The sequence below is a fragment of the Furfurilactobacillus milii genome (assembly GCF_009863985.1).
Classification (GTDB): Bacteria; Bacillota; Bacilli; order Lactobacillales; family Lactobacillaceae; genus Furfurilactobacillus; species Furfurilactobacillus milii_A.
Genome location: NZ_WEZT01000005.1, coordinates 1 through 57671, shown reverse-complemented (window position 1 = coordinate 57671; position 57671 = coordinate 1). Strand labels below are relative to the sequence as shown.

At 42.8% G+C, this 57671-nt stretch carries 64 protein-coding genes and 1 pseudogene (1 of these 65 running past the window's edge); 20 read left to right on the top strand and 45 right to left on the bottom strand.

The features are described from left to right. From GB992_RS03165 to GB992_RS03130, 8 genes are all read right to left on the bottom strand, one after another. Positions 1–379, bottom strand: partial view of a DNA internalization-related competence protein ComEC/Rec2 gene (locus tag GB992_RS03165; protein WP_161001181.1) — the 5' end (the start) only. It extends 1931 nt beyond the left edge of the window; the window shows 379 of its 2310 coding nt (coding positions 1–379); the start codon lies at positions 377–379; the stop codon falls past the left edge of the window. Beyond that, positions 376–885: a ComE operon protein 2 gene (locus tag GB992_RS03160; protein ID WP_161001180.1), complete on the bottom strand. Its 510-nt coding sequence runs from the start codon at positions 883–885 to the stop codon at positions 376–378. Before GB992_RS03160 ends, GB992_RS03165 begins: the two co-directional genes overlap by 4 nt. Positions 886–942: 57 nt before the next feature. Continuing rightward, positions 943–1725, bottom strand: a complete 783-nt coding sequence (locus GB992_RS03155; RefSeq protein WP_161001179.1) for a ComEA family DNA-binding protein — start codon at positions 1723–1725, stop codon at positions 943–945. 127 nt (positions 1726–1852) lie between these two features. After that, entirely contained in the window at positions 1853–2893 is a 1041-nt protein-coding gene (locus tag GB992_RS03150; RefSeq protein WP_161001178.1) for a SepM family pheromone-processing serine protease, read from the bottom strand. A 20-nt stretch (positions 2894–2913) separates the two neighbouring features. Continuing rightward, positions 2914–3417, bottom strand: coding sequence for a pantetheine-phosphate adenylyltransferase (gene coaD / locus GB992_RS03145; protein ID WP_161001177.1), 504 nt, complete (start codon positions 3415–3417; stop codon positions 2914–2916). Then, the gene (rsmD, locus tag GB992_RS03140; protein ID WP_161001176.1) at positions 3410–3991 is read right to left on the bottom strand and encodes a 16S rRNA (guanine(966)-N(2))-methyltransferase RsmD; all 582 of its coding nucleotides are present in this window, start codon (positions 3989–3991) and stop codon (positions 3410–3412) included. Before rsmD ends, coaD begins: the two co-directional genes overlap by 8 nt. Then, positions 3991–4932, bottom strand: a complete 942-nt coding sequence (locus tag GB992_RS03135) for a YlbG family protein (RefSeq protein ID WP_161001175.1) — start codon at positions 4930–4932, stop codon at positions 3991–3993. The genes rsmD and GB992_RS03135 overlap by 1 nt, the downstream gene beginning before the upstream one ends. Before the next feature lie 71 nt (positions 4933–5003). Then, on the bottom strand, positions 5004–6179 hold the full coding sequence (locus GB992_RS03130) for an FtsW/RodA/SpoVE family cell cycle protein (RefSeq protein WP_161001174.1): 1176 nt from the start codon (positions 6177–6179) through the stop codon (positions 5004–5006). A 290-nt stretch (positions 6180–6469) separates the two neighbouring features. Between GB992_RS03130 and GB992_RS03125 the strand changes: the two are divergent. Continuing rightward, a pseudogene (locus GB992_RS03125) lies at positions 6470–6589 on the top strand (IS30 family transposase); the annotation flags it as partial. Positions 6590–6726: 137 nt separating this feature from the next. Here the strand turns inward: GB992_RS03125 and typA are convergent. From typA to pdhA, 8 genes are all read right to left on the bottom strand, one after another. After that, complete coding sequence (gene typA / locus GB992_RS03120; protein WP_017262038.1) at positions 6727–8574, bottom strand: translational GTPase TypA; 1848 nt, start codon at positions 8572–8574, stop codon at positions 6727–6729. A 110-nt stretch (positions 8575–8684) separates the two neighbouring features. Further along, positions 8685–9464 (bottom strand): inositol monophosphatase family protein, encoded by a 780-nt coding sequence (locus GB992_RS03115; protein ID WP_161001173.1) that lies wholly within the window; start codon positions 9462–9464, stop codon positions 8685–8687. Positions 9465–9514: 50 nt separating this feature from the next. Further along, positions 9515–9790, bottom strand: a complete 276-nt coding sequence (locus GB992_RS03110; RefSeq protein WP_161001172.1) for a UPF0223 family protein — start codon at positions 9788–9790, stop codon at positions 9515–9517. After that, positions 9774–10724, bottom strand: a complete 951-nt coding sequence (locus GB992_RS03105) for a Rossmann-fold NAD(P)-binding domain-containing protein (protein ID WP_161001171.1) — start codon at positions 10722–10724, stop codon at positions 9774–9776. Before GB992_RS03105 ends, GB992_RS03110 begins: the two co-directional genes overlap by 17 nt. A gap of 458 nt (positions 10725–11182) precedes the next feature. Continuing rightward, positions 11183–12613 carry a dihydrolipoyl dehydrogenase gene (lpdA, locus tag GB992_RS03100; protein WP_161001170.1) on the bottom strand — a complete coding sequence of 477 codons (1431 nt, stop codon included), beginning with the start codon at positions 12611–12613 and terminating at the stop codon, positions 11183–11185. A 7-nt stretch (positions 12614–12620) separates the two neighbouring features. Beyond that, positions 12621–13949: a 2-oxo acid dehydrogenase subunit E2 gene (locus GB992_RS03095; protein ID WP_161001169.1), complete on the bottom strand. Its 1329-nt coding sequence runs from the start codon at positions 13947–13949 to the stop codon at positions 12621–12623. A gap of 64 nt (positions 13950–14013) precedes the next feature. Beyond that, positions 14014–14991: an alpha-ketoacid dehydrogenase subunit beta gene (locus GB992_RS03090; protein WP_017262044.1), complete on the bottom strand. Its 978-nt coding sequence runs from the start codon at positions 14989–14991 to the stop codon at positions 14014–14016. A gap of 2 nt (positions 14992–14993) precedes the next feature. Beyond that, positions 14994–16109 carry a pyruvate dehydrogenase (acetyl-transferring) E1 component subunit alpha gene (gene pdhA, locus GB992_RS03085; RefSeq protein ID WP_161001168.1) on the bottom strand — a complete coding sequence of 372 codons (1116 nt, stop codon included), beginning with the start codon at positions 16107–16109 and terminating at the stop codon, positions 14994–14996. 557 nt (positions 16110–16666) lie between these two features. On the opposite strand from pdhA, the gene GB992_RS03080 reads away from it, so the two are divergent. Together GB992_RS03080 and GB992_RS03075 are read left to right on the top strand one after the other, a co-directional pair. After that, positions 16667–17278: a peptide deformylase gene (locus tag GB992_RS03080; protein WP_161001167.1), complete on the top strand. Its 612-nt coding sequence runs from the start codon at positions 16667–16669 to the stop codon at positions 17276–17278. Between the two features lie 20 nt (positions 17279–17298). Further along, a complete protein-coding gene (locus GB992_RS03075) occupies positions 17299–17748 on the top strand; it encodes a MarR family winged helix-turn-helix transcriptional regulator (RefSeq protein ID WP_161001166.1) in 450 nt (149 codons plus the stop codon). A gap of 113 nt (positions 17749–17861) precedes the next feature. Here GB992_RS03075 and GB992_RS03070 read toward each other — a convergent pair whose 3' ends face one another. Then, positions 17862–18389, bottom strand: coding sequence for a hypothetical protein (locus tag GB992_RS03070; protein ID WP_161001165.1), 528 nt, complete (start codon positions 18387–18389; stop codon positions 17862–17864). Between the two features lie 325 nt (positions 18390–18714). Here GB992_RS03070 and GB992_RS03065 point away from each other — a divergent pair, with 325 nt between their 5' ends. The 4 genes from GB992_RS03065 to GB992_RS03050 all read left to right on the top strand — a co-directional run bounded on the left by GB992_RS03065 (position 18715) and on the right by GB992_RS03050 (position 22902). Next, positions 18715–18927 carry a DNA-directed RNA polymerase subunit epsilon gene (locus tag GB992_RS03065; RefSeq protein ID WP_017262050.1) on the top strand — a complete coding sequence of 71 codons (213 nt, stop codon included), beginning with the start codon at positions 18715–18717 and terminating at the stop codon, positions 18925–18927. 3 nt (positions 18928–18930) lie between these two features. Further along, positions 18931–20703, top strand: coding sequence for a ribonuclease J1 (rnjA, locus tag GB992_RS03060; RefSeq protein WP_161001164.1), 1773 nt, complete (start codon positions 18931–18933; stop codon positions 20701–20703). A gap of 176 nt (positions 20704–20879) precedes the next feature. Beyond that, complete coding sequence (locus tag GB992_RS03055) at positions 20880–21848, top strand: diacylglycerol/lipid kinase family protein (protein ID WP_161001163.1); 969 nt, start codon at positions 20880–20882, stop codon at positions 21846–21848. A gap of 67 nt (positions 21849–21915) precedes the next feature. After that, positions 21916–22902 carry an ADP-ribosylglycohydrolase family protein gene (locus GB992_RS03050; protein WP_161001162.1) on the top strand — a complete coding sequence of 329 codons (987 nt, stop codon included), beginning with the start codon at positions 21916–21918 and terminating at the stop codon, positions 22900–22902. A 65-nt stretch (positions 22903–22967) separates the two neighbouring features. Here the strand turns inward: GB992_RS03050 and GB992_RS03045 are convergent, their stop codons facing one another. Continuing rightward, a complete protein-coding gene (locus GB992_RS03045) occupies positions 22968–23534 on the bottom strand; it encodes a TetR/AcrR family transcriptional regulator (protein WP_161001161.1) in 567 nt (188 codons plus the stop codon). A gap of 120 nt (positions 23535–23654) precedes the next feature. Here GB992_RS03045 and GB992_RS03040 point away from each other — a divergent pair, with 120 nt between their 5' ends. After that, a complete protein-coding gene (locus GB992_RS03040) occupies positions 23655–24659 on the top strand; it encodes an amidohydrolase family protein (RefSeq protein ID WP_161001160.1) in 1005 nt (334 codons plus the stop codon). Between the two features lie 83 nt (positions 24660–24742). Here the strand turns inward: GB992_RS03040 and GB992_RS03035 are convergent, their stop codons facing one another. The 3 genes from GB992_RS03035 to GB992_RS03025 all read right to left on the bottom strand — a co-directional run bounded on the left by GB992_RS03035 (position 24743) and on the right by GB992_RS03025 (position 28153). Further along, positions 24743–24925, bottom strand: a complete 183-nt coding sequence (locus GB992_RS03035; RefSeq protein WP_017262054.1) for a hypothetical protein — start codon at positions 24923–24925, stop codon at positions 24743–24745. Positions 24926–25314: 389 nt separating this feature from the next. Further along, entirely contained in the window at positions 25315–26835 is a 1521-nt protein-coding gene (locus GB992_RS03030) for an NlpC/P60 family protein (RefSeq protein WP_161001159.1), read from the bottom strand. Positions 26836–27409: 574 nt separating this feature from the next. Beyond that, positions 27410–28153: a glucose 1-dehydrogenase gene (locus GB992_RS03025; RefSeq protein ID WP_161001158.1), complete on the bottom strand. Its 744-nt coding sequence runs from the start codon at positions 28151–28153 to the stop codon at positions 27410–27412. 169 nt (positions 28154–28322) lie between these two features. Here GB992_RS03025 and GB992_RS03020 point away from each other — a divergent pair, with 169 nt between their 5' ends. The 3 genes from GB992_RS03020 to GB992_RS03010 all read left to right on the top strand — a co-directional run bounded on the left by GB992_RS03020 (position 28323) and on the right by GB992_RS03010 (position 29609). After that, a complete protein-coding gene (locus GB992_RS03020; protein ID WP_161001157.1) occupies positions 28323–28781 on the top strand; it encodes a LytTR family DNA-binding domain-containing protein in 459 nt (152 codons plus the stop codon). 23 nt (positions 28782–28804) lie between these two features. Further along, on the top strand, positions 28805–29197 hold the full coding sequence (locus tag GB992_RS03015; RefSeq protein ID WP_161001156.1) for a hypothetical protein: 393 nt from the start codon (positions 28805–28807) through the stop codon (positions 29195–29197). A 148-nt stretch (positions 29198–29345) separates the two neighbouring features. After that, a complete protein-coding gene (locus GB992_RS03010; RefSeq protein ID WP_161001155.1) occupies positions 29346–29609 on the top strand; it encodes a hypothetical protein in 264 nt (87 codons plus the stop codon). Positions 29610–29709: 100 nt separating this feature from the next. Here the strand turns inward: GB992_RS03010 and citG are convergent, their stop codons facing one another. The 3 genes from citG to GB992_RS02995 form a co-directional block, all read right to left on the bottom strand. Further along, a complete protein-coding gene (gene citG / locus GB992_RS03005; protein ID WP_161001154.1) occupies positions 29710–30594 on the bottom strand; it encodes a triphosphoribosyl-dephospho-CoA synthase CitG in 885 nt (294 codons plus the stop codon). Next, a complete protein-coding gene (gene citX / locus GB992_RS03000; protein WP_161001153.1) occupies positions 30591–31151 on the bottom strand; it encodes a citrate lyase holo-[acyl-carrier protein] synthase in 561 nt (186 codons plus the stop codon). The genes citG and citX overlap by 4 nt, the downstream gene beginning before the upstream one ends. A gap of 181 nt (positions 31152–31332) precedes the next feature. Further along, positions 31333–32481: an NAD(P)-dependent malic enzyme gene (locus GB992_RS02995; RefSeq protein WP_161001152.1), complete on the bottom strand. Its 1149-nt coding sequence runs from the start codon at positions 32479–32481 to the stop codon at positions 31333–31335. A gap of 182 nt (positions 32482–32663) precedes the next feature. Here GB992_RS02995 and GB992_RS02990 point away from each other — a divergent pair, with 182 nt between their 5' ends. Beyond that, on the top strand, positions 32664–33122 hold the full coding sequence (locus GB992_RS02990) for an OsmC family protein (protein WP_161001151.1): 459 nt from the start codon (positions 32664–32666) through the stop codon (positions 33120–33122). A 115-nt stretch (positions 33123–33237) separates the two neighbouring features. Here the strand turns inward: GB992_RS02990 and GB992_RS02985 are convergent, their stop codons facing one another. The 3 genes from GB992_RS02985 to GB992_RS02975 form a co-directional block, all read right to left on the bottom strand. Further along, entirely contained in the window at positions 33238–33459 is a 222-nt protein-coding gene (locus GB992_RS02985; RefSeq protein WP_161001150.1) for a hypothetical protein, read from the bottom strand. 126 nt (positions 33460–33585) lie between these two features. Then, positions 33586–34377, bottom strand: a complete 792-nt coding sequence (locus tag GB992_RS02980) for an alpha/beta fold hydrolase (RefSeq protein WP_161001149.1) — start codon at positions 34375–34377, stop codon at positions 33586–33588. A 156-nt stretch (positions 34378–34533) separates the two neighbouring features. Next, a complete protein-coding gene (locus GB992_RS02975) occupies positions 34534–34869 on the bottom strand; it encodes a thioredoxin family protein (protein ID WP_161001148.1) in 336 nt (111 codons plus the stop codon). Between the two features lie 222 nt (positions 34870–35091). On the opposite strand from GB992_RS02975, the gene GB992_RS02970 reads away from it, so the two are divergent. Together GB992_RS02970 and GB992_RS02965 are read left to right on the top strand one after the other, a co-directional pair. Beyond that, on the top strand, positions 35092–36720 hold the full coding sequence (locus tag GB992_RS02970) for an ATP-binding protein (protein ID WP_161001147.1): 1629 nt from the start codon (positions 35092–35094) through the stop codon (positions 36718–36720). A 1-nt stretch (position 36721) separates the two neighbouring features. Further along, complete coding sequence (locus tag GB992_RS02965; protein ID WP_161001146.1) at positions 36722–37408, top strand: response regulator; 687 nt, start codon at positions 36722–36724, stop codon at positions 37406–37408. A gap of 106 nt (positions 37409–37514) precedes the next feature. On the opposite strand, the gene GB992_RS02960 is transcribed toward GB992_RS02965, so the two are convergent. The 12 genes from GB992_RS02960 to GB992_RS02905 all read right to left on the bottom strand — a co-directional run bounded on the left by GB992_RS02960 (position 37515) and on the right by GB992_RS02905 (position 49349). Then, positions 37515–38513, bottom strand: a complete 999-nt coding sequence (locus GB992_RS02960; protein ID WP_161001145.1) for an NAD(P)-dependent oxidoreductase — start codon at positions 38511–38513, stop codon at positions 37515–37517. A 34-nt stretch (positions 38514–38547) separates the two neighbouring features. Next, a complete protein-coding gene (locus GB992_RS02955; protein WP_161001144.1) occupies positions 38548–39627 on the bottom strand; it encodes an AEC family transporter in 1080 nt (359 codons plus the stop codon). A 275-nt stretch (positions 39628–39902) separates the two neighbouring features. After that, entirely contained in the window at positions 39903–40409 is a 507-nt protein-coding gene (locus tag GB992_RS02950; RefSeq protein ID WP_161001143.1) for an ECF transporter S component, read from the bottom strand. Positions 40410–40421: 12 nt separating this feature from the next. After that, positions 40422–40994 carry a TIGR01440 family protein gene (locus GB992_RS02945; protein WP_161001142.1) on the bottom strand — a complete coding sequence of 191 codons (573 nt, stop codon included), beginning with the start codon at positions 40992–40994 and terminating at the stop codon, positions 40422–40424. A gap of 41 nt (positions 40995–41035) precedes the next feature. Continuing rightward, positions 41036–41527, bottom strand: coding sequence for a pyridoxamine 5'-phosphate oxidase family protein (locus GB992_RS02940; protein WP_161001141.1), 492 nt, complete (start codon positions 41525–41527; stop codon positions 41036–41038). Between the two features lie 10 nt (positions 41528–41537). After that, on the bottom strand, positions 41538–42716 hold the full coding sequence (locus GB992_RS02935; protein WP_161001140.1) for an MFS transporter: 1179 nt from the start codon (positions 42714–42716) through the stop codon (positions 41538–41540). Positions 42717–42945: 229 nt separating this feature from the next. Then, a complete protein-coding gene (locus tag GB992_RS02930) occupies positions 42946–43116 on the bottom strand; it encodes a helix-turn-helix domain-containing protein (protein ID WP_238331031.1) in 171 nt (56 codons plus the stop codon). A 29-nt stretch (positions 43117–43145) separates the two neighbouring features. Continuing rightward, positions 43146–43379, bottom strand: a complete 234-nt coding sequence (locus GB992_RS02925; RefSeq protein ID WP_161001139.1) for a hypothetical protein — start codon at positions 43377–43379, stop codon at positions 43146–43148. 97 nt (positions 43380–43476) lie between these two features. Then, positions 43477–44793, bottom strand: a complete 1317-nt coding sequence (gene potE, locus GB992_RS02920; protein WP_017262082.1) for a putrescine-ornithine antiporter — start codon at positions 44791–44793, stop codon at positions 43477–43479. 75 nt (positions 44794–44868) lie between these two features. Continuing rightward, on the bottom strand, positions 44869–47046 hold the full coding sequence (gene speC, locus GB992_RS02915; RefSeq protein WP_161001138.1) for an ornithine decarboxylase: 2178 nt from the start codon (positions 47044–47046) through the stop codon (positions 44869–44871). A gap of 301 nt (positions 47047–47347) precedes the next feature. Further along, the gene (locus tag GB992_RS02910) at positions 47348–48349 is read right to left on the bottom strand and encodes a LacI family DNA-binding transcriptional regulator (protein WP_161001137.1); all 1002 of its coding nucleotides are present in this window, start codon (positions 48347–48349) and stop codon (positions 47348–47350) included. 148 nt (positions 48350–48497) lie between these two features. Then, positions 48498–49349, bottom strand: a complete 852-nt coding sequence (locus tag GB992_RS02905; protein ID WP_161001136.1) for a bifunctional hydroxymethylpyrimidine kinase/phosphomethylpyrimidine kinase — start codon at positions 49347–49349, stop codon at positions 48498–48500. 200 nt (positions 49350–49549) lie between these two features. Here GB992_RS02905 and GB992_RS02900 point away from each other — a divergent pair, with 200 nt between their 5' ends. The 4 genes from GB992_RS02900 to GB992_RS02885 all read left to right on the top strand — a co-directional run bounded on the left by GB992_RS02900 (position 49550) and on the right by GB992_RS02885 (position 51959). Next, positions 49550–50590, top strand: coding sequence for a DUF3114 domain-containing protein (locus GB992_RS02900; RefSeq protein WP_161001135.1), 1041 nt, complete (start codon positions 49550–49552; stop codon positions 50588–50590). 218 nt (positions 50591–50808) lie between these two features. Beyond that, positions 50809–51012 (top strand): DUF1659 domain-containing protein, encoded by a 204-nt coding sequence (locus GB992_RS02895; protein ID WP_161001134.1) that lies wholly within the window; start codon positions 50809–50811, stop codon positions 51010–51012. Between the two features lie 25 nt (positions 51013–51037). Beyond that, positions 51038–51343: a DUF2922 domain-containing protein gene (locus tag GB992_RS02890; RefSeq protein ID WP_161001133.1), complete on the top strand. Its 306-nt coding sequence runs from the start codon at positions 51038–51040 to the stop codon at positions 51341–51343. A gap of 430 nt (positions 51344–51773) precedes the next feature. Continuing rightward, on the top strand, positions 51774–51959 hold the full coding sequence (locus GB992_RS02885) for a hypothetical protein (protein ID WP_017262090.1): 186 nt from the start codon (positions 51774–51776) through the stop codon (positions 51957–51959). Positions 51960–52049: 90 nt separating this feature from the next. Here GB992_RS02885 and GB992_RS02880 read toward each other — a convergent pair whose 3' ends face one another. Beyond that, positions 52050–52628: a Rossmann-fold NAD(P)-binding domain-containing protein gene (locus GB992_RS02880; RefSeq protein WP_161001132.1), complete on the bottom strand. Its 579-nt coding sequence runs from the start codon at positions 52626–52628 to the stop codon at positions 52050–52052. 303 nt (positions 52629–52931) lie between these two features. Next, positions 52932–53534, bottom strand: a complete 603-nt coding sequence (locus GB992_RS02875) for a nitroreductase family protein (protein ID WP_161001131.1) — start codon at positions 53532–53534, stop codon at positions 52932–52934. A 178-nt stretch (positions 53535–53712) separates the two neighbouring features. On the opposite strand from GB992_RS02875, the gene GB992_RS02870 reads away from it, so the two are divergent. Beyond that, a complete protein-coding gene (locus tag GB992_RS02870; protein ID WP_161001130.1) occupies positions 53713–54459 on the top strand; it encodes an NADP-dependent (R)-specific alcohol dehydrogenase in 747 nt (248 codons plus the stop codon). 82 nt (positions 54460–54541) lie between these two features. On the opposite strand, the gene GB992_RS02865 is transcribed toward GB992_RS02870, so the two are convergent. The 4 genes from GB992_RS02865 to GB992_RS02850 form a co-directional block, all read right to left on the bottom strand. Beyond that, positions 54542–54958 (bottom strand): pyridoxamine 5'-phosphate oxidase family protein, encoded by a 417-nt coding sequence (locus tag GB992_RS02865; RefSeq protein ID WP_161001129.1) that lies wholly within the window; start codon positions 54956–54958, stop codon positions 54542–54544. 87 nt (positions 54959–55045) lie between these two features. Then, complete coding sequence (locus GB992_RS02860; protein WP_161001128.1) at positions 55046–55552, bottom strand: hypothetical protein; 507 nt, start codon at positions 55550–55552, stop codon at positions 55046–55048. Positions 55553–55666: 114 nt separating this feature from the next. Next, positions 55667–56170 (bottom strand): pyridoxamine 5'-phosphate oxidase family protein, encoded by a 504-nt coding sequence (locus GB992_RS02855; protein WP_162855606.1) that lies wholly within the window; start codon positions 56168–56170, stop codon positions 55667–55669. Between the two features lie 284 nt (positions 56171–56454). After that, entirely contained in the window at positions 56455–56619 is a 165-nt protein-coding gene (locus tag GB992_RS02850; protein WP_161001127.1) for a hypothetical protein, read from the bottom strand. Between the two features lie 483 nt (positions 56620–57102). Here GB992_RS02850 and GB992_RS02845 point away from each other — a divergent pair, with 483 nt between their 5' ends. After that, a complete protein-coding gene (locus GB992_RS02845; protein ID WP_161001126.1) occupies positions 57103–57519 on the top strand; it encodes a pyridoxamine 5'-phosphate oxidase family protein in 417 nt (138 codons plus the stop codon). The last annotated feature ends 152 nt before the right edge of the window (positions 57520–57671 follow it).

Here is a 57671-nt window from a genome sequence, read left to right as displayed (position 1 = left end):
GAGTCGCTTTTTGCTGGCTCGTTAAATGACCAAACGCACGGATCCGCTGACCTTCTCTTGTCTCACCGATAATGCTCACTGTATCGCCAGTAACCTGAATTTGATCTGGCTCAACCCGCAGACTAAGCTGACGCGTTGCGATTGTTGTCCACGTTTTCGTGTCGTACTGCACATTTTGATAACTGAACCACACAGTTGCTAACACTGCGACGCCCATGAGCCAAAGCATATGTGCTCTGATGTTTCCCAAATAAAGACACCGTACCAGTAGATAAACAATACCAATTCCAGCCCACCAGAAACGACCGACAATCATTGCATTAATAAGACCAACAAGTAGCCCTAGGAAAATCCATGGTGGCCGGTTAGAAATGGTCATTTCTGAGGATGTGAATCGTTATCTTGGACCGTTAAGTAGTCCGTAATGTGGAATTGTGTCAATGCATCCTCAGGAATGTTAATCTGCTTCACTTCAATATTTTTAAGAGAAACTAGGTGCATTGCGTATGGATCATTATGATAATTACGCAAATAATTAATCTTCGTGATGCCGGCTTGTAATAACATTTTAGTGCATTGCAAACACGGAAAATCGGTTACATAAATTTCAGCTCCATCAGTTGCAATCCCAAACTTCGCACATTGCAAAACGGCATTCATTTCTGCGTGAATCGTCCTTAAACAATGTCCATCCACTAAATAATCACCAACATCAATACAATGATCATCACCTGAGACAGAGCCATTATAACCGCCAGCAATAACGCGCTTGTCACGGACTAAAACAGCGCCAACAGACAACCGCTGACAAGTACTGCGACTGGCCAACAACACCGCTTGCATCATAAAATATTGATCCCAGGGAACCCGTTTTTGATCTGCCATTATGTTACCTCCACCATTCATTAAATATATTTCATTAAGCGTATGCCAGTCTGTGTCTCACGACAAGCTTAAATGTGGTTTCAATTTTTGAACGGTTTTCTCACCAAATCCAGAAATTTGTTTTAAGTCGTCTAATGACTTAAAGCCGTTGTGTTCCGTTCTAAAGTCGATAATTTTCTGAGCCTTTTTATCACCTACTCCTGAAATTTTCGTTAACTGTTCTTTCGTCGCACTGTTCAACCCAATTGGTGCATCCGCACTATCGCCGTCAACTGTCGCCCCGGCAGTGCCAACTGCGCCATTATCGCCCGCCGTGGCCGTATTCGTGGCACCATCCACACCACTAGCATTAGTCGTTGGCAACGCCTCGCCATGAGTGGGAATGTAAATCACCATTTGGTCATGTAACGTCTGCGCCTGATTGACTTGTTTACTGTCAGCATCCGCCCGCAAACCGCCTGCCCGGTCAATTGCGTTGATAACTCGCATATTGGTTTTAAACCGATACACGCCTGGTTGATTAACGGCACCTTTTACCTCAACCACCGATTCAGTCTGTCCAACAGTCTTTTCTGAATTAACAGTGGCCGCGCTTGCAGTTGCTTCTGGCTTGGTTGACCGCGTTGCTACCTTGGTTGTCGCATCGGCTAGGCTGGAACTATCGGATTGAAATGAGGCCTGTGACATGCCATTCATTGAACTGTTTGTGTCGTGGTGTTGATCGTTAGGTTTTAATAACTGGGCACCAATCACACCTACTGTAATCATGACAGCCAGACCACCCAACAACCAGCCTCGATATTGTCGCCAAGCATCTCGTAATGCCTCTCGCCATTCCATGATTTATCCTCCTGTTTACTATCTGATATGGTCCATACCCATAACATACGTAAACAAGCGTTATTTGTTCGTCAAACATAAAAAAGTCATCAGTTTTTTCAACCGATGACTTTATATCCAAATCAATTTACTTGTGCGTTTGTAAATATTTGACGGCCTGATCAAATGAGCTCACGGGAACAATTTTCATCCCTGGTGCATATTTCTTTGCTGTTTCCTTTGCCAGTTGATAGTTCGTCTTGTGGCCTTCCTCATACTTCAAAACTTCCTTGCTTGGTTTCAGATATGGTGCAAAGAATATTTTAGCGCCTGCCTTGTGAGCGGCCACAATTTTCTTATCAATTCCACCAATTTCACCAACGGAACCATCCGCATTAATGGTGCCAGTTCCAGCAATTTTTTGACCATGGCGTAAGTTTTGATTAGTCAATTGCTGATAAATCTGCAAGCTAAACATCAAACCACCTGATGGGCCACCAATTTGCCCAGCATTAACTTCAACCGGAATTTTGGTGCTGACCTTAACATCGTCCGTCAGTGTAATACCGATTCCAGAGCGTCCATCCGGCAAACGAATTAAACCGGCTTTCGTTGTCTGTTCTTTACCGTTGTGTGTATACGTAATGGCAACTTTGTCCGATAGTTTACGTTTGGCCAGTGCCTTTTGGTAACCAACAGAAGAATCATAATGCACACCATCAATCTTTGTAACGGTATCGCCGACCTGAATTTTGTGATAAAAGTGAGACGTTTTTGAGACATCCAAAACGTAGATCCCCAAGTATTGCCGCGTATACTGTTCATTGGCAGCTTTGTATGCCGTCGCAATGGCCTGATTAATGGCACTTTGCATGTAGAATCCCTGAACCTTGTTATAAGTTGTTTGATTCTCGCCGCCAGTTACTTCTTGCTCGTTATAGATTGTCGCGTGTGGATCAACGTGCGCCCATAACCAAGAAATTGGTGTCGCTTGTTGCTGATAAACAGAGGTAATCATAAAATCACCCTTGCGCTTGTCTGGCCGTGTTGGCATCGTGACGAAATTGCGTAAGTTATCTGCCGTTCCGGGCGTTTCGATGTACTGATTGAGCGGCAAAAACCGCATCACCAGAAGACCGATGATGACGATTGCACCACCAAGCCACCAGCCCCAACGTCTTTTTTTCATTCAATTACCCCATCCAATTATTAATTCATCTCTTGCCGTTCCTGTTGCCGTTTCTCCTGCAAATGGGTCCACACAACAGCTGGTACAAATGCTGAAACATCACCGTCAAAGTGAACGATTTCTTTCAGAATACTGGAAGAAATTTGCGCATTCTCAGGCTTTGCTAACAAAAAGACAGACTCAACATCCTCTGCTAATGTGCGATTCATATTGGCAATATCGCGTTCATAATTAAAATCCTGATCATTGCGTAACCCACGAATCAAAAAGGTAGCGTGGTGCTCATGCATAAACGTAACCGTCAATCCACTGATGGTTTCAACACTAACGTTTGGTAGGTTGGTCGTGACAGCTTGAATCATGCCAATTTTTTCTTCAACGCTAAATAGCGGCCGTTTACCTGTATTAGTGCCAACGGCAACAATGAGCTGATCAAACATGTGACTGGCACGCTCAATGATATCCAAATGACCGTTCGTCAGTGGATCAAAACTGCCTGGAAAAACCGCAATTCGTTTACTCATCTTCGCCGGTCTCCTTTTTTATGACTTGATACCGATACACCATCACGTCCGTAATGCCATAGTCCCGATGATGAGTTTGCGTAAATGCACCAAAATTCTCTGGCAATTGAGCTTCCTGATTTGTTTCAGCAATTACCTGCGCCCCATCATTGAGTAATCCGTTTGCTGCCATGAAGTTGAGATTATCGATAATTTTCTGTTTTGCGTATGGCGGATCTAACAAAATTAGGTCAAATCGCTGTTCTTCTGCAACCAAGCGTTTGAGCACATTGTTAGCTTCACCCTTGATTACCGTAAACTGATCCGCTGATTTTGTGACCGCTATATTAGCCTTAATGGTCTTAATTGCCTGATACTGATGATCAACCAATACGGCCTCAGCCATACCGCGTGATACGGCTTCAATAGCCAAGCCACCTGATCCGGCAAACAAATCCAATACCCGGCCACCGTCAAAATAAGGTCCAATCATACTAAACATGGCTTCTTTGACCTTGTCCGTAGTGGGACGCGTTAACGACCCTGGAACTGCTGATAACGGTCGTCCGCCAAACTCGCCTGCAACCACTCGCATTAATGTGCCTCCGTCGATTTTGTTGCCGCTGAGTCTGAATGATCAGCTGACGTTTGGTCAGCGTCAGGGATAGCATCAGCCGCACCATCATTCTCTGTATGAGTCACGAAATTAGCGTTAACCCCTTCGCCAACAAACGGGTCAATTTCTGGCCGTTCACTGACCATTACACGTCGAACAAACGATAATTTGTTGATTGCTTGCTGATTTCGACTAATGTCATCCTGATCCATGTAAATGACAACGTAGTGTAGCTTCTTTGAAATGTACTCGATATCGCCAAATCGTCTAAGTTGCCGAACCTGACGCAAATTGCGGACAAACACATGCAACGCCTGGCGAGGTTGGGGCGCCAATTTTTCAGGCTCGTGATTAACAAAAGCATCGGCCAGATTAGCGCGAACGACGACCTCCTCGGATTTAGCAGGAACGCTTTGCCTGTCAGTCCCTTTTACAGGCACCGTTGGTGAAATTTTCTCATGTTGAGTTTCACTCTTTGAGTGACTCATCGATGAGTGCGTGGTTGTTCTGTTTCTATGGGACCGAGAAACCGTCTTTTTTTGTTCTGATTCGCGTTTTACACCATGTGAATTCGTTTTAACGGAATGTGATGCAGTAACCGTCTTTTCGCCAGTATGTACATTATCCTGTCTCGAAGTTGGGTTGGGTTTACGTTGCGAACGACGACGGCGATGCTGACCTGTGGATCGATTCTGACGGCCGCCATCACTTGTCGTTTTAACAGTTTTGTCCTGTTTAGCACTAGGACTTTGTTGCGCCTTTTTCTCTTCTTCATTAGCTCTGTTATTGGGTTTATTGTTTCTCTGTTGATTTGATTTGGACCGCCGACGGGGATGGTGATTATTGCGACGTGGCGCCTGTTTCTTTTTATCAGTTGAACCCTTTGAGCCGTTGACTTGGCTTGTTTGTTCCTCGCTCATAAAACGTCCTCCTTACTCTTTTATTTCAATATTTTTCCAGATGACATTATCACAGCTATATATAATTCAGCTTACTTAACAGTTGCCCTTTCAGCACGTTCAGCGATTTGTGCACGCTTTTCACGGGCAGAAATATTTAAGAGGATACCCATTGACATAGACAGCACTAACATAGATGAACCACCGTAACTAATAAACGGCAAGGTCACCCCAGTGATAGGAAGCGCACCAACGACACCGCCGACATTAAACAATGACTGCACGGTGATGAGCGCCGCAATGCCATAACAAACTAACGATTCATACATTGTAGATGCCCGCTTGCCAATTTGAATAGCCCGCCCAGCAATTGTTCCTAGCAGAGCGAGAATGATCAGCACTGCAATAACACCCAGCTCTTCACTGGTTACTGCCAAAATAAAATCAGTGTTAGGTTCTGGCAGATAGCCCATTTTTTGAATACTATTTCCCAAACCGCGACCAAATAGACCACCATTACTAATCGCATAGTATGAATTAACGAGCTGTCGACCAACAGTTTTAATCGTTCCAAATGGATCGATAAAGGCGACAAACCGTTGTAATTGATAATGCTTAGTCCACATCGGCGAGTTCAAGTTTGTGTGTGACAAAAAGCCTAACATTGCCAAATAGCCAATAAACAGAACACCAACAATTTCGGTAGGCACATTATGTTTGTTACCACTGCTCAACATCATGATCAAAATAATAAACCAATCAATCGCTGCACCACCAGTGTCTGGCTGCATCAGAACTAAACCAATCATGACAGCAAATAAAATTAGCGGCGCACGCATCGTATGCCAATAACGTTCCTCTAAACTAACCTGATGCGAATCCATATAGTGGGCCAAGAAAAGCACAATATAAAGTTTTAAAAACTCTTCAGGTTGAATGTTTACTGGGCCTAAATTAATCCAGCCCTTGGCCCCGTTGATCCTCGCACCGATAACCAACACGATCAGCACCAAACCTAACATAACAAATGTCGCGATTTCGACGTAGGAACGCCGTCTTAACACTGATAGTCGAAGCCAATAAAAAAATGCGGCTAAGAAAAGTCCAATAATTACGTACGCGGTCTGTTTAATCAGGTATCCATTTGGCGTACTACCATTGCTGATGGCCACGTTAGCACTAGCTGAATACACCATCACGATACCAACCAGGCTGAGAACGATGTACGGAATTAAAATATAGTAATCAAGAATCTTAAACTTTTTCACATCGTTTTCCTCACAAAAAAATTCTTTTCATATTATAGCATACGCTCACGTCTGCTTTGCCGACAAGCCAATCATCTACGGTTTTTATTTAACATTTAACTGTGTGATGAGCACTTAGTAAGATGCTGATTGGAAACGCCACCCCACTAAAACCTGAATTCACCTGCGAACAACTACAAATTTTTATACGAGAGGCAAATTCTATAATTAATCCGAACAGAAATTAAAAAGCCCAAAGCAATCACTTACAATGGTAGTAGCTAATTCCAACCAATATAGGGAGTGATTACAATTTTAGCCAAGTAACGACTGATGAGATCCTAGCAGCACTTGAACTAATTAATCAACGACCATTAAAAATACATCATCAACAGACTGCCATTGAAAGTTTCCGGGCTTGTTCGGATTAAACTTGTAATTTGCCGAGATTAATAATCATAATTCGCGTTTCATAAGTCATCCCACAAAACTAGGCACTGTCAGTGACTGTATACCGCAAGATTTAAAAAAAGCCCTGTCACAAGGACAAGGCTTTTAAAAGACAAATTTAGTTGTCGCGGGCAGCAGCCTTACGACGCTTAGAAGCTTTTTCACGTGCGTTTGTTTCCAGAATTTGTTTCCGCAAACGAACGTGTTCAGGTGTGATTTCACAATATTCGTCTTCGTTCAAGAATTCGAGTGATTCTTCAAGCGTCAAGTGTGTTGGCGTCTTGATTGTCGCAGTCATATCCTTGTTTGAAGAACGAACGTTAGTCATGTTCTTACCCTTGGTAACGTTGACAGAAATGTCGTTTTCACGGCTATTTTGACCAACAATCATCCCTTCGTACACAGTGGTACCAGGATCGATGAACAATTGACCACGTCCTTCAACACCCATCATGGCGTACGTAGTTGCAGTACCTTGGTTAATTGAAACCAAGGTTCCGTTCCGACGGCCAGGGTTCCAGTTTTTAATAACTGGCATGTACTTGTCGAAGGTATGGTTCATAATTCCATAACCACGCGTCATGGATAAGAAATCAGTTGAATAACCAATTAAACCACGTGAAGGCGCCAAGAACTCTAAACGAGTTTGACCATTACCTGTGTTTTCCATATTCTTCATTTCACCTTTGCGTTGAGACAAGGAGTCGATGATGGAACCAGCGTATTCTTCAGGTGTGTCAATTTGAACGGCTTCAAATGGTTCTTCCATCGTACCGTCGATTTCACGGTAGATAACTTCCGGACGTGAAGCTTGTAATTCATAACCTTCACGACGAAGAGTTTCAATCAAAATTGATAAGTGTAATTCACCACGACCAGAAACCATCCATGCATCTGGTTCGTCGGTGTCTTCAACACGTAACGAAACATCAGTGTGTAATTCCTGCTTCAAACGTGATTCCAGCTGACGAGTTGTCACAAACTTACCTTCTTGACCAGCAAGTGGTGAGTCGTTCGTCCGGAATAACATTTGCAGAGTTGGTTCGTCAATCCGCAAAACAGGCAATGCTTCTTGGTGGTCCTGTGGTGTCACAGTTTCACCAACGTTGATTTCTTCCATCCCGGAAACGGCGATCAAGTCACCAGCCTTGGCTTCGTTAACTTCAACCCGTTGCAGACCTAAGAAACCATACAGTGTCGTTACACGGAAGTTCTGTGTTGAACCGTCCAGCTTCATAACAGTAACGTTATCGCCGACTTTGATCTTTCCACGGAAAATCCGGCCAATTCCGATACGACCAACGAAATCATTGTAGTCTAATAAAGCAACTTGGAACTGCAAAGGTTCGTCTTCGTTATCGATTGGTGCTGGGATCGTCTTTAAAATGGTATCAAAGATTGGTTTCATCGTGTGTTCTTGCGTAGACAGGTCTGAATCGTATGAAGAAGTCCCGTTCATGGCAGAAGCATAAACAACTGGGAATTCCAATTGGTCTTCGTCCGCACCAAGTTCGATGAACAAATCAAGCACTTCGTCAACGACTTCTTCAGGGCGAGCACCTGGACGGTCCACCTTGTTGATGACAACGATTGGTGTCAAGTGTTGTTCCAATGCCTTTTTAAGCACGAAACGTGTTTGTGGCATGGTTCCTTCATAGGCATCCACAACCAATAACACACCATCAACCATCTTCATAACACGTTCAACTTCACCACCGAAGTCCGCGTGTCCTGGTGTATCCAAGATGTTGATCTGCTTGTCACCGTACTTAACGGCTGTGTTCTTTGACAGGATCGTGATCCCACGTTCCTGTTCGATTGCGTTCGTATCCATTGCACGATCCGCGATTTCCGTGTGGGAATCCAACGTATCGGATTGCTTCAATAATTCGTTAACTAAAGTTGTTTTACCATGGTCAACGTGGGCAATGATAGCAATGTTACGAATATCGTCTCTAGTTTTCAAAGTGTAACTTCCCTTCGTTTCAAATAACTTAAAATTAATCGGTAGCGCGCGCCCTTATACAAGGCGTAAAAAAACTGTGACTCCTCGTTAACTCGTGTCACAGTCCGACATTACGCGGTTTGCATGGCAACAATAGCTTTTTGTGCCTGCTTCGTAGCTACTAATACAACGCCATATGATAGCACAGTCGGCGTTTGACCGTCAACTGTGGACACTACTAAACCCAGTTCTTCTGCTAAAATTTTTCCTGTCGCAAAATCCCAAGGCCTCAAATATGAGATATAACACACTTGCTGGCCGCGTAAAACCTTTGTGAAAGCAATGCCTGCGCTGCCAACGATTCGCATGCCTAAACTCGCAGCTGCAATCGCCTGCATATGATCCACATCGTGAGTAACTAGTGGACCGGATAATGCTGCCAAGCCTTCGCTCAACGGTAAATTGGCCGGAGCTGTCATTTTATCATCATTGAGCCAAACGCCAAGCCCCTTAGCGCCATGAAATAACCGGTTACCCATAACGTCACACAGCCATGCTGCCTGACCTACACCATCAATGTAAAGTGACAACATAATGGCAAAATCATCCCGTTGTTTGACAAAGTTCATCGTGCCGTCCAACGGATCGATGATCCACAACCGCCCTTTGTCATCTTGAACGTCATCGCCAAGTCCCTCTTCGCCGAGAATGCGTGCGGTTGGATCCGACTCACGAATATGGGCTACGAAACGCTGTTCGTTTTCCTTATCAACTTGTGTAACCAAGTCACGACGACCGGACTTCTGTTCAACGTCTAGCGGTTCATGAAAATGCTCTAAAATATTAGCCTTCGCCTCATCAATCCAGGCCGTAACTTGTGCATTCCACTTTTGATACGTTGCTTCTTGCATCCAATTGTTCCTTTCTGCATTTTTACACTAAATATTTTTCAAAATGACGCTTACTCAATTCGTAGCCGTTTGCGAGAACTGCCCTGAGCTTGTTTAATTGTCGCGTAAATACTGACGCCAGCCTGTTTTTCAAACTGCCGATCTAGCTGACGGCGTTGACCTTTTGATGGCATCATTTGCGTAAACGCTTCGTACGCTGCCAATAATTTTTCCCGATCGACACCGGTCTCATTGGCTTCCAAAACTAATTCGTATAAACGAGTGGCAATAACGATCTCTTGACGAGACCACTGTTCGTCCAACGGTAAATCAATGTTCGTCTTCATCGTCGTCCTCTTCCAAACTTCCCTTTTCAATCGCCAATGTAGTGTCACGAACTTGACTACCAATTTCGTCTAATTGACGTTGCTCCAAATCAGAATAACTTACATCAACGAGTTTTGAAACCCCGGCTGCATTGACACGAACTGGCGTGCTGAATGGTGTCACTCGTTCTTCAGTAATCGTCAGCAAATTGGTTAAAGAACCGATAAATGGATGATCGAAAAAGATTCCATTCAAAATTTTAATTACTGACTGCGCGCGCAATGCATCATTAGTCGAAATGGCAGTTGCATTCAGCTGTTGTTCAATCTCACCTAATTCAGCAGCATCGAAGTTAATATCCTCATTTGCCATCAACGAAAGCACCGGTGCCGGTCCGACTGTTGATCGGCTCCAAGCAATCAAGTGATCATTGGCAATTCCCACTACGTAGGCATGCAAACTATCAAGCGGCACATTAAATGTTCTCGCTAAAGTGTTATTTAAAATTGTTGTGTGAGCTAATGTCCCAACACCAATGCAGTTGCTGACGCCAACACCGGAAAACTTCTGGGCAAAGTATGTCAACAAATCGTCATATTGACTGGCGACAATCATCTTCCCCTTAAAGCCTTGTGCCATCGCCTCACGAATGAAGTTTCGCAAACGAGGCATTACGACGCTCAACGCATCATCACGTTCCGTCCCAGCTTCCATCGGCGCAATATCGCCGAAAATAATAGCATCCGCTGTTACTAGGTCAGTTTGCGTCGCAATTTTAACGTTTAAATTCGTGCAGCCTTCAGCAGCTACTTGTGTATCCGCGTAAAGCTGATCAGCAGCAACGTCCCCAGAATCCATAACAGCCATTCCAATTGGTAAATCCAACGCGATCAAACTGGATAACAATAATTGATTAAATCTCCCGGTCCCATATAGCACTACATTTGGCTTCATTAACAGACCATCCCTCTTGAATAAAACGTATTAAGTAAAGCAATAAATATGCGTTTGACTCAATTAATTGAAATATTAGTTTATGTTTACCATAATTTTACCCAAGCGGCTCCGAATATCAATTAAATCAGTGCATGAGACTGTAATTGCACTACGCAATCCACAAAATTGGTGAGCACAATCAGTTATCTGCATTATTTTCCGCTTGAATTTACACTTTAAGTGCAACACTAATTAAATAAAGAATGGCCCATGGCCAAATTTCTGTAAAATGATGTTTGCGAAAACAATCATGAAAGGAGCAGAACAAATGAATAATCGTCCCCGTAAATGTCTCGGATGGAAAACGCCTTATGAAATATTCTTTAATGTAGTGTTGCACTTAATTTGACAATTCAAGCGCAAAAAAAGAGGCTGTTACCAGCCTCTTTTTCAGTAATGATGTGTGCATTACGATATTAGATATGAGTTGGGAAACCAATTGCGATATCCGCAGCTTCTTGAATCGGTTCACTCAAAGTTGGGTGTGGGTGAATGGTCAAAGCAACGTCTTCGGCATTCATGTGTGAGTTAACTGCCAAACTTAATTCAGCGATTAAATCACTGGCATCTGGGCCAACAACCTGGGCACCAACAAGGGTGTTGTCTTCCTTAGTTGTGACCAAACGAACGAATCCATCTGCTTGATCCATTGAAACCGCCCGCGCATTCCCAGCAAATGGGAACTTAGCGGTGCTAACTTCCAAACCGGCATCCTTGGCTTCAGCCTGGGTGTACCCAACCGTGGCTAATTCAGGGTCTGCGAAACAAACGGCAGGAACACTTACATAATCGTTTGCAGTGTGGTGACCTGCAATTGCACCAGCGGCAACCTTACCATTAAAGAAGGCTTTGTGTGCTAATGCTGGACCATTGTTCACAATATCACCGATTGCGTAGATATGCGGAGAAGCTGTCCGACCTTGATCGTCAACGTCAATGAAACCACGTTTGTCAGTCTTAACGTCCGTGAATTCAAGCCCAAGGTTGTCTGTGTTAGGCTTGCGACCAACAGTGACCATGCAGTAGTCAGCCCTGATTGTTTGAGCCTTGCCATCAACTTCATAAGTGACAGTCACAGAATTGTCATCCTGTTCAGACTTCTTAGCCATCGCGCTCGTAATAACATCAACTTTGTGAGCCTTCAAGTTCTTGAGCACAAGTGAAACCATGTCTTTTTCAAAGTTAGGCAGAATCGATGGTGTGCCTTCAAGAATCGTTACGTGAGCACCGAGGTTAGCATAGGCACCAGCTAATTCAGTCCCGACATAACCACCACCAATAACAACCAGTTCCTTAGGAATCTCTGGCAAGTTCAGACCGCCTGTTGAATCGATAACCCGACCTTCAAATTTGAAGTTAGGAATTTCGACTGGTCGTGAACCTGATGCAATAATCAAGTCTTTAAAAGCCAGCGTCCGACCTGTGTCACGGCTCATGAACTGCTTTGGCCCAGGAGTGATAACACGTAACTGAGTATCACTGTCTAGTGTGGCTTCACCACGGATCACTTCAACCTTGTGCTTCTTCAACAACATGGCAACCCCGCTGGTCATCCGGTCAACAACCTTCTTTTGCTTCCATTCTTGCGTTTTAGCAAAGTCGATTGTAGCTGGACCAGCTGTTGTAATGCCATAAGTTGAGGCATCATTTGCTTCTTGCAAACGGTGGCCAGCTTGAATTAATGCCTTTGAAGGAACACAACCGACGTTTAAACAAACACCGCCGAGTGTTTCTGATTGTTCAACCACCGTCACTTGTTGGCCAAGTTCGGCTGCCCGAATAGCGGCAACGTAACCGCCGGGGCCTGCACCAATAATCACCGTGTCTTTTTGTTCTACATCAGCCATTGTTAAATCATCCCTCCATTAACAGCATGTCCGGGTCGTGCAACAATTGCTTCAACTCGTTCAATGCGCGTTGTGCAGTTGCACCATCAATCAAACGGTGGTCATAACTCAGTGACAGCTTCAACATGTTACCAACAACGATTTCACCATCGTCGTTGACATATGGTTCTTTAGCAATCTTACCAACACCAAGGATCGCAACTTCTGGGTAGTTAATAACTGGTGTAAACCAGCCACCACCGATAGAACCAACGTTACTAATGGTGATGGAACCACCGGACATCTCAGCAGCTGACAGCTTATTGTCTTGAGCCTTCTGGGTGTTATCAGCGATTTCTTTAGCAATTTCAAACATACCCTTGGAATCAGCATTCTTAACATTTGGTACATACAGGCCATGTGGTGTGTCCGTAGCAATACCAATGTTGTAATAGTGTTTGTAAACAATTTCTTGAGTACTGTCATCAATTGACGCATTCAAGGTTGGGAAGTCCTTTAAGACGGCAACCAAAGCCTTGGCAACATATGGCAAGAAGGTCAAATGAATGTCACGGTCAGCGGCAATTGCCTTGTACTTCTTCCGGTTAGCCATCAATGCAGTCACATCGACATCATCAAATGAAGTTACGTGTGGTGCAGTGTGCTTAGAGGTAACCATTGCTTTAGCAATAGCCTTCCGTGTCATTGACATTGGCTCACGTGTTTCAAGATCAGGCGTTGCTGAAACGTATGGCTTGATTGGAGCTGCGGCAGTGTCAGCAGGAGCACTCGCTGCGGCAGCTGGTGCAGCCGTAGTTGCAGCTGGTGCGGCACCATTCTTAGCGGCATCAACGTCACTCTTTAATACCTGACCATGCTTGCCAGTTGGGGCAACAATTGAAATATCGACATTGTTGTCACGAGCGTATTGACGAACCGAAGGCATTGCCAACACAAGTTTACTTGGGTTGCTCAATACAGGGTTCGGGTTGGCACCGGTAGCTGGTGCGGCTGGCGCTGGTGTGGCAGCAGGTTCTGGAGCTGGGGCGGCACTTTCAGGTGCAGCAGAAGCTTCGGCTGGTGCTGCAGGTGCAGCGTCATCATCAGGTGTGTCAGGTGAGCCATCGTCGATCTCAACTAATGGATCGCCAATCTTAGCAGTTTCACCTGCTTGCATAAAAATCTTTTTAACGGTACCAGCAACTGGTGATGGTAATTCTGAAACGGACTTGTCGTTTTGAATTTCTACCAGGGTGTCATCTTCAGCGACCTTGTCGCCTTCCTTAACATCCCAGGCAGCAATTTCACCTTCGGCCATTCCTTCACCAAGTTCTGGCAATTTGAATTTGTAGGACATGGAATATCTTCCTTTCATCGAATTTACGGGTGGACCCGTCTGATCTGATTATCAAACGTCAGTATCAGTATGTGAGGATTTCACGAACCTTTGCTTCAATTTCAGCGGCATCCGGAATCCAGTCGTCTTCAGCCAAAGCAAATGGGTAAATGCTGTCTGGAGCGGCTACCCGTCCAATTGGGGCGTCCAATGAAAGAATGTCGTTTTCAGCGATATCAGATACAACCGTCGCACCGACACCAGCCATCCGTTGTGCTTCTTGAACCATCACAACATGATGCGTCTTGTCGATTGACTTGAAGATTGTGTCTGTGTCAATTGGTGATAAGGAAACCAAATCGATAACTTCAACAGAAATGTTTTCCTTAGCCAGTTTGTCAGCAACCTTCAGTGCTTCATTAACTTCAGCACTGTAAGCAACAACGGTGATATCAGTTCCTTCGCGAACCACTTTGGCAGTGTCCAACGGAACCGTGTACTTGTCGTCTGGCACTTCAGCCTTCATGGAACGGTACAACTTCAAGTTTTCCATGAACAATACGGGGTCGTTGTTTTCAACAGCTGAAATAATCAAGCCCTTTGCATCATAAGGATTGGAAGGCGTTACCACACGCAATCCGGGAACATCAGTGAAGAAACTTTCCAAGTTATCTGAGTGCATTTCAGCGGTGTGTGTCCCACCACCAAATGGTGTCCGAATCGTGATTGGCATATTCTTTTCGCCACCGAAACGGAACCGTGTCCGTGACATTTGACCAGCAATGGAGTCAACAGCTTCAAATGTGAAACCCATAAATTGGATCTCAGGAAGCGGCCGCCAACCAGTTGCTGCTAGTCCCATTGCTAAACCAAGAATACCTGATTCAGCCAATGGTGTGTCAAATACCCGGTCTTCACCGTACTTGTCTTGTAATCCTTGAGTGGTACGGAAAACACCACCGTTTTTACCGACATCTTCACCGAAGATTAACGTCTTGTCATCGTCGCTTAAGACCTGATCAAGTCCGTCAGTAATCGCTTGAATATAAGTTTTCGTAGCCATGATTACTTCGACTCCTTTGCTTCAAATTCGGCAATTTGTGCCTTGATGTTCGGAGTTGGTACTTCGAACGTGTTCTTTAACATTTCAACATTTGTTTGTTTAGGTTCTGCATCGGCAGCTTTTAAGTCAGCCTTGAACTGCGTCTTGCATTCGTCAACATAGTCACTTTCCTGTTGATCGGACCAAAGTCCTTTGTCTTCCAGTACCTTGCGCAAACGGATTAATGGGTCGTTATCATGCCAAGGCTTTTCTTCTTCCTTAGTACGGTAACGCGAAGGATCATCACCGGCTGAGCTGTGGGCACCATAACGGTAAGTTAAGGTTTCAATCAGCACTGGCCCATTGCCTGCTGCGTACTCACGAGCAGCTTTAGCAACAGAATAAACAGCCAAGATATCCATCCCGTCAACCTGAACAGAAGGCATTCCGGCAGCAACGGCCTTTTGAGCCAACGTTGTGGCAGCCGTTTGCTTCTTCCGTGGAACGGAAATTGCAAAGCCGTTGTTTTGAATGATGGCAACTAATGGGGCTTGGAAGGCACCGGCAAAGTTCAAGCCTTCATACGTATCACCTTGCGAAGTCCCACCATCACCGGTGTAAACAAAGGCAACGTTGTTCTCACCGTTCTTCTTAATTCCTAAAGCAGCACCGGCAGCTTCAACGAATTGAGCACCGATAATAATTTGTGGCATCCATGCACGATACTTTGGATCATACTGATTACCCTTAACATGACCACGTGACCATAGGAAGCCTTTTTCAACTGAACCACCGTGTTGGATCAGTTGTGGTAAGTCACGGTAAGCCGGGAACAAGAAATCCTGAGGTTCAAAAGCTGAGACACTGCCCATTTCACTGGCTTCTTCACCAGCCGTTGGAGCGTAGAACCCTAACCGACCTTGACGTGAAAAGCTCATGGTTTGCTCATGTAAAGCACGTTCCCAAACCATTTTCTTCATGAAATCAACCAGTTGTTCATCACTAAATGAGTCAAACACCTCTTGATTAACAACTTTGGCAGAACCGTCTAGAACTTGAACCATTTTGTATTCACTACCGAGATTTTCCTTAATCGCAGCAAAGTCTACAATTGGCTTAGATGAATCGTTGTTTGCCATAATGCACACATTCCTTTCTTTTTCTGATGACAGCTTCCATCCGCTCACTGTCTAAGACTTGCAACAAGCAAATGTATGCGCTTTCATCTTTCACCGACAATTGTAACGCTAGATAGAAATCGTTTGCAAGGGGTTTCATAATTGTTAAAAAGCTCACAAAAAACCTTGGCACACCCCATTTACTTGTGAAGTTTCTGAACATTTTTGGTGCTTTTTGTATAGCAACCAACCAATCGAACATAAAACGCTGTTACATGAACTTTTTACCAGCGTATTAAATGTATAATCACGTTTTCATACTTCTTTCACATTTCACATGCCAATATTTTTATACTGTGAAAACAAATTTAATAACATTAAAATAAGTTTTCTTTGCGTCGGTTTTCACGAAGCGTTGCTAGCTTACTTAACGGACATATTTGCTTTCAAACGTTGAAGTATCAACACTTTGCGTCCATTGTTTGACTTCTGTTTCGATTCGTCTTCGCGCTTAGCCGTTCCGAAATTTCTAGCGTATGGTACACTATTTGTTAGTAGTATATGAGGAGGAACAGCACGTGATATTAATGGACAACATTATTCGGGATGGTAACCCTACCTTACGCAAGTATGCTGACAAGGTCACCTTTCCACTTAGTCAGGAACACCAACAACTTGCAAAGGACATGATGGAATATCTGGAAGTTAGTCAAAATCCGGACCTTGCTGAAAAGTACGGTCTCAGAGCAGGAGTCGGTCTAGCTGCCCCGCAAGTGGACGTTTCCATTCAAATGGCAGCCGTTCTGGTACCCTCACCTGTAGAACCAGATGATCCAGATAATCATGATGATGTCTTAAAGGCTGCCCAGGAAGCTCAAGACAACCCAGTCTTTAAGGATGTAATTATTAATCCCGTCATCGTTAGCCAATCTGTTCAGCTTGGGGCACTGTCCGAAGGTGAAGGTTGCCTGTCCGTTGATGAAGATAAACCTGGTTATGTGCCGCGCGCTGATCGCATCACTTTACGTTTTCAAGATGTTGACGGTAACGACCACAAGGTTCGGTTGAAAAATTATCCCGCCATTGTTTGTCAGCATGAAATTGATCATCTGCACGGTGTGCTATTTTATGACCATATTAATAAGGAACAACCATTTGCGGCCGAAGAAAACACACTGTTGATTGGTTAAACACCTGGAGGTAAGCAATCATGGCATTTTCACCATTAAACGATGATCTTATTGCCCAGTTAAACACCGCCTCAAGAAAACTAACAGCGTTGCTCGACGATCAATTACGACCGCTTAATCTCTCGGCAAGCAATTATTATCTCCTTTTAAAGATCGATGCCAAAACCGGTTTAACACAGGATCAGTTATATCGACGGATTTATCTCAGCCCAAGCAACGTTACGCGACGGTTGGACCAATTGATCAACTTAGGCTTTGTACGCAAGGTCAAAACGGATACGGATCGACGGGCATGGCGCGTTTTACTGACCGATGACGGTGCCCATTTGATCGACAAAATAAATAATCAGTTACAGCATGTTAATGACTTGACCTTTGCAGGTCTCAGCAGTACAGAACTAACCTCGTTGTCGGCCATGTTGAATACAATTGACGACAACCTGAGTGAAAACTCGGCACATCATAATTAAATTTGAGTCAACAAAAACCGTTTTGAATTAGCAGCCATGCTAGTTCAAAGCGGTTTTTGTTTTTAACTATACATATAAAGTTAACTATAAAGCCAACGTACAAATGATTATCCTTAGTGGTTTTCTTCAGCATTGGAGGCTGGCATTTTTTCCGAAGGGTTAAGTCGTTTAAGATCCTGAACATATTCAATGGTAGATTCATTCATTAAATAGGCAACATCAATGTGCAATTGCCCCTCAAATAACCACAAATCAGTCACAACAAACGTGGGATGGCTCGTCGATAACCGTTTAACATGATTTTTGACTGCATACTCTCCCAGCGCATTGTTTAATGGTCGCCTTAAGGTGGGCAGTTGATCTGCCTGCAAATTGTCGACAGTGATGCTGAACTCAAAGGCCATCACGCCGCGGCCCCAAACGTCAGCCACAGTGTCAGACGCTGTAAAATGATTTTGGTTTTGGCTCAAAGTGTGTTCGTCAGCAAACTGATTCAGTGCACTTGTCATAGCACTTTCCGTCGTCGCCTGAGCATCATTACGAACAATGCTTGTCGCCCGGCGAATAATCAGACGATGAATATAATGATAAATTAAATATGCGAGGATAATTCCTATAATAATGATTAGTGCCAGTTTCATTCAGAACCCCTCCGTTTCTACACCTAATTTTACCATATCTTCTCGTTAGTAACCGCTAGCCGACGGTAAATCAATCCGTATTTTCTGGAAATAATTTCCTACACCAGCGAATGACCTTGTAAATGAGCCTGAATACACTGGCAATGCGCCGTGTGAGTGTACATCGACAGCCGGCTATGGTAATATTGAACTCAAATGTTGTGTTCGCGCAACCGCTGTTCGGGAGAAAACACCTTAATTTTTCGTTCGTTAACCGCCTCGCTTAGGTGTGACGGTTCTGTTTTTCATACAATAAAAATTCATTATATATAGGAGATTTTTACACATGATTTTCAAAGTTTATTATCAAGAATCAAAAGTTCGTAACCCTAAACGGGAAGACACTCACTCATTATACATTGAGGCCGACAATGAGGCCGAAGCAATGAGCACCGTTGAAGCTAACACTGAGTACAATGTTGAATATTTAGAACCACTTGAAGGCAACGCTTTGGAATATGAGCAAAAAGGCGCCAACTACAAGTTAACGGAGTTTTAGCTTATGGCAAAACTCAATATTAAAAATAACGAAACCGCAGTATACGCAGTTGGTGGATTAGGCGAAATTGGGAAAAACACTTATGGTGTCCAGTTTCAGGATGAAATCATCATGATTGATGCCGGTATTAAGTTCCCCGAAGACGAATTGCTGGGAATTGATTACGTGATTCCGGACTACTCTTACCTTAAACAAAACGAATCAAAAATTAAGGCGCTTGTCATCACTCACGGACACGAAGACCACATTGGTGGGATTCCATTTTTGCTTCAACAAATTCATGTACCGATTTATGCAGGTCCCCTTCCAATGGCGCTCATTAAAAACAAGTTGGAAGAACATGGGTTACTAGAAACAACTGAACTGCACGAGATTGACGAAGATACTGTACTGAAGTTCAGAAAGACGAGTGTCTCGTTCTTTAGAACAACCCACAGTATTCCCGATACTCTTGGTGTCGCAGTTAAGACGCCTTCTGGAACGATTGTTCAAACTGGTGACTTCAAGTTTGACCTCACGCCAATCAACACGCCGGCACCGAATTTGCAGAAAATGGCAAAGCTCGGCGAAGAAGGTGTCTTATGTCTTCTCTCCGACTCAACGAATGCCGAACGGCCAGAATTTACTAAGTCTGAACGCTGGGTCAGCCATTCAATTCATAAGTTGTTTGATAAAATTGACGGTCGAATCATTTTTGCTACCTTCGCTTCAAACATTTCACGAATTGAACAAGCCGCCGAAGCAGCCATTGAACATCATCGGAAAATCGCCGTGTTTGGTCGGTCAATGGAAGCAGCCTTAGTTAACGGTCGTGAGCTCGGCTACCTTAACATCCCCGACGACGTGTTGGTTGATGCTTCCGAGCTTCGCAATATTCCAGCGAATGAAACACTCATTTTATGTACTGGCTCTCAGGGTGAACCAATGGCCGCCCTGTCACGGATCGCTAACGGTACCCACCGTCAGATTTCAATTCAACCAAATGATACAGTTATCTTTTCAAGTAACCCAATTCCTGGTAACACAACTAGTGTTAACCGGGTCATTAACGAATTGGAAGAAGCCGGTGCCGAAGTTATTCACGGTGCTGTCAACAACATCCATACTTCAGGACATGGTGGCCAGGTTGATCAGGAATTAATGCTTCGGTTAATCAAACCTAAGTACTTTATGCCAATCCATGGTGAGTACAGAATGCAGAAGATTCATACACAACTCGCGCAGTTGTGTGACGTTCCAGAAGATCACACGTTTATTCTGCAAAACGGTGATGTGTTGGCTCTTACTGCCGATTCTGCCCGTGTCGCTGGTCACTTTAACGCCGGCGATGTATATGTAGATGGTAATGGTGTTGGTGACATCGGCAACGTCGTTTTACATGACCGCCAAATGTTGTCCGAAGAAGGATTAGTTGTCGTTGTTGCGACAATCGATCTTAAAAACAAGGAAATTCAGGCTGGTCCTGACCTTCTCAGTCGTGGTTTTGTCTATATGCGTGAATCTGGCGACATGATTAATGAAGGTCGTCGGCGCGTGTTCCGGACGATTCGCCGTGCAATGCGCGATGATAACGCAACGGAAGCCTCGATTCGAACAGCCATTATCGATGACTTACAGAGTTTCTTGTATGAAAAGACTGAACGTCATCCGATGATTCTGCCAGAATTGATTATGACTAGCACAAACACACCCCATAAAAAGCCTGTCACACATCGTAATTCACCAGCACGGCGTGAAGTTAATGCCAAAGCTGAAACACAAGCAACAAACGAATAATAATCAACGCGATTCAAAAATCGTTGATTGCTGCCGGTTCTTCATCAGAAGAGCCGGTTTTCTTATGCGCAATGTTCTTTAAGAAACCTTAAACAACTGCTAATGGCCCCACTCCATTGGTCGCTCATTTCGTATACTGAATAAAGAGAAAGTGTTTCATATTGAGAGGAACTGTTATGACCCGTCACTTTTACGTCATTTTAAACCGTCACGCTGGCCGCGGTTACGCAAACAACGTTTGGCATACGATTCAACCACAGCTGGATCAACCGGGAATTGAATATCAAATGGATGAAACAAAATATGCTGAACATGCGATTCTTCTTGCTGAACAGTACGCGAAACACCATGCAAATGTCACCATGGGTTCACACATTGTTTTGGTCGTCGGCGGTGATGGTACTCTCAATCAAGCACTAAATGGGCTTAAAAAGGTCGATGTAGCTGTCGCTTTGCCACTAGCGTACATTCCTGCCGGTTCTGGCAATGATTTTGCCCGAGGTGCACAAGTATCCCGCAACCCTTCAAACGCGTTAAAACAGATCCTAGCGGCTACTGAACCAGAAATATTGGACATCGGTCATTATGAAGAGACGACCCAACAAGAACAACGTTACTTTGTCAATAATGTTGGCATTGGTTTCGATGCCGCAATTGTCAGTGCTGCGAATCACAGCACTAAAAAGGGCTTGCTCAACCGTTTACACTTTGGCAACCTGGCCTATATTGGACAACTCATCAAGGTGCTAGGACAGCAAACTGCCTTCCCTGTTACGGTTCACGTAGGTAACCGTCGTGATATTTTTGACAACGGCTTTTTGGTAACGACAAGTAATCACCCGTACTTTGGTGGTGGCGTTCCCATTTTGCCTATCGCAAATGTTCATGATCGAAAATTATCGCTCATTATCGCGGAAAAAATGATTCTGCCTAAATTCATTTTCTTGTTTATTATGATGGCCTTTGGGCGTCATCTGAATTTTAAAAACGTTCATCATTATCAGGCCGATCATTTGCATCTAACAATATCCTCTTTAGAATACGGTCAAGTTGATGGTGAAGAAATGGGTAATCGTTTCTTTGATATTTACCTCTCCGTCGAACAATATCCGTTTTGGTTTGCTCCTACTCGACATTCTAAGTAATATCGTTAAATTTTTTATCATTCACTTCATCGTGGAAAGTCTTACTAATCTCAGAGGAGTCTTGCACATGAAACATACATCAGCAGCGTTGACTGCAGGCATTTACGGTATCGCTATCGGTGACGCCCTTGGTCAGTCAACACAATTTAAAAGTTACGAAAAGTTGCAACAAAATCCGGTGCACGAAATGCTTATGGGCGCTTATCAAACATTGCCCGGCACATGGTCGGACGATACTAGCATGACGCTTGCTACGCTAGCTGCAATCGCGGCTAACGCAACTGACGCCACTATTCCATTGGAACCAGTCATGAATAACTTCATGGCTTGGTTAAACGATGCTGACTTCACACCAGTTCATGAAACTTTTGACGTTGGTAACGGTACTCGTCAAGCACTACGTCATTACAGTGAAACGCATAATCCTCGTGATGCAGGCAGCGCTGATGTCAAAAACAACGGTAATGGCGCCCTTATGCGTATGTTACCAGTCACATTATGGGCTATTCACCAATTAGATGAAGGTCAAACGTTAATAAACCGCCCAGATCTAGTTGATCAAATTATCGAAGTTGCTGAGTTAACGCATCGACATGCTCGTTCAACAGTCGCCTGCTTACTTTACTCCGCGCTCTTAACTCGGCTTATTGAATCAACTGGTTGGACCAGCCAGTTTCTCACCCAAGCGGTTCAAGATGTTCAGCGAATCGTCCAGAACCGAACTGAACTAGCCGGCGAACTGCCTCAGTACAATCGTCTTCTTGATCCTGCTTTTTACAAACTGACTGCCGCTCAGCTTAACACCAGCGGCTATGTCGTTGACACTACAGAAAGCGTCTGGTGGTTACTCAACCACTTTACCGATTATCATGACCTTGTCCTGAACGCAATCAATCTTGGCGGTGACACGGACACTATTGCAAGCATCGCTGGTGGCCTTGCGGCAATTCGGGGTGGCCTGACGTCACTTCCACGAGACTGGCAGGATCAATTGCTGGGTCGTAACGTAATTGCCAATACAATCCATGACGCACTTCGATCCGGCAAATATTAAGTATTTAAAAGCCATCGCCCTTAAAACCTACTAGCCATCTCGCTCTTGAACAAAGAACGAGATGGCTAGTTTTTTTCTGTAAAATCATGTGGAATTAATTTTCGGTACAAGTCAACCACGTCCGCAAGTGGGAGCGATGGTTCAATACAAGCGACTTGCATTGCAAACCCAAGTAAGGCATCCCCAATTCCGTAACACAATAATTTCATCTGAGTCGGCCGCCGTTCCCTAATGATAAGCACACGTTGAGTCACGCCACCTACAATTGGGACCATCTGTTCACGCAATCCTGTCCATCGCAATAGTTGAAAGAAGCCGCAGTTTTCCAAAATCACGCGACTAATAAGCTGACTAGCAGTTCGCCAATCAATGCTTGAACGAGTATCGATACGATTCGTCACCTCAGTAATCACAATCAACAGCTGAATGGTTATCACATCGGCAATATTTTGATGATGCCGGTAGAAGGTCGCGCGACCAACTTTAGCAATCCGACATAGTTCACTGATGGTTATCTTATCAAATGGACGCTTTAGAGCATAAAGATGTTGGATTCCCCCGTACAACTTTTGCTGTGTTCGAACTTCACGTTGGTCAATCATCATTGAGTTAGCTAATAATAGTTTTGTCATACTGCTATGATACACATTCAATTAATATGTCTCAATACTGATTATCTCTAAATCCCTTCCACATTTTATAATTTAATCCTCGACTAGGAATTAATTATTAAAAATTAGGAGATATTATCTATGAAAATCATTACTGTCGAAGAACATTTCGAATCCGCCACTGTCACAAACAGAATTATTGGTTTGACCGAAAAGTTGCCACAAGCTAAACTTAGCCCCGAAATGAAACATTATATGGCTACCACACTGCCAAGTGATGCATTGATGCAGGACGTCACTGACTACCGTTTGCCATTCATGGATGCGCATCATATCGACATGCAAATTTTATCGTACGGAAATGCGTCACCACAAAATTTAGCACCACATGATGCCATTGAACTCTGTCAAATTGCCAATAATCAGCTCGCCGCTGTGGTCCGCCAGTATCCCAAACGATTTAGAGCGCTGGCAGTTTTACCTGTTGGCGACCCTATCGCAGCTGCTGCGGAGCTAGAACGTGCTGTCGTTACTCTTGATTTTAAAGGCGTACTTTTAAAGGGAAATTACAACAACCAGTTCTTTGACAATCCACGTTTTTTCCCAATCTTTGAGATGGCAGCCCGCCTAGATGTCCCAGTCTACTTTCACCCCTCATTTGTGCCAAGCGACGTAAGCAGACATTACTACGCCAGTTCTGAGTGGTCGGATGTTATTACCGGAATTTTTTCATCCGCTGGTTATGGTTGGCATATGGACATTGGCATTCAAGTTATCCGAATGATTCTTTCCGGGATTTTTGACAAACTGCCAACCCTAAAACTTATTTCCGGACACTGGGGTGAAATGGTGCCACTCTTTCTAGAACGTCTTGACGATGAGCTGAACGCACATGTTCATTTGAAAAATGCCGTTAGCGATTATTACCGTAATAACGTTTACGTCACACCCAGTGGCATGCTGACACAACCGCAACTTAGCTTCCTTCTCGAAGAAATGGGTGCAAATCATATCTTATACTCGCTGGATTACCCATACAAACAGCCAACAAAAAGCGAGTCATTTTTACAGACAAAAGGTTTATCTGAATCCCAGCGTCACGCTATCGCTCATGGAAATGCTGAGCAACTTTTCCACCTCAGTTAATTAAAACGCGCTACCTGCTCTAAAACAACAAAAAGGATGACCGCCAAAAAATCTGGCGATCACCCTTTTTGTTTGATTACATATTAATCTTCAGCAGCGTCCATGGCCTCGAGAATTGCATCCAGTTGGTCACACTTACCCCTGAGGGAATCGATCTGATCATGCGATGCCATCCGATGTGTTGACGCGCTCGATTCATCTTGAAGTTCCGCTAATTCATGTGTAGCTTCGCGGTATTCTTCAAGAATCTCTAACTTGTTACTCATCTTTAACACTCCATTTCATACTATAGGTCGACGACCCAGATTATGACGGTAGCAATTAAAGCTCCTTCAAATTCATAAGTGACTATAACACCTTTCGACCAAACTGTGAACACTTTTGACCAAGGATTTTTTGCATCATTTTTGAAGTTTTTCAGTGCTCATTTCAAATTGACTTTTTGCTTTAAAATGTATATAACAATATCTTGTTCTGAAAGGGTTCGTATCTGTAAAGGAACAAGTCATAATCAATGCTTGTAAAACGTTCAACTGACTTCAGAATTATTTTGTTTCCAAATTGTCATATTTCGGCAATCGATTAAATGTCATACAAATTGACCAGCAACACTTACAAACAGTCCATTTCATCATCGTTGAACTATCCAAACGTCTCACTGGCGCAAACTCCCCGAGAAACTCGGCATAAAGTTTTGACCATCCATCGTATACGTTTGCACGTTTTTACCTGGTTCAGGTGCTGCAATGTACTGACTGTCACCAATTGCAATGGCGTTGTGGTAAGTTGCACCCTGCGGCCCCCAGAACAAAACATCACCTGGTTGGGCGGCGTTAACTGGTTGAGCGTTAAAGTACGCCTCCTGCGCGACAGTATTGTGCGGCAGCGAAACGCCAGCCGATGCGTAAGCCTGTTGAACAAGTCCTGAACAATCAGTACCTTGAGTCGACGCACCACCCCAAACGTATGGCACTTGTTGATTCTGATAATCAACAGCTGTCTGGACAACTTTTGTCCGTGTTGACTGATCCGCCGTGTAATTTGGTTGAGATGGCGTTGGTGCTGCACTGACTGTTGTAGCGGCTTGTAAAGTAGTTGGTTGGGTCGGTTCATCCATTTGGGTAGACGTCGAAGCTTGATCAGGTGTTGACTGAACAGCTGCTGACGAAGCAGGTGCTGCTTGTGAAGAAACGGAAGCAGCCCGCTTAGTTGTCGCATTTGATGTTACGACGTTTGAAACATCACTATTAGATTGACTCTTCAACAGCATCGTCGAACTGGACACGGACGTTGCCGCACTGCTGGTCGTTACTTTTGAAGAGCTTAACGTCGCGGTCTGTGTTGAAGTAGCGGTTGAACTAACTTGAGATGTTACTGTTTTGCCTGCTGCCAAGGTTGAGATGACATTGTTAGTCGTGACAGCCTTAGCTTGCTGGCTTGTAGGTGCGACAGATGTCGTGACTTTACCTTTGCTTGCAGATAGCACAGACACCAAATCAGTCGCTGATGTCGCAGCAGAAGTAACAACAGTTGAACTCAAACTGTCTGCACTAGCATTAGCGGTTTGTTCGGTTGAGGTTGACTTAACATCACTTTGCACGACGTTATCATCTTTGGTTTGATCAACCTTAGTATCAACTGCAGAAACGAGGTTGAGTGTTTGCAGAGGATTGTTATCCTCACTTGGCGCTGCCGACGCATCCATTGTTGACGCTTCACTACTTGTTGGTTGCAAAGTCTCCAAGGACAGCTTCTGACCAACGTGAATAATAGAACTAGTGAGTTGGTTATTGGCCATCAGTTCATTAACAGTGGTGTCCTTTGCGGCCGCAATCGACCATAAACTGTCCCCGGTTTTAACTGCATATGTATGCTGTTGCGACTTTTGAACGTTGACGGTGCGTAAAACTGGTTGCATTGTTTGAACTTTAACGTTGTCCAGTGCAGCATTGTGTCCCGTATAAATGACAGAAGTTTGACGATCAGCACCGTTCTTAACCTTATTTAAGGTTTCTACCGATTGCAGTGACACATGTGTGTGTCGCGTATAACCTGACGGTGTGTCGCTTTTTTGCGCCTTGATTTGTGATGCAAATACTGATGATCCACCAGCTGCTAAAATGGCACTAACGGCCCCAATCGCAGCCAGAACACGATTACTTTGTTCTGTTCCCATTCTCAGCACTTCCCATGTTGTCTGAATTATGCTTAAAACATTAAGAAAAGTTTAAGCATGTCATATGTGTAGTATAACAGCCCTTTAACCAAACGGAAACCTCAATTTTACATGAATTGAAAATAAAAATGTGGCAATCAATAATTGGCGTTGTGCATAACTATTATAGTCAACGTATCGCCCTTTAAAATGGTTATTGTTATATACATACAAAAGTAAAATCCGACAAGTGTGTCCTTCTGCTACTACGCTTAAAATGGTACCTTCTTCTTGCGTAGCGGCACCTAAATATTTGGCACAATGTTAATTATCTAAAGTGGTCTATCTAACTCATAAATAACAATTGCCTCATACAATATCCGTTTTATGGGCATAGCTAGCGCATTTACACAATCCGTGGTCAAGACCACGTAAAGAAGCTTTTATCAGCGACTTCATAATCAACATTGTCATTAACAAAATTCGTTGATTTCAATGTTCAATGCACCGGCATTAATCAACTTTAAATCACTGCTACACGAAAAAAACGCTCTCTATTTTTTAGAGAGCGCTTAATTGGTCTATTTTAATAAACTTAGGCGTTTTGCCCACCATCAATTGTAAATTCAGCACCGGTAGCATACTTCGATTCGTCAGAGCCCAGGAAAACACAGATATTGGCAATGTCTGACGGCTGTCCCATTTCTCCAATTGGAATTGTCTTAACAACAGAATCACGAACCTCATCCGGAATGATTGCTGTGTCAACCCAACCTGGATGCACGGAATTTATTCGCACTTTCAATCCTTCATGGGCTGCAGATAGGGCCGCTGCCTTGGTCAACAGTCTTGTGCCACCTTTACTTGAAGAGTAAGCCGCTGCCATTGGTAAGCCACGGAGACCGGCGACTGAGGAAATGTTGATAATTGAACCTGCGCCACCATTCTTCTTCATCGCCTGAATACCGTATTTAACACCTAGGAAATTCCCGGTAAGGTTTACATCGATCACTTGCTGCCAATCAGCTAATGATAAGTCTTCAACAGGGCCATTCTTACCGCCGATACCGGCATTGTTGACGACAATGTCAATTTTCCCGAATTTATCTTCAGCCGCTGAGATAACCTTTTTCCAATCATCCTCTTTGGCCACATTCTGCTGAACAAACAGACCTGCGTCACCCAATTTACTGGCAACCTTTTGCCCGCCATCAACATTATGATCTGCGGTCACAACAACTTTGGCTCCTTCTTTAACAAAGGCCTCAGCAATGGCTTGCCCAATTCCTGCGGCGGCGCCTGTGACAATGGCGACCTTACCTGATAAACGCTCTGACATAATCTTTCCTCCTAGTAATTGATAACATTATTCTATGCCCAGGTAAGGCAAAATGCACCTTTTTGAACTTCATTACCACTTTCACCAGATTTCGAGCCGTTTACGCGCCAATCATTGTTTTTAAGCCGCTCGTTTAATAAGCTTAGTTCATCAAATAGAGGTGATTCATATGAAAGTCACATATAAACAAATTGATCAATCCAACACTTCCGTTGTCGTTTATGCCCGAGCTCAAACGGACAGTGTCACTAACTTGATTGGCTACATTGCCAAATATAACGAAGGTGATAATCAAATCGTGATTCACGAAAACGGTCGGATGAGCATTATTCAGATTTCAGAGATCATCACAGTTGAAGTTCAGAATAAGGACCTGACGATCACGACAACGAGCAACATTTTCCATGTTCGTTGCGCCCTATCAAAAATGATGGAAAAACTCACACAGCCTTTTTTTGCCTCAGTCTCGCAGTCCGCGACCATCAATTTAAGGTACTTGGACTCATTAGTAGCTTCTTTTTCTGGAACAATGACGGCACATTTAAAAAACGGTCAGCAAGTCGCTGTTTCACGGCGGTTTGTCCCCTTATTACGCCAACGCATTAAATCATTGCAAGCACAAAAGTAAATAACAGCTTTGGAGGTTATATCATGGCACAAAAAATGACGAGTTTATTCAAGAGCTTTCTCACTTCATTTTCAATTGGTAATTTTTTTATCGTTTTAAACCTATTGATTTCACGAATACCGCACATCCATCAACTGATTATTGAGGTTTGGGTATTTTGTCTAAGCCTCACGTTTATCAATCTACTACAGTGGTTATCGATCAAACCAGTGATTAAATATGCGCTGATTATTGTGTTTACATCAATTATCTATCTGATCTTTGCCGGCATTTTTCACTGGATGCCCTTGACGACGGTTAGCATTTCACTCACATTTGTTGGCTTTGCCACTTGGTATATTGTTTCATGGCTTGGATACTGGCTGTATTCACGCTGGTTAGCCAATAGCGTAAATCACGACTTAAAGACGCAATAGTGATTTTCTACCATAAAAAGACTATTGTCGGCGTGTCAGTTTGATAACGATGAAAAATAACAGATGATTGCTTTTGAATGTTAATAGTAATAAATTAATAATATAATCATTTTTATCAAATAGTTGAATATGTTTGGGAGATGGGATCATGTCAGATAAAAATAATGCTGAAAAAGCTATTGATTCGACGCCCGCAGGAGCCGGTACCACTTTAGGAGCGCAGCAAGGCTTACATGCAGAACATAATACAACCATTCAGCTTATCGCACTGTGGATCGTTATTATCACTTTGATTGGCGTATTGATTGCTGCCGTGTTCGGTGCTTTTGCAGTTATGAACATTATGTTGGGCCTAGCGGTCGTTAGCGGCATTATTTACGGCTTAACGGAATGGCAATTTGGTAAAGGGTAAGCCTATTCATCAGCATTTTGTTATTGGCAACTATAAAAAGACACAGATCAAATGACGATTATTGTAATCGCTTGATCCGTGTCCTTTTTAATTTCCAAACTTAACGAAGTTGTCCCTCTAACAGGGCAAAGTAAATCGTTAAAATAAGCAGATCTGCAGAGCCACCGAGACTCAAATTACGTGACAAAAATATTTCGTTCAGCTGCTTTAAGAAAACTTGACCCGCTGATGTTCGGCTACCACCTAATTCAAAGTAATGATTACTTTGAACGTGCATCCAATCGGTGATTTTTGCGTCACCAGCCCGTTTGATTAAATTTGAATCATCCATATTGCCGGCAATACGCATTAATGTATCAAGCAAACGTTCCATCGTTGTTCCCTGACGTTGCCGTAAAAATGGCAATGCTAGTTCAACCACAGTTGGAAAACCCGCCTCCGCTTCACCACGAATACCAGCCTTACCATACTTTAGAAATTGACGTTCACCGGCTGTTAGCGACGCCGGTGAAGTCGCCTTGATCTTTTTGAAGTCATTTTCAGTTAATCCTTGAAGCATTTCTTTGGCAATAGCAATAACTTCATTTGTCGCATATTTGCCATTAACAGTTAGTTGCTGCGCTGTCGCCGCAACTAATACGCCCAATGAAAAAATCGCACCCTTATGCGTATTAACACCGTTCGTTGTTTCAAACATCGTCCGCTCGGCATGTTGTCCCAAAATCCGTAACTGAGCGAATAGTTCGGTTAATTCGTTATCCGTTTGTTCAAAATGCTGACCCGCAAGCGCACATTTGTGCAAGTATTCCCGTAAACTGGTCGCACTATCAATGAAAGTAAACACCGTCATATCAGGATGGGGACCAGCGGAAACAGGATCGACTAAGCCAGGCTTTGGATTCACAGCTACTTCATAAAGGAGCGCCCGTTCACCTACTTGTGAAAGTGTTGACGCCAACTGTTGAGCGCTCAAATCAAGTGTCATAGCAGCTGTCCTCCAAAGTAAGTCGTATACATGTCAGCAATGTGTGCCTGCAATTCTGTCACGCTGTGGCGACGCGAACGCGCACAATCTTTAGACGGCCGACCGCAAACTAAACAGGTTCGCGCCGGCAAACCAAAATTAGTCCGGGATAATGCTCGTGCACCGCCGTCCCCACCCATCAGTACATCGGCATCAAATAAGCGCCCAAGTGTAAACTCATCCTCAAACGAAACTGCCAATTTTTTGACCTGATCGGCTTTCATATCAACGACATAAAACGCTTCGGATCCTGTTTGACGGTCCCAATGTTCGTCATCAATGATGACATATTGGTGTTGAGTCATCATGCTTCTCAATTGCGCATCGCCAGCTTTAAACAACTTTTCTAAGGCACCATTATTTTTAATTGGTCCGGGAATATTCATTTTTAAAGCAACCACTGTTCTTCCTGGATATTTGGCAATCAAACTTTGTTGAAGTGACACACGTTCATCTTTGTTTGCCAATACATTATCGATTGTTTGCGGTTCACCAGTTGAAAATATATCTTCTGCCACGACTTTCTCTCCGTTCCTCTTCAAATTACGGTTAACAGTTTACGCCTCCCCGTCATTTTTGTCTTGTTCACCGATTAATACTTGTCAATAACAAAAGACTGCCATTAGCGTCTTTTGCACCAATAGCGGTCTTTAAATTTAATGCATCTTTTAACTTTAAAAAGCGGATTAACTGCACGAATTATTTCGCAAAATCGACAACTGCCTTAGCAACTGTCTGAACAACCCCATCATCGAAGACGCCTGGTACAATATGATCCACTGTCGGATGTTCGACTAAGCTAGCAAGCGCCTTAGCCGTTGTTGCTTCTAAAACAAACGTGACGTGTTTAAGGCCACTGGCCAGTAGTCCCTTATATAATCCAGGAAAGACCAAAATGTTATTGACCTGATTTGGATATTGACTAGAACCCGTCGCAATGACCGCTGCACCGGCCTCTTTAGCAACTGCTGGATCAATTTCAGGCACTGGGTTGGCCAGGCCAAAAATAATCGGCCGATCGGCCATATTGCGCACATCATCACCGGTTAACACGTTTGCGTCAGATAATCCGACAAACACGTCTTGGCCTTTAATACCTTCTTGCAATGTGGTGCCAGTGGTTTGTGTGCCCAATTCTCGCGCCAAACCACGTTGAAATTTGTTGTAACGGTCATCATCAGGTGTAACGACACCATGGATGTCAGCTAGTGTAATGTGTTTCACGCCAGCAGCAAACAGTAATCGAGCAACCGCAATCCCCGAAGCACCGGCTCCGTTAATCAAAATGTGCAAATCGTTAAATGATTTATTCACAACCTTGGCTGCGTTCAAAAGGCCGGCCATCACTACAATAGCAGTTCCTTCTTGATCATCATGATAAACCGGAATGTTGAGTTCTTTGCTTAACCGATCTTCAATCTCAAAACATCTTGGCGCTGCAATATCCTCTAAATGAATACCTGCAAAACTGCCAGCAATATTTTTAATCGTGCTGACGAATTCGTCAGTGGATACCTGCGCAACTGATAATGGCAAAGCGTTAACACCCGCTAAGTCTTTATATAGTAACGATTTACCTTCAATAACCGGTAGTGCACCGGCCGGACCAATATTACCAAGACCCAAAACAGCCGAACCATCAGAAACCACGGCTACCAGCTTGCCGCTTAACGTATAGTAGTCTCGCAAGCTTGGATCTTTGGCCAACATCTTTGAAATTGTCGCAACCCCTGGTGTGTATGCTTTGCCCAAATCCGAGCGATTTTTAACCGCCATTTCAGATTCAATGCCAAGAACCCCATTATGTAAAGCATGTAACTTTAATACGTCATCTAATTGATCCGCCATGTGTGCACTCCTTCGTTTATTCTATTTCTAATATACACCGCTTTTAAAAAATATCAAAATTGATGGATTTTTTTGAAACATTTTAACAGTCTTAAAAACGGCAATAAGGCTAATTGATTGTTGTTTTATTGATCAGTCTGTAAAATGAAACTGTTAATATAATTTGCTTGGAGGGCTACAAAATGGAAAAAGACGTACGACCACGAACAACATATCACACGACAATTATTAATGAAGACGGCGTTTCTGGTCACACGTTCGCCCAAGGTAAGAACCGTGTCGATCTACAGATTCGGAACACAAACGATGACACTAATGGGACTAATCCTGAACAACTACTCGGAATGGCCTTAGCTACCTGCTTGAACGCAACCTTTGAGGCCATTGAAAAACGTGATGGTTACGAGCATCAAACGAAGGTACGAGTGGACGTTGATCAAGCTCATGATACACACGGTCTTCAATTCTTTGTTGATGTGTACGTCTACATTCCGGAATCAGAAGTGGACCGTAAAACTGCACAGGCGTGGTTTGATCTCGCCGAAAGTCGCTGCCCTGTGTCAAAATTGGTACGCGGTAGCGATAACGTCACGTTCACGCTCGTTGATGCGTGGGATGATGGTGCAAGTACTGTTTTATAAAATTAACATCAACACCAGTCTCACGCCATATGAAAAGCCAATCCTCAAGCCCGAGGATTGGCTTTTTGGGTCTACCATCTAAATACACGATATTTAACACTCTCGCTCTTCATTGCTAATAATTTGAACTAACCCAACCACAGTGCAAATGAATATAACACCGCTTACCTGCCGCAAAATCTGCAGGAGATAATTCGAATTCAAAACCACAATTATTCACGTGACGAATGCGCATCGGCATTGTGGGATGACCAGTATACGCCGTTTTCCACTCGTAATCCTGCCCATCCGGCGCTTCCGCAAGCACCTGTTCGGCATAATTCAACGTTTTCTCCATTACTAACCTGCCTCCCAAATAAGAAACATGAACCATTTATTGTTTGCTCATAGTATCACATAACTTCAATTTATCCAAATAACTTGCTCAACTTAAGGGAGATTGGATGGCCCGTTTGCCAAAGAATCATGCATGTGGTAGCTTTTCCAGAAAACTCAACAATGCCGCATTGGTTGCCTCACTTTGTTCTGCCATCAAGATATGACCAGCATTCGGAATAATAACTGACTGACCGTGAGCTGCCATCTTAGACGTTACAGCGGCAAATTCAGGATTAAAGTACGGTGATTCGCCACCCGCCATCACTAACAATGGTACGTTTAACTGGCGAATCACATCACGCCAATCTGCAAAAGCATGATCAAACAAAAATGGTTCGTTGAGCGCTGCATCATATGGGTGCGTGGTAGCAGCAGCCGTTACGAGTTGATACGTATCATCGTCAATATGCTTAAATGTAGACGGTCCCAATGGCATTCTGAAAAAGTCTGGAAACTCCGCCCAAGTTACATCTTTAAACCCAAACTTCCAGTCCGCGTCATTAATCATTTTGGGGCTTTGATCTAAATCAATCACTGCGGTGACGTTTGCATCCCCAAACAGTGATAAATAAGCAAAAATAGTTGCTGCGCCCATCGAGTTACCCAGCAAGATAGGCTTTACGAGGTGCAATTTATCGATCACTTCCGCAAGATCCATACCGTGGCGACTAATTCTTAATCCTTTGGCAGTATGTTGCGAAGCGCCTTGATTGCGAGCGTCCACATTGATGACCCGATAGCCAGCTGAAACTAGTGCTGAAACCTGGGCACGCCAAATTTCTTTTGCACCGCCTAGGCCAGTCAGAATAACAACCGGCCGTCCTTCGCCCTCATCTGTATAATCCAACCTGACGTGATCACTCGTGGTTATTATCATGTCTGCCTCCCTAATGCTTTCGTTGTCATTAGCATATCACATGCCACCTAAATCCCCGTGCTTAAAATAATCAATCATTCCTCGACAATTACAAAAAAAGGTCAATCCCGACAAGCGGCATTGACCTTAATCGTTACTGTTCAATTCTGGACACGTTTATGCCGGTTGTCCTTCCAACTTATCAATGAAGCTTTCAACTTCTTGACGTGTCTTCCGATCAGCGTTGGCAAAACGACCAATTTCCTTACCGTTCTCAAACGCAACAAAGCTTGGAATACCCATGACGCCAAGTTCTTGAGCGAAGTCGATATTTGCATCACGATCCACGTGAACCCATTGATATTGATCGTACTTGGATTCAATTTGCGGCATCACTGGTTTAATAAAAGCACAATCAGGGCACCAAGTGGCACTAAAGAATAACATCACTTTACCATCTTGTTTAATAATATCGTCTAATTGTGCATTACTTAAATCTGTCATTGGTGTCATTAAAAAAACCTCCTAGATCCTGACGTAGTCATTCTTAAACACGTCGGGGTCTTCTTTAAAAGTTACTTACTATTTTATAGTGTTTCTCGAAAAAGTCAACAATTGTTTGTTCGGAAGCAAAGCTCAATACCCTCAATTATTTTCCATTCGGACGACTTAACAAGCTAGCACACCTGTATACTTACAGTATCAACCTATTTTAAACGGAGTCAATAAATACTCATGCAGAAAAAATCTTACCATCACAAATGGTCGCTACGTACAACGATCATTTTAGTAGTTTTATTAACAGTCGCAACCTCCCTGTCCATTGCTGCACTTCTCGTACTACACAACGTTGTCCAAACGCAGCAACGAAACATTAAGCAAAATATCCGTAGTACGGCCACAATTGTTGCCACAAGTACGGTTGTTAAAGATAATTTGACGACTAAACAGCCATCGGCACATGGCGACATTCAGAGATACACCAAGCGAATTCAACGAGCCACTCATGTCGATTTCATTGTTGTTATGAACCGTCGCTTAATCCGTTACTCACATCCCGACACCCGCGTCATTGGTCACCGGTTTAGTTCCCCAAACGATGCCACCAAGTCGCTAACCGGTCACACACATTTTTCCCGTGAAACAGGTGTGCTAGGAAATGGTTACCGAATTTTTACCCCCATTTACAATGCTAGGCATCAACAAATTGGCATTGTCTGTGTCGGTTTAACGGAAAGATCAATCAATAGTGAAACACGGTCCGCCGAGTTGCCTATTGTCATTGGATCATTACTGGGCTTGATCAGCGGTATCATCGCCGCCTGGTTGCTAGGAACCCATATTCGTCGGCGCTTATTGGGAATGGAACCCCAGGAAATCGCTACACGGGTAACTGAATTATCTGTCATCAATGACAGTATGTCCGAGGGGCTTATCGCAATTGATCAACAACGGCGGCTGATCACAGCAAACGATATCGCAAATGAACTATTTCCGACCCTGACAATTGGTGATCCACTTGATGATGACCTGTTTAACGCTTTATTTGGGCAGACGTTTAAGGGTTCAAAAAGCACAATTAATGAATCCGTATTAGTCCAGTCTAAAGAATTAATTGTATCGACAAGTCCACTGATTTCTGCTGGCAAACGCCTAGGTAGCATGGCACTATTACGTGATCGTTCTGAATATCAACTACTAGCCGACCAATTGGCCGGAACAACACAATATATTCAGGCCCTTCGCGCACAAACACATGAATTTCTAAATAAACTTCAGGCCGTTTCCGGTCTAATCGAATTGCACCAATATGATGAAGTTCAACGATTTATTACCAATACGTCAGCAGATTACCAAGCCCAATTCGGAAACCTCAACAATCATATCCAATCGCCAGCAGTTGCTGGATTTCTCATGGGGAAATTAAATCAGGCTCATGAACAGCAAGTCGCCTTTACTATCACGCCAGATAGCCTTCTTCCCAAGCAAGTCGCTTCAGAAGCCTTAAGTGTGGATCTAATTAAAGTCCTGGGAAATCTCATCGATAACGCAATTGACGCTGTTAATAACGATGACAATGTTAAATCAGAAATCACGCTGTCAATTAATTATGACGATGAAAGTAATATCTTGGTCATTGAGGTAACAGATAATGGCTGCGGAATTTCAAAAGAAGTTAAAGCTCACATGTTTGAGCAACACTATTCAACTAAGGGACGAGATCGTGGTTACGGTTTAGCGCTCGTTAAACAGGTCGTTGACGCCCGTAATGGCTACCTGTCAGTGACTAATAATCGCCCACAAGGCACTACTTTTTACGTTGAATTACCACTATATAATCAAAAATCGGAGGGCGATGACTAATATGATGAACGTTTTAATTGTGGAAGACGATCCCATGGTCAGTGCCATTAATCAGCAATATCTAAAAAGAATTATTCCATCAGCCCAGCTAAGTCTCACACAGACCGACAATGGCGCTCACGCATTGTCGATTTTAAAGCAACAGCCAGTGGACCTCGTGTTGCTTGACGTTTATATGCCCAAGCTGTCCGGCAGTGAGGTTTTGACAGAGTTAATGCGCCTTGAAATACATCCCCAAGTGATTATGTTAACGGCCGCAAATGATACGGACCATGTTAAGGCAGCTATCGACTACGGTGTCCTCGACTACCTAATCAAGCCTTTTACATTTGATCGTTTTGAACAATCAGTGACCAAATTCTTGCAGATACACCAATCACTTAAAAATACGGGTCCCCTGGCACAAAAGGACTTAGATCAATTATTTACAACTCCCTCCTCACAATCCTCTCAATTGCCACAGACACTGCCCAAGGGATTGTCTCGATTGTCACTAGAACGTGTACTAACAGCGATTCAACCTTTACAAGCACCCTTTTCGGTTCAAGATGCTGCACAGGCGGCCAAGCTATCCCGAATTTCAACAAAAAAATATTTAGACTATTTAATCGACACACATCAACTATCTTCCAGCATTAAATACTTAGCAGTTGGACGTCCTTTAACCGTTTACCAATTCGTGAACTAAATAATTTCTTTGAGTCGATTTCGTACCCTCTTGTCGCCGTAACTAGCGATGAAAAAACGGCCCACCAATTTTAGTTTGGTGTGGCCGCTTTTCGTATGCGCTATTTTTAATCTAACTTCACGTCATTATCGGTATGACCGTTAGCTAATACTTGTTCAAAGTTCTGATAGCTAACAGCAATCATATCAGTCAATGCCGGTTTGGTATATGAACCCATATGTGGCGTCATTAAGACGCGAGGATAAAGTTCACGGAGACTTTCGACGATTTCGTTTGGTAATTTACCACTAAACTGATGACCAAAAATTAATTTTTCATCTGGTAAAACGTCAGTGGCAAAGCTACCAAGTGTGTCGGTTTGTAATGCTTGCAGGACAGCAGCGTGATCCACCAGCTCACCACGCGCAGTATTAACCAAAACCGCGTCATTCTTCATTTTTTTCAAAAAGTCTTCATCAACCATATTTTCATTTTGACCTGGGAAATAAGGCACATGAATCGAGACAATATCTGATTGCGCCAAAAGTTCGTCAAGCTCAACAAAGGTAACAAATTGACGCGCAAAATCCGAAGGGTAAGGATCGTAACCCAGTACTTTTGCACCCATACCTTTATACAAACTCGCTTCCGTCGCGCCAATTTTTCCCGTACCAATAATTCCAACCGTACTACTGTGCACTTCACGGGAAAATAATGCAGGAGCGACCGTAAAGTCACCCGCTTCAGCACGGCTCGTGGCCAATGTCGTGTGACGCAATGACATCATCCCCACTGTCATCGCTAATTCTGCCACGGCATATGGTGAGTATGCTGGGACTCGTGCCACTTTCATGTTATAACTAGCTGCTGCCTTCAGGTCAATGTGATTAAAACCAACCGTCCGAGTGAAGACATATTTAATGCCCCATTCATTAAACTTAGCCAAATTTGTGGCATCGGCCACACAGTTGGCACGTAATAATACGGCATCTGAACCCCTAGCAGTTTCGACATTCTCATGGGTCAACAAATCGCCTATTAAGTTTAATTCATACTGATTTTTATTTAAATCGTTGAAATACGACACTTCGTTTGAACGAACACCATATGCTGTAATTTTAAACATTATTATCCACCTCAACCTTAATCAAAGAACGTCATTATTTAAAAATTCCAACCTGATTCAGTACCTCTAGCAAGGCGATCCAGATAGGTGTCGCAACAACGGCACAAATCGTTGAAATCAACGATGCATTTGACGCCAACACAGCATCCCGATCAAAACTAATCGCGTATGCCGAAGCTACGGAGGCCGTTGGCGTTGCCATCATGATAATAACGGTTGCCAAGGCAACGTAACTAACTGGCAAAATGTGAGTAATCGTTAGGATAAATAACAGCACTAAGTTCAATAAAGGAACCAAGATAACCTTGTTAAAACTGTAATACCATGAGGCTTTGTCAGAAGCTGCATCCTTCATGGAAATCGAACCTAATGTTGCACCGATTGAAAGCCAAGCCAATGGTGATGCCAAATTACCCAAATACTGCAGTGGTTTGAACAACCAAAGTGCAGTTTGGTCAATCCGATAGAAAGCCACGTTGATGGCTGGTGCATTTGGTGCAATTACGCCATTTACGGCTTGCTTAACTGCAACCATTGGCATGAAGTCTTGGATCATCCATAAAATCAGGCCAGCAAATGTTGCAATAACGATAGGATTTAAAAACATTTTTTTGATATTGCTTGCTTCCATCTTCAATCCGGACATTTTGATGTAGGCATATGAATATAGGAAAATTCGGTAACCAATGTTAAAAATAGAACTATACATAATCCCCTTGGCACCAAACACAGCACCAACAATTGGAATACCAAAGAACGTTGTTGAACCAAACGTTGTTAATATAGCTAATGTTTCTTGCTTATCCTTAGGAAACTTCGTATACGAAAACGGCGTTACGAAGATTAGGATGATATAGATTAAAATACCCCAGATCAGCACATTCAGACCCTGTGTAAAAGTTTCATGACTGATTGGCTGCATAAATGAATTGAACGCTAAAGCTGGTAGTGCAACCGACAAAACAACTTTTGACAAAATTTTCCCAAACGTTTCACCAAAGGTGCCGCGTTTGCGTAAATAAAAACCTAACAAAATGATAAAAACGGTCGATGTTATCGAACTAATAATCGAGACGTTTGTGAACGTAGCCTCAAGGGCCTTCGCAATGCTCATGATAATTCCTCCAAATAATTGAAATAACTTAATTTATCAATGCATTTAGTGTATTTGTTATTTGTGAAATAATGAACATTTTATAATTAATGAAACCTTTTGTAACTTATGTAAGTGCCTAAACTTATGTGCCCGTCAACGATACGTACCTAGTCTCAACAATGCTGAAATGCCTGTTAAACAACGTCTGAAGCTGGATATGCATACATTTAATTTATTGTTATACAACAAAACCCCGGCAAGCCGGAGTTTACAGGATTGTTTTATTTTAATCCTCATTTTTTGATCAGTTGAACAATCTTTGGTCCAACAACGTACGCAATGACAACGCCCACGAGACCTTGGATTAGGTTTGTAGCTACGCCGATTAGGCCAATCGAAACACTGTATAAAAGACTATCAGCTAAAAAGTAGCCAATTGTCATAATAATTACAGCGAGTACCAAACTAATTATCTTTGCTGCATTCTTACTTACTTTCGACAACATTAAACCTGCGACCAGACCCTCTAGGCCATGAACGATAAAGGAAAAAAACATATATTGCCCGTATCCCGACAACAAATCCAGTAGAAAACCACTAATTGCACCGACACTCGCGCCTTCACGTGGCCCCAATAACATGGCTGCAATAAGGACACCGGCATCGCATAGATTGATGTTTCCGTGGGTCATCGGTACGGGAATAATAAATAATCGACTAATAACAACCGTTACGGCAATGAGCATGGCACTCAAAGTCAGCCGTCGGAGCGTCTCGTGCTGTATTGAAGAATTGTTCATAACGTCACACCTTTAACGAATATCCTTCAAATTATCTTCAGTAAACGTATACCGAGCCCGTTCTCCACCAATCAGTTTAGGCCGAGATGATAGGCCTACAACACGCGCTTCACCAACATCTCGGTGAGTCAAGCGAACCGGAATCTGCACAAACTTCACGTGCATCCCGATTTCCGTGCCACCAATATCAATGCCACCATCCGCAACAATATGTTCCACCTCGACTGGATCATCAAACTGCTGGTAAGCAGCCACTTGTGTACCACCGCCGGCATGAATAGCGGGTTTAACTGAAACTATCTCGAACCCATGGCGTTCAGCTACCGCACGTTCGAGAACTAGTGCCCGGTTGATGTGTTCGCACCCTTGAACGGCTAGGTTCAGATGACGGGGTTCTAGAAATGATTGAACCGTTCCAACAACAGTTTTACCAACGTCTAAACTCGAATCTGTTCCTTTCCACTTACCTAAAATTTCACTGGTACTACAACCAACAACAAAAATTCCATTTTCCGGCAATGCAACTTTTTCAAAATATTCAGTTAAAAGCTCGTTGAGGTCATTTTTTATAGTTTCTTTAGTCATCTTTTAACTCCTTATTTAGTACGAAGCATATTGATTATTATCTACAGCTTAGGTTCAATATGTCCCTTTGCCGTATAGTTTTCAACAACAATTCTAAATACACTGACAAAATCCAAAGTTTGTCTATTAATTTGTGACCATTCATGACCAGTTTCATGAACTAGTAACGTTTGTAAGGCCATCATTTTTTCGTCACGTGCCATTAATTGAACGGCCTGTCCATACCCGATAATGCTTCTATACCAGTATGAATTATCGCTAGCTTCGGCACTTTTGCTTGGCATCAGGGCGCCTCCATCATCTATTTCAAAGCCAACCTTGTCGTTGGCCTTTAATAAATCAAACTTTTTTCCCTGCGGTGCGCCGTGAAAGAACACACTAAGTTTGCCATCTTCATTCAGCTTGTAACCATAATTTGTGGGCACCACATATGGAAAATCACCGTCGTTTAGTGCCAAGTGTAAAACGTGACTGTCCTTTAAAATTGAAGCCATTTGCTCTTGATCCACGATTTGCCGATCTTGTAACCGCATAACGTCCTCCTTATTTCCTTTTAAAATTCAAAAGCAAAACTTCTGAAAATAATAGCAACAATATTGCCATCAAAAACAGCATTTGGTAACCACCATTCACAATGACCACTCCTCCTAAAGCGGGACCAACTGCTTTCCCAATAGACGAAAACACGTTCACTAGGCCCTGATTGCGTCCCTTAACTTTCACTGGCGAATTTTGATCCACAACAACTGGCGCAGCTGGCACAAAAAGCGCTTCACCAATTGTTAAAAATACGGCCGCCACTAATAACCATAGTTTATTGGTACTAGCAAGTAAGCAACCAAACGAAAGCACCAAGAAGAAAATACCAAATCTGGACTGCGCAATTGATGTTTTAAAAAAGTGCGCGAATCGAAGTAAAAACACTTGAATAAGTGTGATTCCGATGCCATTAATCACCCAAACATGACTGTAAAACCCAGCAGAATAGCCCAAGCTTGTAAAATAGACGGAAAAATTGGTCATCCACTGTACATACACGATCCAAAATAAAAATAAGGTGATAAAAACACGGATGATTACATCTCTTTTGAGGACCGTTTCGCCTTCACTGTCATCCTCATGAACACTTACTTGATTGGCATTCTCTGCAACATTGGGCTGACCCGTCCCTAGTCCAATTAGCGTCACAATTAAGGCAATCACCGTTACAGTAGCCATCAACGTTTTAATTTCATTATGCCGATACAGTAATCCTAACGATCCGGATCCGGCTACTAACCCCAAATTAACGGCCAAATAGAGCAAATTAAAGTTTTTTCTCGAATCATTTTCCGGATTAGGCACTTGTAAATCACTTACTAAAGCATATTGAACTGTTAAGCACCAACCTGTAATAAAACCAAATGGCACCAAAAATAATATAAAGGCAACTAACCCATCACCAAACATTCCAATAAAAGACACAATCAGTAATAAATAAAAACCGCTCATTAAAATCTTTTGATGCGACAGCCGATCAAATAAATATCCTGAAATCACGCTTCCAGCCGCATTAGCCAAGGAGTAGCACATTAGTATGACACCTATTATTGGCAGAGATAAGCCGAAGGCGTCATGCATATATAAAGTGCTGACCGGCCAGATCATGCTATAAATAGCATTCACTAAGAATGCCATTATCATAATACGGTTGATCTGTAACTTGGCCGCCAATTTATTCACTCCTCAACTATCTTCAAAATTTATCGCTACCCATCCATATTACCAAAATCAATTGCGGAACTTTAGGTACGAATTACATACGAGTCTGTGCCATAAGTTTATTTGTGATGAATAATGTGAGCAATATCGCGCTCCAAAGTTCTGAGCATTCCATTCAACCCAAAACTAACCCATTCCCCAAACTCGAGAATAGGTCAGTTCTACGTTAATGCTCGTTCTCAAATCGGCCTTATGTCACGTCTGGCGATTTACCGGATTGGGTTTTGGCTTGGCCCTGGATCCACTTATGAACGGTTGAATAGCCAATGCCATATTCTCTGGCCAGTTGGGCGGCTGATTCGCCTTGCTTATATAGGTTGATGATGTTTTGTTTGAATTCTTTGTCGTAACGAGTTGGCATGTAAAAATTCCTTCCTTTTGAGAGACGATTTATTCATTATACGCTCTCTTAAAAGTTGTCTCAGGAATCAGCTTACATCCAGAAGTTGCCGACAACACAAGGCCATCTTTCGACGGCACTTCACCATCGCTAAAAATCGAGGTCAAAACTGTGACGCCATAAACACGTTTCACTGAGAAGGTGTTTAAGTCCGCTTGTAAATAGCGATTGCCCATTGAATATAGCCCGTTTACAGTTAAAGCCAACGGTATGCTTTCATCCATTTACTCACCCTCATTCAGCCTCAACTTAGTTTTTTGCCGAAGAACCAAAGCGCGAATTGCTTTTTTCGCATTACTTTATTCAATCGAGGATGCGTCATTAATTCGTAGTCTTGGACAAATCAAATTTATGTGACACAAATCCGTACAAGGTCCAACCTGCAAATGTCACAAGTGCACCATACGCAAGTTCTTCAAAGCCGACTGCGTACAATGCATAGAGACTGTAGAGCGATGCAATCGTAGCAATGATATTTGTCGTGCGTCGTGCAGATGCCGATACCTTGGCATCGAGTTGCATTGTTTTAAGCGCACCCATTGATAGCAAGTATGGAATAACATTTGTCACCACCGCCAAATTTACTAGAATTGTGAACTGCTTTGACAGGGACGGGCTGATCGTCATAAGTGCCAACAAAGACTGCAAAACAGTAATAATAATCATACCAATAATAGGTGTACCATTGGCAATTGTTTTCCCAAATATTTTCGGGAAATATCCTTCATGTGCGGAACTACGGAAGACTTCGGCGATAGTAAATTGCCAACCCAGCAATGACCCGAAACACGAAATAATCATCAGTCCCATAACAATGTTCCCAACCATCGGTGTAAACATCTGACTGAAAGCTACCCCAAACGGTGCGTTTGATGCGGCTAACTTAGCGTTAGGAACAATCCCCTGCATAACGTTTGTCGAAACGATATACATTACGGCCGCCCCAATAGTTCCGCCTAAAACAGCAATGGGAACATTTTTCTTAGGATTTTCAACAGAATCCATATTTGCGGAAGCTGATTCTAGGCCTAAAAACGCCCATAGTGTAATCGAAATCGAATTGCTAATCCCCTTGAAAAAGCCCATATTGTGCGGATTCCAAGATGCTGCATACAAGTGACCACTAAAGAAGAACCAGCCGGCTAGTGAAATAACGACAACCGGAATGATAACGCCCCAAACAGTGAAGGTGCTGATTTGTCCGGTAATTCTTGCGCCACCAAAGTTCATGACTGTAGCCAACCAAAGTGTAAAAATTGTGGCCAAGGCAACGCCAACTGGTGACATGTGCAAATGGAATAAAACATCAAAGTAACCAACGGCAGAAATTGCAATCGCCGCATTGGCAATCACAAGTGAAACACCGTACGTATAGTTGGCCATGAACGAGCCTGCCTTGCCGTAGGAATACTGAGCATAACCACCCATACCACCTGAATTTCTGGTATACATCCCTGCTCTTGAGAATGCATAGGCCAAACACATTGCACCACCAGCAGTAACGATCCAAGACAATATCGACATCGTACCAACCTGTGCTAAATTGGTTGGCAGCATGATAATTCCTGAACCCATCATGTTAATGGCCGTAATAATTGTGAGCTGAACCACACTCATCTTTTTCTTTTCCTGGGCCATGATTTTACCTCTATCCGTTTTTCTGAAATTTATAAAAAAGCGCGGTAGACATGACGTCCACCACGTTGAATGGAACTACTCACCCTTGTTTTCTGACTTAGGATCGTAGACATACCCGTATGCGGTAGTCTGTCCATTTTCATTCTCGAAATAGACACCTTGAATTTCAGGCGCAAACCCTGGGAAACGGTTAATCCCTTCCTCCAAGATTAAGAAGTAGGTCTGGGCAACCTTGCTCCATTTTTCACCTGGAACAACACAGAAAATACCAGGTGGGTATGGAAGTGCACCTTCTAAGGCGACTTCTCCTTCAATATCTTTCAGTGGTACAAGCTTGGCGTTGTTATGCAATAACTCAACGTTAGCTTCGTATGGCGTCATTGCTTGTTCAGGGAAGTAATCGGCCAAGAACATCTCTTTTTGATATTCCTTAGCATTGTTTCCCTTATAGAAGTCATGTAACTCTTGGCAGAGTTGACGAATCGTGTAACCCGCGTAACGATCTTTGTGTTGTGCATACAGGTTTGGAAGCACATCTTCCAGTGGCGCATCAGCTTTAACAAGTGATTCAAACTTAACGATTTGTGATACTAAATTATTCATCTTGGCTGGTGTCTCTGCTGGCGTCATCAAGAACAAAATAGAATTCAAATCGTTCTTTTCAGGAATAATCCCGTGTTCACGCAAGTAGTTAGCTAAGATTGTTGCCGGAATACCAAAGTCTTCATATTCACCCGTCTGAACATTAATACCAGGCGTTGTTAACATAAATTTGTTTGGATCAACAAAGTATTGATCATCCTCGTAGCCATCAAAAGCGTGCCATTTTGCACCCTTTTCAAAACGCCAGTAATCAATGTTGCTGACAATTTCCTCAGTGTCGGCATCTTCCCAGTTTTTTCCATTTACGACTGGTGGCACAAACGGACGAATCATTGTGGCATTCTTCATCAAATTTTTACGTGCATTTACTGATGTTACTAAAGCATCGTGCCACAGTTTTTTACCGGCTTCGCCTTCTTGCATCTTGGCGTTGACATCCAAGGTTGCAAACAATGGGTAGAATGGGGATGTTGAAGCATATTGCATATAAGCGTTGTTGAATCGTTTATGATCGATGTACCGTTTTTGCCCCTTAATGTGAGCGTCTTTTTTATGAATTTGTGATGCTTGTGAAAAACCAGCCTGTTGTTTGTGTGTTGATTGGGTAACCAAGATACCAGGATCATCAGGTCCCAGATCAAGTAACAATGGTGAAGAATCACGCATCATTGGAATAAATTGCTCGTAACCGACCCATGCAGAGTCAAAAAGAATGTAGTCACATAAGTGGCCAATGCGTTCGACAACTTGTTTGGCATTATAAATAGTGCCGTCATAAGTACCTAACTGAATAACAGCTAAACGGAATGGCCGTTTTTGCTTAGCCTTTTCTGGATCCACTTTTGCAGCCTGTTTACGGATATAATCCTCGTCAAAATCGCGGGAATAAATACCACCGATAAAACCGTATGGGTCTCGTGAGGTTTCTAAGTAAACCGGACGGCCACCGTCTTTAACCAATGCTGCATTGTAGACAGATTTATGGTTATTACGATCAAATAAGACTAAATCATCCGGCGCAACGGCGGCAGTAATGGCAATATTATTTGATGTCGTCGTCCCGTTCATAACGAAATACGTCTTGTCAGCATTGAATACTTGTGCCGCATGTTTTTCGGCGTCCATCGCTGGGCCTTCATGAATTAACAAGTCACCTAGGTCAACATCGGCGTTACAGATATCTGAACGAAAGACATTTTCGCCAAAGAAATCATAGAACTGACGACCTGCTGGATGCTTACGGAAATATTGCCCCCCTTGATGTCCAGGACAATCAAATTGGATGTTTCCGCGTTCAACGTAAGCCTTTAATTCCTTGAAGAATGGTGGCAAAACGCCGTCTTCATATTTTGAGGCCGCTGCCTCAATTTCACGGTTATACAACTGATGGTCATATTGATTCTTGAGATCTAAGATGTGATAAATCTTTTCCATCGTGGAACCGTCAATCTTGGAACTATCGTCAGAAATAACAAAAACGGGAATCCAAAATTTTGTTGCATTTGCCGCTTCAACAACAGATGTGTCTTCATCCATGACCACTACAGCCGCGACGTCAACAAAGTCAGTTTCTGTTGCAGACACAATTTCACGGTCTGTTTCAAAAAAGTTCATGGCCTTTTCCGTTGACGCAATTTTGAGCTTATCCATGTCGTACCTCCTAAAAATATTGTTGGTAAAGAACAAGTAAAACTTGCCACGGCTATATTTTTACTACCCGTTTTTTGCATTTACAATGCGAATTTGTAAACGTTTTCTTTTACGTTTTTTTTACATTGCTCATTTTTTGTCTAGTTTAGCACCCCTATTACGCCTACTAATTCGCATCTTTTTTGCGATTTTCTTAGCATTTTATAATTTTACGTTTTTTTTACCTAGACAAATGGACACAAAAAAAGACAATCAATTATCACAATTGATTGTCTTACTTTATCTTTTTTTATGGATTCAATTAGATATGTTTAATGCTTCCACGTTTTTTCAGAACAACTGAAAAGAGTCGTTCATCTGAATTCAGTGTAAATTCATCGTCACTTTTTTTGGCGAATAATATTTCCACGAGTTTTTCGCCCATTTCTTGAATTGGTTGATGAACCGTCGATAATTCTGGTTGGACATAGCGCGTAATTTCAATATCATCAAAGCCAAGGATAGAGATATCTTCTGGCACACGTTTGCCATGAGCAAGGAGACCACGATTCAATCCAACAGCGAGCTCATCAGAGAAAGCAAAAACTGCGGTTGCACCGCTATCAATAACCTGTTTGGCTGAATTAAAACCACTTACTTTAGAATCATCAGGCTGCTCCAAAAATAATGTTGGGTCTAAATCCAAATGATATTCTTTCAAACCATTTGAAAAGCCTGTGATCCGATGCAGTTTACTTTCACTATTTCCTGCCTTCATTAGCAAGGCAATTTTTCTGTGTCCATTATCAAGTAAATATTCGGCCGATTTACTGCCGGCTTCAAGTTCATTAATGGCCACAGAAGACTCGTTGTCCTGTTGCGGATCCATGATGATGCTAGGCAGACCAGTATTGGCCAGTAGCGTTTGCACAAAAGCAAGATCCATATTATCTCCTGCAACGATAATTGCATCTACTGGTCGTTCGCTTAATTCATGAATATGATATCCGATGCCCTCAGAATTTTCTGAAAATTCCACTGACAATTCTGCAAACTGTGACACCAAGCCATCCTGAACACCATGGATCAATTCACGGTAATACGGATTATCCAGGCTTGGCACGATCATTCCAACCGTCACTTTTGATTCAAATGGCTTATCATTCCCCGTATTGTGATAGCCCATCTTTTTTTGGAGACCGAGCACTTTTTGCCGTGTCGTGGCACTAAAGCGCTCACCCTTACCATTAAGAATCTGCGAAACAGTTGTTGGCGAAATGCCTGCCTCATTTGCAATATCAGTTATCGTCGTTTTCTTAGACATAATTTACCCTACTCTTCATAAATAACTCTTTTATTCGTCACTTTACATAGCATAAGCCAAGTGGCAATAAAAGCATAGTGAAATGTAAGCCCTTTAATAGAACCTGCTCAGCTTTTGTACTCGGCATCATTCTTTTTACTAATAGATTTTACTCAAAACTCATCAATAGTGAAATTGCCTCTTTAAGCTGAAGACCTAACCTCCACTGGGTGGTCGGAAGGGCTGATGTTTCTTGGATTGCTGTGTAAACAACCGCCATCGCTTCTGAAACTAGCTGTTCCGTATCAAGCTTGGGCGACCTAAGTTTCAGTACATTAAAGGTTGCACTAAACAAATCACCGGTACCGAAAAAGTGACCTTTGATCATGTTTTTACCGACCCACTCGATTTCATTGCCACTAACCCAAGCACAACCAATCGCGCTGCCTTTTTTGACTCCTGTTACAATAACCTGACAGTTAGGAGCAAAACTTTGGCAACGTTTCAACGCCTGTCGTAATTTGTCATCCGATCGGTTCATTTCTACATCGCTTTCTGACAACAGACCCAGTTCGGTGATGTTAGGCAAAGCAATTTGCGCACCACTCATTAACTGTCTCATCTCGTCAACGTAACTTTTCGTCAGAGATGGATAGAGTTTGCCCTGATCCGCCATCGCTGGATCGACAATGATGTTTTGGTTGTGATGTTGCTTAATTTCCCTATTCACTAGTTGGGTCAGCTCATTTGTTCCTAAATACCCAATAAGCGTCGAGGTAAATGAATTGATGTCATTGATATCCCAATGATGCCAAACTTGTTCCAGCCAACCAGCCATTATTTCTCTGTGAGGTTGACCAAATCCTTCTGTTTGTGTTGACAACATTTGAACAGGCAAAGACGCCGTCAAAATATTCATCGATTGGCTTACCGTCAAGGCGGACGTCATGGACATCTGCCCAAGAGCGGTAAAATCTTGAATAATGAGTGTACTTAAAACATTGCTCGCTTGCTTTTCCATTGAATAATAAATGACCCTTTCCCTTGAAGAAAAATCGAATTCGGCTATTTAAGAACTTTCTTTCAATTTACCACTGTTCGTGTAGATCAGCGTTCGCAAATCCCATTTAAACTAATCAAATGGATAATTTTCATTCAAATATTCCTTTTTACCCGTCGCAATGTGTTACCCTTACGCTAAGAAGAACGAGGAGGCGCATTATGGCGCAACATCAAAGACTTATTTCGCTAATTGAACCACCTGTCAGTTTGTCCGACAGTAACATGTCAGCCTATGTCGAAGGAACCTACGATTTGCTGGTCCGTTTGGCAGATCACCAGCAATGGGATGAAGCAGCTTTAACAGCTTTAACTAAAAAAATCGCGTCAACAGTTAATGACACAAATTTAAAGACCCAGTTTAGTAACTGGCAAGCATCCAGTGCCACCGTAGGCAGCTCAGCATTTACCACTTTATTTGCCGCCAGTTCGATGGCACCGCTGGACAAAATGCGACAATTGCTTTCAATCCTTGGTGCTCATCTCAACAGCAACACCGGCGATTTAGTGGCGGATCATGAATTCGCCCGTGAAGCCGGTCCCAGCGACCCCTTCTGGCGCGAACTTGCTCGTACTGTTCAGGCAGCTTTTCCAAACGGACTGGCTCAAGATGACGCAACGGTGCGCATGGTTCATCAGTTACGGTACCTAATCGATGCACATAATGTCGCATTTGTGCGGCGTTCATTTGAACTCAACGGAGAAAATGATCTCGAAGCGCTCATTGCGTTTGACAAAGACGCCATCGCTCACGGCAATATTGCCAGTAAAGCGGACTCTTCCCGGATGCACAACAAGCAACCAGAGGCTTTAGCACGCGGCGTGTTGCCGGCACTCCCAACCGCTAATTTCAAACGGCTAGTCGATTTTCATAGTGAATTTGTGATTGCACCCGTTCCCGAACCGACATTCATCATTGTGCCACTGGGACAAATTGCTAATGTAAATGATGTGCCAGCATACGTCCGCGGTCTAACCTTAGAAGAACGCAACGCACTAGTTAACGGTGCATCTTTCAATTATGCTGACTCAAACGATTATGGTCAACCTGAAAGTCGGCACGCTTTGTTTGACGTAAACTATGGCGAAAATGACCCGATGGTTCGTCGACTAGCAATGAAACCATACACCAGTCCACGGGCAGAGCCACGCGCCATTTCCCTGCTTCAGCAACAATACGATGCAGCCGTTCAACAGCGTTAATTAAATATGGAACACCTTAAACTTTGTCGCCTTGGTACTTTTTTACCTAGGATTGACAAAGTTTTTTTACGCCGAAATACACTTGCGCGAGGCTTTTGTAAACTTCCTGTACCATAAAAATTACCTTCCCCTTTACAAAGTGCGCTCGTCATTTCGTTACTAATGATGTAGTCGTGGCCACGATATACAAATACCTCAACATTTAAGGAGCGAAACACATGTCACAAAAATGGCTTAAAACGAGCGTTCAATATCTTATTTCAGGTGAAGGTCACAGTACGCCGATCAAACGGAATTATAATACCGTTGCTCAAAACGTCACTGACGATCAACTGAACAAGTTTGGCGCAGCAATTGCAAGTCTGTCCAACGACAGTGTTAACGACATCTTTGTTACCACAAAGCAAGAAGCGAACGCCTAACTCACACTCAAAGGAGACTTAGTCTATGAAAGAGCTTAGTTTAAAATTCAAAAACGGTGACGGCAAAGCCAGCCACCTAAAATTACGATACGTTAGTGAAGACTTAACTGAATCCGCAGTCCGTGCCGCAATGAAGACCATCGCAGAATCAAACGTGGTGGTTGATAAAGACAACCATCTGACTTATGTAACCCCTGTTTCAGCTCAGTATATCGATACTGTGAATACGGTGATTTTTGATGATGAGCCAGTCAAGAAGCCTCATGCTTCAACGCCGCCTGTATCCTCTGCTCCGGAAACTGCAGTGGACGCCGCACAACCACAAGTTTAACCCTCAAGTTTTAGCAAAAATGGCACGCCCTTCCATTGCTGGAGGCGTGCCTCTTTCTATGTATGCGTAACGTTAAACTCTAAAACTGTTTCTGGAGGAGATTGCATGAAACGTTTAACTACTTTAGCCGTTGGTCTTCTATGCTGGTGGATTGCTGCGGCCATCTTCAACATACCACTGTCGCCATCTAAAATTTGTCATTATCTTATCGAATCGATCTTCATGATGAACTTTTAATGTTGCGTATTTTTTCACCCCAAGCATGTAGAAAAAAGATCAATTCAGTAACCAATGATGGCGTTTTCATACACTTTTATAAAAAGTTTGACCTTTTCTGACTTTTATCGAGCATTTCTATTGACCCATCTTGAAAAAGATGGTATTTATAAGTAGTCAATTTTTTTAGATTTCTCGCATGGAGGGACAGCAGATGGAAACTGAAGCACATCGCAACATCATTACATCAAAACTACGTCGCTTATTTAAAACAAAGGCACAGACAAAAGAAGATCGAACTGTTATCGTACCAAGCAGCGTTCGGTCAGAAAACCATCGTTTTGATCAGTCACTATTCAACAGTCTGTTGAGCCTGCAATTTGCACGAATTGACGACTAGTTCAGTAATTTAAAATTTAATCGGTCCACAAAAGACGATCACTGAAATTCATTCAGTGATCGTCTTTCTTCATTTCAAATATAAAATCGCTTAATTTGCGATACCAACCCATGGTTTGGCAACATTCGCTGACAACAGTGTAATCAGCCATTGATTCCACTGCTGCAACTCGATAACCTGCCGCAACACTTGACTACGGGCATCAACTGTCTCAATTAAGACACGATCAGCAACTTTGGCAGCAACCTGTTGGACAAGGACAAACGCCACATGTGTTGCACCTAATGCTGTCAGTACCGCCAATCGATCCGAACAAAACGGTGTCACGGTCTTCACTTCACTATCGGACGCAGCACTGTTCGTTAAAATGAGCCGTTTTACCGGCCGTTTGAAATTAGTCAGTGCCCAACTCAAGGTGTGCAAGTATTTAACTGTCGCCATCCCTGAAGTTAGGTACACAGCGTCGATACCGGCAGTTGCCTCAGCCATGAATAGACCATCATCGGCCGCGCCAACCAAAATTTCAAAACGTTCACGTACCTGCTTTGATAAGTTGTGAGGATGCATCGTGGTCAAGCGCAAGCGATCCGCAGGTTGAGATGCGGCCATTGCCGAAATCAACGTTTGCGTACTCTGCTGATCCGCATTGATAAATAGAATGTTTGCCATGGTACACCCTCCTTTGAAACAGTTAATGCCCATTGATAATTGCTATATGGATATTATAACCGTTTTTTCATAAAAAGGATATACCAAATATTAAAAATATACTATTTAAGTTGCGTACGTTTTATTTGTCATCACTTATAAACGGTCTTATACAGGCATTTATTTAAGCGAGTAAAACAATTTACCAGTTATCAATGTAATGTATACCAATATTGTGAAGAGTTACTTTACAAATTGATGAATCCCCTATACAAATAGGCTTTTCGCATCATTTGGAATGTCGCTTTGTTGAAACCATTTCTACTAATCGATTGTCTTAAAGCGATCTTCATCATCCATATAATCTTTATCGTCGGCCGTACTTTCGATTGACCCAAATGGCATTTCACTACGTAAGCGCCAGTTGCTTGGTAAGTCAAATGCCTTAGCAATACTGTCGTCAATAAGCGGGTTGTAATGTTGAACAGATGCACCCAGATTGTTCTCAGCTAAAGCAGTCCACGCTGCAAACTGACTGTTACCAATATGCTGTTCCGACCAATCATAGAAATTGTCAGCATACAGTGGGAAGCCATCTTCCAATTCCTTAACTTTATCCATATCAGTAAACCAAAGAATCGTCCCAAATCCAGCCTTAAATTGCTGTTCGACCTTTTGTTTGCTGCCTTCAAAGGCCTCCGCAGGCGCAACCTTCTTCAACTCGTCCAACACGATGTCCCAAACTTTTTCGTGAGCGTCACCAAAAGCAAAAACGACACGCGTTGTTTGACTATTAAAGGCGGACGGTGACTCTTTGATTACGTCCTTGAGTAACGTGGTAATGTCGTCTTGAGACTGGCTCACCCGTTTGCCCAAGTTGTAAATTGATCGACGTTGCTTCATTAAGCCTAAAAGTTCTGTTTCCATGTCATCGTCCTCCAAAGTTTTATCATTGTTTTCTATAACGGGGTTTACTATATCGCACTTACGAAAAGTAAGCAACAACATTTTCAATTATTTTCATCTTGTATATTGCTTCACATTGTTTACCAAACATGCGAAAATAACGGTGTAGTAGCAACCTAAACCAATGGAGGTTATGAAAATGGCAAATCGTTTAACGGATAAAGTTGCAATTATCACAGGTGGAACCAAGGGTATCGGGCTGGCAACCGCCGCCGCTTTTTTACGAGAAGGTGCTAAAGTTGTTATCACCTCACGCAACAAGGATGACGGTCAAACAGCACTCGATGGTCTGAACGGCGGTGACAACGCCCTTTATATGCAACAAGATGCCTCTGATGAAGCTCGCTTTAAAGAAGTTATTGATGAGACTGTTGCTAAGTTTGGTAAGCTTGATGTCATTGTCAACAACGCTGGTATCGCCATTGCGAAAGATGTTGAGCACACCACCGCTGATGAATGGCATCAATTGCTGGGAATTAACTTGGATGGTGTTTTCTACGGTACAAAGTACGGCATGATTGCAATGAAGAACCACGGTGGCTCCATTATCAACATGTCCTCCATTGAAGGATTCATCGGTGACCCACTATTGGCAGCTTATAATGCATCTAAAGGTGGCGTTCGCTTATTCAGCAAGTCTGCAGCGTTGTATGCCGCAAAACAAGGTTACGGCGTGCGCGTCAACACTGTGCACCCTGGGTACATCAAAACACCACTAGTGGAAGCCCAACCAGGAATGGAAGAAGCTCAAACAAAATTAACACCAGTTGGTCACATCGGTGAACCTGATGATATTGCAAACATCTGTGTTTACCTCGCCTCCGACGAATCCAAGTTCGCTACCGGATCAGAATTCGTTGTCGACGGTGGCTACACCGCTCAATAAAATAGAATTTACGTTCACTCTTACTCGTATTATAAAAAGCCCAATTCCGACGAATTGGGCTTTTAGCATTTCATTGATTAAATTAATCTAAAACTGGTTCGTTTGCGATTTCTGTACCAGCGTCAGGACCTGCATTAAGACTCACAATTCGGTCAACGGAAATGACAACAGCTGCAATTAAATCAGGCAATTGATTATCCACAGCATACTGGTGAGCAGCGTCAAATACGGGGCCATCTTTATAGATTGTTGCGTACCCTTCAACTCGCAATCCAATCTTACCTGGATAAGGGTGAACGGCAACGGCTATCTTATGGTTTGCCTGCAAATTGTGCCAAGCTTGGCGCCCAGTTTCCTCATTATAGATTAAATGTTCATCGTCCATGACTCTCAGCGTGCCCTTTGGACCAATTTGTGGATTTCCATCCTCATCAACGGTCGCAATAAACGGAAACGCTTGTGAAATCAAATCTTTCATTTCGGATGTCAACTTTGCCATACTGAAACCTCCTCAAACTTAATTGAGTCCAGTATATAGGACACCTCATTGTCACGCTACTTTTCTGTTCCCAGTAACGATTCTTTGTTACTTTCCCTGTTCGCGCATGATGATCATTGCCAGTCCAATACCAGTTAATAGACCAAAGGATTCATTTACCGTGACCGAAAACGCATCTGGATTATCAATTTGCTGCCGCATGCTAACTACTAATGCTTGATCGCCTGAACGAAATATTTGAAAACTAGCGTTGCCAAGCCCTGCCTTCAACTGGTAGCGTTCATTCTTCACGTTAATGAGATAACCGTTTTGAAAATTATGAGTTAACACTAATGCCACCGGCTGATGGTTGATCTCCAAACGGTATTTACTACTCAATAAATGTGTCTTCGACTCGACCGTTAACGTCATTCCTTCCACGGTGAGTTCGTCATGAATTGGCATTGCCACAGCCCAGCCCAAGAATTGGTTCCACAAATTCGTCCAACCGTGATTTTTAACACGGCCCAATTCGTGACCATCTTCATTGGTAAGTAAAAAACGTTTACCACGACCTGCATTAGCAATCAGGTGTGTGGTTAATCCACTTGTCATTTATATTATCCCCAAGTTTATAAATTCGTGTCCCAGCCTGTAAGACTCAAAAAGTTTGAACTATTGAACTAACAAGGACGACGTGTACATTTTGATTTTGGTGCGTTCAAGCCGCTATTGAGCCTGCGGTGTCTCATGTTGTTTAGCCTTGTATTCTTGCACATCAATTCGATAAACGTTTACGTATTCAACACCATGAGGATCAATGTTTTTCCATGCATGACCTGTTTCGTGAATCAGTACTTGTTGTAATGCGTGTAATTTACTCTCTGTGTCTGTCACTTGATGAGCCACACCAGTGCCGATAATACTGTGATAAAGCCAAGAGTTGTGACTAGCCTCTGTCGATTCAGTCGGCATCAAGGAACCCCCGTCGTCAATCTCAAAACCGACCCGATTATCTCGTTTGATCAAGTCAACTTTCCGACCTTCCGGCGCACCATGAATGTACAGCGTTAATTTACCATCGTCCGTTATTTCAAAACCATAATTGGTTGGCACCACATAGGGAAAGTCTTCCGTGTTGATTGCAGTGTGAATAATGTGTGATTCCTTCAAAATTGCAGTTATCTTGCTAAGATCAGTTACTGCTCTTTTGGCTCGCCTTATCTCTGTCATCCGCGTTAGCTCCTATTCACTCATTTTTTGAAACCCAGTTGCCTAGAAACCTAAGCATAGCATATATTTTCATCAGAATTTTAATGATTTGTAAACCACTGTAAAACATCACTAAACTGATTTTAATATGAGCATTGACGGCATCTTTTCGGCAGTCAATACCCAAAAAAATAGTCTCGTTTTTTTAATAAGGACGTTCACATAAAAAAGCATTACGTCCACAAATGTGTGATAGACGTAATGCTTTTTGTTAAAAATAGCAATCCAATAAGAACCAAATGAAATTACTGTAGTGGCAGATTTTGCTTTTGAAGAACCTTAGAATATAATTGATTAAATGACTGACTGTCTTTGTTAACTCGAGTAGCGCTAGTTGATGCAAACCCCGTAGCGACAGAACCTGCGACAACTAGTACAACAACGAGCGCACTAAAAAATAGTTTTTTCATTTTTCTCTCTCCCTTATGCAAATCCCGTTGTAGTGCATACACCTTTCAGAAAACAAGGGATTTTAACGTAAAACCATGAAAACAATTTTTAGGATTCCTATAAAATCAGTGCTTTCAGAGCACATTGTTTTCATTTTCACATTAAGAAGAAACTGTTATTGAGCAAAGAAAGAGCAATAAAGAGGAAAATGAGGTTTATTTTTTCAAAAATTGCATTTTATAAATATTGAGGGCAAATTGTTTGTGAATTATGTTCTTTTAAAAATAAATACAAAAAATATTTATTTTTTATGGTCATGTTTATCTTTACACCTAAACTAAAATGGACAGGATAAATCTTGCGTTCACATTTTGTAGTGAATGCGTAACTAACAGCATATTAAGCAGACGTCAGTCACCACAAGTGATTTTCCAATCAGTTTTTTTCGTAATTACTTATTGTTATGATACCCTTTATTTAAAGAAAACATTTGGAGGATAGACATGCTAAAAACCATTAAAGTCGCAGAAAAGATGCTTGAGTCGGCCACGGTATTTCAAGTTTCCACAATAGACTCACTCGGTTTTCCAAATATTACAGCCCTTACTCCCTTAAAAATGGACAGATCATTAGACACAATCTTTTTCTATACAAAGCACAATTCTGCCACAGTTAAAAATTTGAGCAACACAACCAATGCAGCTATTTATTGTTTTAACGAGGATGCTCATACATCCCTAATGCTAAAAGGGCGTTTTCTTATCGTTAACCCACAGGAGTTAGACTCCTCCTGGACGGATTATCTTAACGGATTTCAAAAATCATTAAACTACATCGATCCCGCAATATTACGTTTCACATCACTTGCGGTAAAGGTCCGTGAATCCGGCAAAGTCTCATATTCCGACCTGCAAGACTAGTTTCGGAAAGGTTCGCGACATAGCTAATCATTGACCGACAACTATTATTAAACTGGCAAATTACAAGTTTAATCCGAACAAGCCCGGAATCTTTCAATGGCAGTCTGTTGATGATGTATTTTTAATGGTCGTTGATTAATTAGTTCAAGTGC

Coding starts and splice junctions, on each gene's coding strand:
- GB992_RS03160 (WP_161001180.1), bottom strand. CDS start 885: ATGGCAGATCAAAAACGGGTTCCCTGGGATCAATATTTTATGATGCAA.
- GB992_RS03155 (WP_161001179.1), bottom strand. CDS start 1,725: ATGGAATGGCGAGAGGCATTACGAGATGCTTGGCGACAATATCGAGGC.
- GB992_RS03150 (WP_161001178.1), bottom strand. CDS start 2,893: ATGAAAAAAAGACGTTGGGGCTGGTGGCTTGGTGGTGCAATCGTCATC.
- coaD (WP_161001177.1), bottom strand. CDS start 3,417: ATGAGTAAACGAATTGCGGTTTTTCCAGGCAGTTTTGATCCACTGACG.
- rsmD (WP_161001176.1), bottom strand. CDS start 3,991: ATGCGAGTGGTTGCAGGCGAGTTTGGCGGACGACCGTTATCAGCAGTT.
- GB992_RS03135 (WP_161001175.1), bottom strand. CDS start 4,932: ATGAGCGAGGAACAAACAAGCCAAGTCAACGGCTCAAAGGGTTCAACT.
- GB992_RS03115 (WP_161001173.1), bottom strand. CDS start 9,464: ATGCAAGAAGCAACGTATCAAAAGTGGAATGCACAAGTTACGGCCTGG.
- GB992_RS03110 (WP_161001172.1), bottom strand. CDS start 9,790: ATGAAGACGAACATTGATTTACCGTTGGACGAACAGTGGTCTCGTCAA.
- GB992_RS03105 (WP_161001171.1), bottom strand. CDS start 10,724: ATGAAGCCAAATGTAGTGCTATATGGGACCGGGAGATTTAATCAATTA.
- lpdA (WP_161001170.1), bottom strand. CDS start 12,613: ATGGCTGATGTAGAACAAAAAGACACGGTGATTATTGGTGCAGGCCCC.
- GB992_RS03095 (WP_161001169.1), bottom strand. CDS start 13,949: ATGTCCTACAAATTCAAATTGCCAGAACTTGGTGAAGGAATGGCCGAA.
- GB992_RS03090 (WP_017262044.1), bottom strand. CDS start 14,991: ATGGCTACGAAAACTTATATTCAAGCGATTACTGACGGACTTGATCAG.
- pdhA (WP_161001168.1), bottom strand. CDS start 16,109: ATGGCAAACAACGATTCATCTAAGCCAATTGTAGACTTTGCTGCGATT.
- GB992_RS03075 (WP_161001166.1), top strand. CDS start 17,299: ATGGCATTTTCACCATTAAACGATGATCTTATTGCCCAGTTAAACACC.
- GB992_RS03070 (WP_161001165.1), bottom strand. CDS start 18,389: ATGAAACTGGCACTAATCATTATTATAGGAATTATCCTCGCATATTTA.
- GB992_RS03065 (WP_017262050.1), top strand. CDS start 18,715: ATGATTTTCAAAGTTTATTATCAAGAATCAAAAGTTCGTAACCCTAAA.
- rnjA (WP_161001164.1), top strand. CDS start 18,931: ATGGCAAAACTCAATATTAAAAATAACGAAACCGCAGTATACGCAGTT.
- GB992_RS03055 (WP_161001163.1), top strand. CDS start 20,880: ATGACCCGTCACTTTTACGTCATTTTAAACCGTCACGCTGGCCGCGGT.
- GB992_RS03050 (WP_161001162.1), top strand. CDS start 21,916: ATGAAACATACATCAGCAGCGTTGACTGCAGGCATTTACGGTATCGCT.
- GB992_RS03045 (WP_161001161.1), bottom strand. CDS start 23,534: ATGACAAAACTATTATTAGCTAACTCAATGATGATTGACCAACGTGAA.
- GB992_RS03040 (WP_161001160.1), top strand. CDS start 23,655: ATGAAAATCATTACTGTCGAAGAACATTTCGAATCCGCCACTGTCACA.
- GB992_RS03035 (WP_017262054.1), bottom strand. CDS start 24,925: ATGAGTAACAAGTTAGAGATTCTTGAAGAATACCGCGAAGCTACACAT.
- GB992_RS03030 (WP_161001159.1), bottom strand. CDS start 26,835: ATGGGAACAGAACAAAGTAATCGTGTTCTGGCTGCGATTGGGGCCGTT.
- GB992_RS03025 (WP_161001158.1), bottom strand. CDS start 28,153: ATGTCAGAGCGTTTATCAGGTAAGGTCGCCATTGTCACAGGCGCCGCC.
- GB992_RS03020 (WP_161001157.1), top strand. CDS start 28,323: ATGAAAGTCACATATAAACAAATTGATCAATCCAACACTTCCGTTGTC.
- GB992_RS03015 (WP_161001156.1), top strand. CDS start 28,805: ATGGCACAAAAAATGACGAGTTTATTCAAGAGCTTTCTCACTTCATTT.
- GB992_RS03010 (WP_161001155.1), top strand. CDS start 29,346: ATGTCAGATAAAAATAATGCTGAAAAAGCTATTGATTCGACGCCCGCA.
- citG (WP_161001154.1), bottom strand. CDS start 30,594: ATGACACTTGATTTGAGCGCTCAACAGTTGGCGTCAACACTTTCACAA.
- GB992_RS02995 (WP_161001152.1), bottom strand. CDS start 32,481: ATGGCGGATCAATTAGATGACGTATTAAAGTTACATGCTTTACATAAT.
- GB992_RS02990 (WP_161001151.1), top strand. CDS start 32,664: ATGGAAAAAGACGTACGACCACGAACAACATATCACACGACAATTATT.
- GB992_RS02985 (WP_161001150.1), bottom strand. CDS start 33,459: ATGGAGAAAACGTTGAATTATGCCGAACAGGTGCTTGCGGAAGCGCCG.
- GB992_RS02980 (WP_161001149.1), bottom strand. CDS start 34,377: ATGATAATAACCACGAGTGATCACGTCAGGTTGGATTATACAGATGAG.
- GB992_RS02975 (WP_161001148.1), bottom strand. CDS start 34,869: ATGACACCAATGACAGATTTAAGTAATGCACAATTAGACGATATTATT.
- GB992_RS02970 (WP_161001147.1), top strand. CDS start 35,092: ATGCAGAAAAAATCTTACCATCACAAATGGTCGCTACGTACAACGATC.
- GB992_RS02965 (WP_161001146.1), top strand. CDS start 36,722: ATGATGAACGTTTTAATTGTGGAAGACGATCCCATGGTCAGTGCCATT.
- GB992_RS02960 (WP_161001145.1), bottom strand. CDS start 38,513: ATGTTTAAAATTACAGCATATGGTGTTCGTTCAAACGAAGTGTCGTAT.
- GB992_RS02955 (WP_161001144.1), bottom strand. CDS start 39,627: ATGAGCATTGCGAAGGCCCTTGAGGCTACGTTCACAAACGTCTCGATT.
- GB992_RS02950 (WP_161001143.1), bottom strand. CDS start 40,409: ATGAACAATTCTTCAATACAGCACGAGACGCTCCGACGGCTGACTTTG.
- GB992_RS02945 (WP_161001142.1), bottom strand. CDS start 40,994: ATGACTAAAGAAACTATAAAAAATGACCTCAACGAGCTTTTAACTGAA.
- GB992_RS02940 (WP_161001141.1), bottom strand. CDS start 41,527: ATGCGGTTACAAGATCGGCAAATCGTGGATCAAGAGCAAATGGCTTCA.
- GB992_RS02930 (WP_238331031.1), bottom strand. CDS start 43,116: ATGCCAACTCGTTACGACAAAGAATTCAAACAAAACATCATCAACCTA.
- GB992_RS02925 (WP_161001139.1), bottom strand. CDS start 43,379: ATGGATGAAAGCATACCGTTGGCTTTAACTGTAAACGGGCTATATTCA.
- potE (WP_017262082.1), bottom strand. CDS start 44,793: ATGGCCCAGGAAAAGAAAAAGATGAGTGTGGTTCAGCTCACAATTATT.
- speC (WP_161001138.1), bottom strand. CDS start 47,046: ATGGATAAGCTCAAAATTGCGTCAACGGAAAAGGCCATGAACTTTTTT.
- GB992_RS02910 (WP_161001137.1), bottom strand. CDS start 48,349: ATGTCTAAGAAAACGACGATAACTGATATTGCAAATGAGGCAGGCATT.
- GB992_RS02905 (WP_161001136.1), bottom strand. CDS start 49,349: ATGGAAAAGCAAGCGAGCAATGTTTTAAGTACACTCATTATTCAAGAT.
- GB992_RS02900 (WP_161001135.1), top strand. CDS start 49,550: ATGGCGCAACATCAAAGACTTATTTCGCTAATTGAACCACCTGTCAGT.
- GB992_RS02895 (WP_161001134.1), top strand. CDS start 50,809: ATGTCACAAAAATGGCTTAAAACGAGCGTTCAATATCTTATTTCAGGT.
- GB992_RS02890 (WP_161001133.1), top strand. CDS start 51,038: ATGAAAGAGCTTAGTTTAAAATTCAAAAACGGTGACGGCAAAGCCAGC.
- GB992_RS02885 (WP_017262090.1), top strand. CDS start 51,774: ATGGAAACTGAAGCACATCGCAACATCATTACATCAAAACTACGTCGC.
- GB992_RS02880 (WP_161001132.1), bottom strand. CDS start 52,628: ATGGCAAACATTCTATTTATCAATGCGGATCAGCAGAGTACGCAAACG.
- GB992_RS02875 (WP_161001131.1), bottom strand. CDS start 53,534: ATGGAAACAGAACTTTTAGGCTTAATGAAGCAACGTCGATCAATTTAC.
- GB992_RS02870 (WP_161001130.1), top strand. CDS start 53,713: ATGGCAAATCGTTTAACGGATAAAGTTGCAATTATCACAGGTGGAACC.
- GB992_RS02865 (WP_161001129.1), bottom strand. CDS start 54,958: ATGGCAAAGTTGACATCCGAAATGAAAGATTTGATTTCACAAGCGTTT.
- GB992_RS02860 (WP_161001128.1), bottom strand. CDS start 55,552: ATGACAAGTGGATTAACCACACACCTGATTGCTAATGCAGGTCGTGGT.
- GB992_RS02855 (WP_162855606.1), bottom strand. CDS start 56,170: ATGACAGAGATAAGGCGAGCCAAAAGAGCAGTAACTGATCTTAGCAAG.
- GB992_RS02850 (WP_161001127.1), bottom strand. CDS start 56,619: ATGAAAAAACTATTTTTTAGTGCGCTCGTTGTTGTACTAGTTGTCGCA.
- GB992_RS02845 (WP_161001126.1), top strand. CDS start 57,103: ATGCTAAAAACCATTAAAGTCGCAGAAAAGATGCTTGAGTCGGCCACG.